The sequence below is a fragment of the Lentzea albidocapillata subsp. violacea genome, from assembly GCF_900100275.1.
Taxonomy (GTDB): Bacteria; Actinomycetota; Actinomycetes; order Mycobacteriales; family Pseudonocardiaceae; genus Lentzea; species Lentzea violacea.
Genome location: NZ_FNET01000005.1, coordinates 331,293 through 388,437 on the forward strand (window position 1 = coordinate 331,293; position 57,145 = coordinate 388,437).

Sequence of the window (57,145 nt, forward strand, 5' to 3'; positions counted from 1 at the left end):
GCCGCGACCGGGTCCGGGATGCGCTGATGCGGTGCGAGGACCCGAACCTCGCCGCGAACGTCGCGCTGGCGTTGATCCAGCGAATGTGCACGGGTTCGGACGCGCACTTCGCCGTCTCTCTCGCGATCATGGTCGTCGCCCGGCTGCTGCCGGAGGACCGCGACAAGGTCTGGAACCTCGTCTGCACCACCTATCTCCTGGCCGCCAACCGCGACGCGCGCATGGCCAACTGCGCGGGCAAGTACTTCGAGGACCTCGTCGGCGACATCCCGCAGGCCCCGAACCTCCAACGCGCCCGGTCGGCACTGCTCGCGGTCGGCAGCGCCCGCAGCGGCGACTCGTACACCGAGGCCGTCGAGTACGCGCTGGAGGCACTCGAAGGTGAGTGGATCGACGTCTTCGGCGCGTCCTACATCTTCACGTTCCTCGTGCCGGTGCTCGGCGACAATCCCGAGCACATCAACAAGTTCTGGCTCTCGCACAGCACCGCGCCGGTCTCGCACGACCCGCACCTGCGCCGCGGGATGCTCAGCATGATCGCCCGTGCGTGCGCCTTCCATAACAGTGGAGACCTGGCGCGCGCGTACACGTTCCTGACGCCGCCGGTCTCGACGGGCAACAGGGAGTGCCCGTCCGTCGTGCTCGCGACCGCGAAACTGGCCGAGGTCTGCATCGAGATGGGCCAGTTCGACGAGGCGGCCCCACTCGTCGCCGAGGACGGCAACCTGTTGCAGCACATCAACATCGTCTACGCCCGTGGCCGCCTCAAGCTCGCGTCGTGCCACGCGGAGGGTGCACTGGAGGACCTGCTGGAAGCGGGCCGCCGGCTCACCGCACGCGAGATGCCCAACCCCGCGCTCATCGCGTGGCGGCATCACGCCGTGCGCGCGTATCTAGCGCTGGGCAACCGTGACGACGCTGCCCGGCTCGCGCACGAGGAACTCGACCTGGCCAAGCGGTGGGGGTCGACGAGGGTGATCGGCACGGCGTTGATGAGCGTCGGCATGAGCACCGACGACATCGACGTCCTTACCGAGGCCGAACAACTTCTCGCCTCGTCACCGCACCGCCTGCTGCACGCCCAGTCGTTGTACTGGCTTGGCCACCACCTGCGCCGCAAGGGCCGGGCCGACGAGGCCGCGGACCACCTGCGGAGGTCGTTCGAACTGGCCCGCCAGCTGAGCGCGCACCCGCTGGCCAAACTCGCGGGCAACGAGGTCCGCGACGAGGACGACCAGGTGCAGGGCCTGACGAAGCAGGAGAACCGGGTCGCGCGGATGGCGGCGCAGGGCCTGACGAACCGGCAGATCGCCGAAGACCTGCACCTCACCCGGCGCACGGTGGAACTGCACCTGTCGAGCGCCTACCGCAAGCTCGGCATCACGGGACGAGCGGAGCTCGTCGCCGCCTTGTGGTCCTGACGGCGACCGGCAGGCCTGCATGTCTCGTGATTGAGCCGAACTTCCGGTCCGTGATCTCGGTTACCCGAGTTGTGAAGCCTCGCGCGCAAGGGTCTCGATGCGGTCCCAGTCGCCCTGCACGAGCGCGTCCTTGGGAGCCAGCCACGAGCCGCCGACGCAACCGACGTTCGGCAGCGCGAGGTAGTTCGGCGCGGTCTGCGGGGTGATGCCGCCGGTCGGGCAGAACCGCACGTGCGGGACCGGACCGCCGATCGACTTCAGGTAGTCGACCCCGCCCGCCGCCTCGGCCGGGAAGAACTTCAGCGCGGTCAGCCCGCGCTCGGCCAGCCGCAGCACCTCGGACACCGTCGCCGCGCCCGGCAGGTACGGCAGTCCGGTCGCGTCCGCCGCGTCGAGCACCCGGTCGGTCGTGCCGGGAGTGACGAGGAACGCCGCCCCGGCCTTCGCCGCCTGCTCCGCGTGCTCCGGTGCCGTGACGGTGCCCGCGCCGATCACGATCTCAGGGACCTCGCGCGCGACGTTCTCGATCGCGGCCAGTGCGGCAGGGGTGCGCAGCGTGAGCTCGATGACGCGAACGCCACCGCGCAGCAGTGCCCGGGCGAGCGGCACCGCGTGGTCGGCGTCGTCGACCACGACGACGGGGATGACGGGCGACAGACCGAGGAGGTCCGCGCCAGTGGTCACCCGAAGATTGTCACCGTTGGTCACTGCTGCTCTCCTTGCGGAACTGGGCCGAATCTGGGGCCGGTGTGGAACCGAAACCGATATATCGCATATCAGTCTGCCGACTGCCCTCACGCCCGGCGACCGCACGCCTGCTGCCTCTCGCCGGATGCAAAATACGTTTGCGGACGAAGTCAAAAGACTCATTGCAATGGCATCCGGGCGGGTAGCAGGGCGGTAGCGGACGGGCTGGGCGGTGAGGTCGGCGCGGTCTGCGGACGGGTTGGCGGGCTGGGTCTGGGCGGGCTTCGCCGCGCCTTTGCAATGGGTCTTTTGACGACGAAGTCCAAAGAGTCATTGCTAAGGCGCAGGTCAGCTGTGTGTCGAGGACCAATATATTGGTGGTGCCGGGTAGGACGGCTAGTGGTGGGTGACCGGGGCGAAGTGGTCGGCGGTGATCGGGCCGAACACCGTCGCGCCCCGGTCGGCCGGTCCGACGCTACGGCGCAGGGCGGCGAAGAGCTCGCGGCCCGTGCCCATCCACTCGCGGCTGGTCGGCGGGAAGTCCACCAGCGGGCGGGTCGCCAGCTCCTCCGCGGGCACCCGGACCTCCAGGGTTCCGGCGGTGGCGTCCAGGCGCACGACGTCGCCGTCGCGGACTCGGCCGAGCGGGCCGCCGACCGCGGCTTCCGGGGTGAGCTGGATGGCGGCCGGGATCTTGCCCGAGGCGCCGGACATGCGGCCGTCGGTCACGAGGGCGACCTTGTAGCCGCGGTCCATCAGGACGCCGAGTGGCGGGGTGAGCTTGTGGAGTTCGGGCATGCCGTTGGCCTGCGGGCCCTGCTGGCGGACCACCACGACGACGTCGCGGTCCAGTTCGCCCGCCCTGAAGGCCTCCTGGAACGCCTCCTGCGTGGTGAAGACGCGGGCCGGGGCCTCGACGACGTGGTTCTCCGTCGCCACGGCCGAGACCTTGATGACGGCGCGGCCCAGGTTGCCGGCGAGCATGCGCAGGCCGCCGTCCGAGGCGAACGGGTCGGAGGCCGGGCGCAGGACCTCTAGGTCCAGGGAGCGGCCGGGGCCGTCGACCCAGATCAGTTCGCCGTCGGCCAGCATCGGTTCCTGTCGATAGCGGTCCAGGCCGTGGCCGGCGACGGTGTTGACGTCGGCGTGCAGGAGGCCGGAGTCCAGCAGGGTGCCCACGACGAACTGGACGCCGCCCGCCGCCTGGAAGTGGTTGATGTCGGCGCCGCCGTTCGGGTAGACCCGCGCGATCAGCGGCACCACCGAGGACAGGTCGGAGAAGTCGTCCCAGCTCAGCTCGATGCCCGCGGCGGCGGCGATGGCGACCAGGTGCATCGTGTGGTTCGTCGAGCCGCCGGTCGCCAGCAGGGCGACGACGCCGTTGACGACGGCCTTCTCGTCGACGACGTGCGCGATCGGGGTGTAGCCCTCGCCCTTGGCCATCTCGACGGCGCGGCGGCCGGCGTACTCGGTCAACGCGCGCCGCAGACCCGTGCCCGGCGGCACGAACGAGGCGCCCGGCAGGTGCAGGCCCATGACCTCGACGACCATCTGGTTCGAGTTCGCGGTGCCGTAGAACGTGCAGGTGCCGGGGGAGTGGTACGAGGCGGCCTCGGCCTCCAGCAGGTCCTCGCGGGACGCCTTGCCCTCCGCGTACAGCTGCCGGACGCGGGCCTTCTCCTTGTTCGACAGGCCGGACGACATCGGGCCCGCGGGCACCAGGATCGACGGCAGGTGCCCGAACGACAGCGCGCCGATCAGCAGGCCCGGCACGATCTTGTCGCACACGCCGAGCAGTACCGCGGCGTCGAACATCTCGTGTGACAGGGCGACACCGGTCGACATCGCGATGACGTCGCGGCTGAACAGCGACAGCTCCATGCCCTCGCGGCCCTGGGTGATGCCGTCGCACATCGCGGGCACACCGCCCGCGAACTGGGACACGCCGCCGACAGCGCGGACCGCGTCCTTGATCCAGGACGGGTACTCCTGGAACGGCTGGTGGGCCGACAGCATGTCGTTGTAGGACGAGACGATCGCGACGTTGGACTTGCGCAGCGCGCGCAGCGCGGCCTTGTCGCCGCCGGTGATTCCGGCGAAGCCGTGCGCGAGGTTGCTGCAGGCGAAGCCGGACCGGGACGTTCCGTCCTGCGCGGCGGCGGCCACGCGCTCGAGGTACGCACGGCGTGAATCGGCGCTTCGGGCGGCGATCCGGCGTGTCACCTCTGTCAGAACAGGATGCAGTTCGGTCATGGGTATCTCCGGGTCATCACGGGCCGTGGTGGGGCCCTTACGAGACGACAACGGTGGCGTCCCACGAACGGGCGTGACGCCACACACAGTAAGTCATGGCTGGTCGCAGACACAAAAACGATTCAGTAGATGGGAGGCGACCAGTTTTGAATCTTGGCGTGTGGTGCTTGTCACATGGCTTGAGATTGGGCAGAGTGCGGGGCACGACCTTGAACGGAGGTGTCCCATGAACTCCACGGAGATCGTCGAGCTGCGCCGGGTCATCGGCCAGATGCGGCATGCCGTCAGCAACCTGCGCACCAGGTACGGCGACGTGGCAGCCGTGCAACGCCTGGCCAACGACGTGGAACGCATGGACATCGACGCCACCGAACTCGTCGACCTGAGCACCCCGAGGCAACGTGAAGCGCCTCAAGTGGAACGCGAGGTCGTGGTCGTGCCAGACACGCCTTACGACGAGTCGCTCTGGAAGGACGCGGACGACGAAGGGCTCGGTGGGTACCGGAACCGGACCTGACCCAGTCCTTACTTACGGCCCTCGCAGACAGCGGGGGCCGTTACGCGTTTCCTCCACAACGACGTGGACCCCCAGAAAGGTGAGTAATGGCGAGGGCAGAGATCGCCGCCAGGACTCTGCGCACGGACCGATGGTGGTTGCCGCCGCTGACGACATTCGTCGGCTTGCTGCTCATCTCGATCTACGCGGCGTTCCGCACGTTCCAGGGGGACTACTACTGGGTCGACCAGTACCACTACCTCACACCGATGTACTCGCCGTGTCTCACCGAGGAGTGCGTCCCCGCGGCCTCGCACTTCGGTCAGTGGTTCCCGGCGCTGCCAGGCTTCCTGACCCCGCCGCTGCTGATCATCCCGTTCCTGCTGGGATTCCGCATCACCTGCTACTACTACCGCAAGGCCTACTACCGCGCGGCCTGGGCGTCGCCGCCCGCGTGCGCGGTGGCCGAGCCGCACAGCAAGTACACCGGTGAGACCAGGTTCCCGCTGATCGCGCAGAACCTGCACCGCTACTTCTTCTACGCGGCGTCACTCCTGTTGCTGATCAACATCTACGACGCGGTCCTCGCGTTCGGCACCGGCGTCGGCCTGGGCAACATCATCCTGCTGGTCAACGTGAGCCTGCTGGCCGCGTACACGCTGTCGTGCCACTCGTGCCGGCACATCGCGGGCGGGCGGCTCAAGCACTTCTCCAAGCACCCGGTCCGGTACTGGATGTGGACGCAGATCTCGAAGCTGAACAACCGGCACATGCAACTCGCGTGGGCCTCGCTGATCTTCGTCTGCCTCACGGACCTGTACGTCGCGCTGGTCGCCTCGGGAACGATCTCCGACCTCCGCTTCATCAACTAAGGAGTGGTTTTGCCCGAGCTGGAAAGGCATTCGTTCGACGTTCTCGTGATCGGCGCGGGTGGTGCCGGTCTGCGAGCCGCGATCGAGGCCCGTGAGCACGGCCTGCGCACCGCCGTTCTCTGCAAGTCGTTGTTCGGCAAGGCCCACACCGTCATGGCCGAGGGCGGTATCGCCGCCGCCATGGGCAACGCCAACGAGAGCGACAACTGGCAGGTCCACTTCCGCGACACCATGCGCGGAGGCAAGTTCCTCAACAACTGGCGCATGGCCGAACTGCACGCACAGGAGGCGCCGCAACGGGTCTGGGAACTGGAGACCTACGGCGCGCTGTTCGACCGCACCAAGGACGGCCGGATCTCGCAGCGCAACTTCGGTGGCCACGAGTACCCGCGGCTCGCGCACGTCGGCGACCGCACCGGCCTCGAACTGATCCGCACGCTGCAGCAGAAGATCGTGTCGTTGCAGCAGGACGACTTCAAGGAGTTCGGCGACTACGAGGAACGCCTGCGGGTGTTCCAGGAGTTCACCGTCACCGAGCTCGTCAAGGACGGTGACAGGATCTCCGGCGCGTTCGGCTACTGGCGCGAGTCCGGCCGGTTCGTGCTGTTCGAGGCACCGGCGGTGATCCTCGCGACCGGCGGCATCGGCAAGTCGTTCAAGGTCACCTCGAACTCCTGGGAGTACACCGGCGACGGCCACGCGCTCGCGATGCGCGCCGGTGCCTCGCTGATCAACATGGAGTTCATCCAGTTCCACCCCACCGGGATGGTCTGGCCGCCGTCGGTCAAGGGCATCCTCGTCACCGAGTCCGTCCGCGGTGACGGTGGCGTGCTGCGGAACTCCGACGGCAAGCGGTTCATGTTCGACTACATCCCCGAGGTGTTCAAGGACAAGTACGCCGACAACGAGGAAGAAGCCGACCGCTGGTACACCGACCAGGCGAACAACCGGCGCCCACCGGAACTGCTGCCGCGGGACGAGGTCGCCCGCGCGATCAACTCGGAGGTCAAGGCAGGGCGCGGATCGCCGCACGGTGGCGTCTTCCTCGACGTGTCGACGCGTCTGCCCGCCGAGGAGATCCGCCGCCGGCTGCCGTCCATGCACCACCAGTTCAAGGAACTGGCCGATGTGGACATCACCGCCCAGCCGATGGAGGTCGGCCCGACCTGTCACTACGTGATGGGCGGCGTCGAGGTGGAACCCGACACCGGATCCTCTTCGGTACCAGGGCTCTTCGCGGCCGGTGAGGTCTCCGGCGGCATGCACGGATCGAACCGGCTGGGCGGCAACTCGTTGTCGGACCTGCTCGTCTTCGGGCGCAGGGCCGGTGCGGGTGCCGCGGAGTACGTGCGGGCGATGGCCGAACGCCCTGTCGTGGCGGAGGACATCGTCACCGAGGCGCGGGCCACGGCGCTCAAACCCTTCCAGCAGGAAGGCGGCGAGAACCCGTACACCCTGCACATGGAGCTGCAGCAGTCCATGAACGACCTCGTCGGCATCATCCGGAAAGCCGGTGAGATGGAAGAGGCGTTGCAGCGGCTGGAGAAGCTCAAGGAACGCGCGCAGGCGCTGACCGTCGAGGGACACCAGCAGTTCAACCCCGGCTGGCACCTCGCCCTCGACCTGCGCAACATGCTGCTGGTGTCGGAGTGTGTGGCGAAGGCGGCGTTGCTGCGCACCGAGTCGCGCGGCGGTCACACCCGCGACGACCACCCGTCGATGGACGCCGAGTGGCGCCGGAAACTGCTGGTGTGCAAAGCCGACGGCGACGGGGCACAGGTGACGGAGAAGCCGCAGATCCCGATCCGGCACGACCTGCTGGACCTGTTCGACCGCAGCGAGCTGGAGAAGTACCTCACCGCCGAGGAGTTGGCATGAGCTACCAGGGGAAGTTCCGGGTGTGGCGCGGTGACGACTCCGGCGGTGGGCTGGAGGACTTCACCGTCGAGGTCAACGAGGGTGAGGTCGTCCTCGACATCATCCACCGGCTGCAGGCCACGCAGACGCCGGACCTCGCGGTGCGGTGGAACTGCAAGGCCGGCAAGTGCGGCTCATGTTCGGCGGAGATCAACGGACGGCCGCGGCTGCTCTGCATGACCCGGATGTCGATCTTCGAGGAGTCGGAGACGATCACGGTCACGCCGATGCGGACGTTCCCGATCATCCGCGACCTCGTGACCGACGTGTCCTTCAACTACACCAAGGCACGCGAGGTCCCGTCGTTCACGCCGCCCAAGGACCTGGCGCCGGGCGAGTACCGGATGCAGCAGGTCGACGTCGAGCGCTCGCAGGAGTTCCGCAAGTGCATCGAGTGCTTCCTGTGCCAGAACACCTGCCACGTGGTGCGTGACCACGAGGAGAACAAGGAGGCGTTCTCAGGGCCGCGGTTCCTCATGCGGGTCGCCGAACTGGAGATGCACCCGCTCGACACCGCGGACCGCGTCGACCAGGCGCAGGACGACCACGGGCTCGGTCTCTGCAACATCACCAAATGCTGCAGCGAGGTCTGTCCCGAGCACATCCACATCACCGACAACGCGCTCATCCCCATGAAGGAGCGCGTCGCCGACCGCAAGTACGACCCGATCGTCTGGCTCGGCAACAAGCTGTTCAAGCGGTCCTAGCGACGGCCTGCGGTATGACCAGCCCGGACTCGTAGGCCATCACCACGGCCTGCGCCCGGCTGGTCAGCCGCAGCTTCGTCATCACGCGGTTGAGGTGCGTCTTCACCGTGCCCTCCGTGACCGTCAGCCTGGTCGCGATCGCCGTGTTCGTCAGCCCGGTGCCGACCAGCCGCAGCACCTCGCGCTCGCGATCCGTCAGCTCGTCCAGACCGGCCGGACTCCACGGCGACACAGCCGAGTCGCCCCTCAGGTACGCCGCCACGAGCCTGCGCATCACCGTGGGACCGAACTGCATCTCGCCCGAGGCGACGGCGGTGATGGCGGCGATCAGACGGGCCGGTTCCGACTCCTTCAGCACGAACCCCGCCGCGCCCAGCCGCAACGCCTCGTGGACGTACTCGTCCAGGTCGAATGTGGTCAGCACCAGCACCCGCGTGGACGCCGCGACGCGTTTGAGCGAGGCCAGTCCCGGCAGGCGGATGTCGAGCAGGATCACGTCCGGCCTCGACGACTCGGCCAGTGCGGACGCGGTGACACCGTCCCCGGCCTCGCCGACGACGGTCAGATCAGGTGAAGCGTTCAGCAACGCGACCAGGCCGGCCCTGAACAACGGCTGGTCGTCCACTACAAGCACGCGCGTCACAATGCCCCTCACTCATGTGACGTCACCGCGGTAGATCCCCCACCACGAGCGTACCGCGAAAGTTGACGGGAGATCCACTCTTCGTGAGACGCCCCGGTTCCGTTCGCGCCGATACGTTCCGGACCATGCGCACCGCATCCGCCGACCTGCACGCCGTCCGCACGATCACCGTCGACGGCTCGGACGTCTACCTCCGGGTCACGGCCAGTCCGGTCGACCTGCGGATCCGGTGGTCCCGCGACGGCGACCACCGGGTGGCGGGCAGTCCCGTGCTGTTCCCGGCGGGTGACCGCTCGCGTCGGCTGCTCGGCACGAACTTCCGTGCCGGCACCACGTTCTGCCTCGACGTCGTAGGGGAAGCGAGGCAGGACTGGCGCGGTGTCGTCGACTGGAACGTCTGACCTTCCGATGGCCTTCGGAAACAGCGAACGGGGCGTGTCCGATGTGGACACGCCCCGTTCCGCTCGTGCTCCGTCAGCCGGCGGCCGAGGCGTCCATCAGGACGGGCTTCTCCGCGTCGGGGTTGTCGGGCTTGATGACCTTCTTGTTGCGGCGGTTGCGCTTCTCGAGGTACGTCGCGAGCCACGTCAGCAACAGGCACAGTCCGATGTAGACCAGGGCGACCACGATCATCACCGAGATCATCGGACGGCCGAAGTTGACCGCGTCACCACCGATGCGAGTACCCCACCGCAGCAGCTCCTCGAAGGTGATGAGGAAGCCGAGCGCGGTGTCCTTCAGCAGCACGACGAGCTGGCTGATGATGGTCGGCAGCATGGCCCGCAACGCCTGCGGCAGCAGCACGAACGTCATCACCTGCGTCTTGCGCATGCCCAGCGCGTACGCGGCCTCACTCTGGCCCTTCGGCAGCGAGTTGATGCCCGCGCGGAAGATCTCCGCGAGCACCGAGCCGTTGTACAGCATCAGGCTGATCACGACGGCCGTGAACGCGCTCAGCTTCACCCCGGCCACGGGAAGGCCGTAGTAGAAGAAGAACATCATGATCACGAGCGGGATCGCGCGGAAGATCTCGACGATCACCGCCGCGGGAACGCGCACCCACGCGTGGTCGGACAGCCGCGCCGCCGCGAAGATCGCGCCGAACGCCAGTGCCAGCACCGCGCCGACGGCGAACGCGCTGAGCGTGTTGCCGATCGCCTCGACCAGCGAGAGCTGGATCTGCTTGTAGTTGACCCAGTCGAGCCTGCGGGCGGTGAACTGGTCGGTGACGATGAACCGCATCACCACGTACACCAGCGCCGCGAGCACCGCCGCGATGCCGATGACGGCCATGATCTTGTGACGGACGCGGGCCTTCGGACCCGGGACGTCGAACAGCACCATGCTCATCGGGCCACGCTCCACCGCTTCTCGAAGACCTGCTGGACGTACGTCAGCGGCATCACCAGGATGACGAACCCGAGTGCGACCCACAGGAGTCCGATGAGGACGTTGTCACCCTGATCCGCCAGCTGCTCGCGGATGTTGCCCGCCTGCACGACGGCGAAGCCGGACGCGACCGTCGTGTTCTTCAGCAGAGCGATCATGGTGCTCGTCATCGGCGGCACGACCGAGCGCAACGCCTGCGGCAGCACCACGTTGCCGAGCATCTGCGTGAACGTGAGACCCAGCGCGCGGGAGGCCTCGGCCTGCCCGACCGGCACCGTGTTGATGCCCGATCGCACGACCTCGCAGACGAATGCCGCCGTGTAGAGCGACAGCGACACCACCGCGGCGGTGTACGGCTCGATCCTCAGGATGTCCAGCAGCGGGTACGCGAACACGAAGAACACGAAGACCAGCGTCAGTGGCGTGTTGCGCACGACCGTCACGTACATCGTGCCGACGCCCCGGAACACCGGCACCGGGCTGACCCTCAGCGCCGCGAGGAACGTGCCCAGCACCAGCGACAGCACCGCGGAGACCGCGAAGAGCTGGAGCGTCTGGCCAAATGCGCTCAGGAACAGATCTAGGTTGTTGGTGAGGACGCTCATCGGTTTCCTTGCCGTCCGTCCGCCTTCAAAGGAACGGCCGGCGGACCCACGTGGGATCCACCGGCCACGTGAGGAACCGTCAGTACCTGTCGATCTTCGGCTTCTCGGCGGACGAGCCGGACTTGCCCAGCGTGCCGTCGTAGATCTTCTGCCACGAGCCGTCGTCCAGCGACGTCTGCAGGATGTCGTTCACCTTGTCGCGCAGGGCCTTGTCGTCCTTCGGCAGGCCGATGCCGTACGGCTCGCTGGAGAACGTCTTGCCGACGACCTTCAGCTTGCCCTCCTCGGCGGCGGCGTAGCCCTTGAGGATCGCGTCGTCCGTGGTGACGGCGTCGACCTCACCGTTGAGGAGCTTGGTGACGCACTGCGAGTAGCCCTGGAACTCGAGGACGTTGCCCGGTTCGGTCAGGCCCTGGTCCTTGATGAGCTTGGCCGGCGTGGAGCCGGTCACCGAGCACACCTTCTTGCCCTTGAGGGTGTCCTTGCCGGTGATCGAGGTGTCGTCGGCCTTGATCAGGAGGTCCTGGCCGGCGACGAAGTACGGTCCGGCGAACGAGACCTTCTCCTTGCGGCCGGCGTTGATCGTGTAGGTGCCGACGTAGTAGTCGACGTCCCCGTTGATCAGCGCCTGCTCGCGGGCGGCGGACTGGATCGTCTTGAACTGGATCTTCGTCTCGGGGTCGAAGCCGAGCTTCGCGGCGATCAGGCGCGCGATGTCGATGTCGAAGCCGCTGTACTTGTTCGTCGTCGGGTCCTTGTAGCCCAGACCCGGCTGGTCTTCCTTGACACCGACGATGAGCTCGCCGCGCGCCTTGATCTTCTCGAACGTGGGCGAGCCGTCGACCTTGACGTCCTTGGCGACCTCGAAGAGGCCGGCGGGCGCCGCCGTGTCGGTCGGGCTGCCCTCCTTGCCACACGCGGTCAGGGCCAGTGCGCCCGTCAGCAGCACCGCCGCAAGGGTGCGAACCCTCATCGTCCTTCTCCTGCCATTCGTTCGAAAGTGGGCTGACTACTAGTGAGTCAGGATCTTGCCAAGGAAGTCCTTCGCGCGGTTGGACTTCGGGGCCGAGAAGAACTCTTCGGGTGTCGAGTCCTCGACCACCTCGCCGTCGGACATGAAGATCACCCGGTCCGCGGCCTTGCGGGCGAAGCCCATCTCGTGCGTGACGACCAGCATGGTCATCCCGTCCTTGGCCAGGCCCGTCATGACGTCCAGGACCTCCTGGACCATCTCCGGGTCGAGCGCCGAGGTCGGCTCGTCGAACAGCATCACCTTGGGCTTCATCGCGAGCGCGCGGGCGATCGCCGCACGCTGCTGCTGCCCACCGGAGAGCTGCGCGGGGAACTTGTCGGCCTGGTTCGCGATCCCGACCCGCTCCAGCAGTTCCATCGCGGTCTTGCGCGCCTCGGCGGCGGGCGTCCTGCGCACCTTCACCGGAGCGAGCATGACGTTCTCGACGATGGTCTTGTGCGCGAAAAGGTTGAAGGACTGGAACACCATGCCGACATCGGCACGAAGGCGGGCCAGTTCTTTTCCTTCGGCGGGAAGCGGCTGCCCGTCGACCTCGATGACGCCGGAATCGATCGGCTCGAGGCGGTTGATGGTCCGGCACAGGGTCGACTTACCGGAACCCGACGGCCCCAGCACGACCACGACCTGGCCCTTCGGCACTTCCAGCTGCACGTTCTTGAGCACGTGCAACGGGCCGAAGAACTTGTCCACACCCGCCACACGAATCATCGGCGGTGCAGAGGCGGCAGTCATCCAGTCCTCCATTTGGGGGTCGTCGGCGTTGGCGGAAACCTAGGTGTCCGCCACCACACCAGTCCAGGACATTGAGCAAGACTTAGGGTCTCAACTCTGTCACAGGCAGACATCGGTTGCCCGGGAGGTAGCGAAAGTGCGCGTGCTGCTCGTCGAGGACGACGACAGGGTCGCCGAGGCCTTGGTCCCAGCCCTGACCAGACGGGGTTTCCAGGTGGACCGGCAGGCCACGGGCCGTGGCACGCTCGACCGCCTCGCCGGCGTCGACGTGGTGCTGCTCGACCTCGGCCTGCCCGACATGGACGGCGTGACGCTGTGCCGTGCCATCAGGGCCGCTTCGGACGTCGCGATCATCGTGGTGTCCGCGAGAGGAGAGATCGACGACCGGATCCTCGGCCTGCACGCCGGGGCCGACGACTACCTGGTCAAGCCTTACGACGTGGGAGAACTGGTCGCGCGCGTGCACGCCGTCCGGCGTCGCCGCGGTGCCGATCCGGTCGGTGTGGGCGCGGTGTCCACGGAGGTGTTCGAGACCGGTGACGTGCGCGTCGACCTGGGGCGTCACGAGGTCACGGTCGCGGGGGAGTCGGTCGCCCTGTCCCGCAAGGAGTTCCAGGTGCTCGCGCTGGTGATGGCCGCGGGTGGCGCGGTGTGCACGCGCGAGCGGATCCTCGCCGAGGTGTGGGGCCGCACGTGGTCCGGTGCCAACCGGACGCTGGACGTGCACGTCGCCACGCTGAGGACGAAGCTCGGCAGGCCCGCGCTGCTGGAGACCGTGCGCGGCGTCGGATACCGGCTGGGGCAGGTGTGATCTCGATTGTGTGATTTTTCGCCGGCGTGTCGCGGCAAGGTGGGGTGACGGGCTGTGCGGTCCCGACTGCTGAGCGTGGTGCTGGCCCTGATCGTGCTGGTGCTCGTGGGCCTCGGCGTGCCGCTGGGCCGCAACGTGGCGGCCGCGGAACAGCAGGAGATGTTCCTCGACCGGCTCACCGACACCAGCCGGTTCGCGTCGCTGGCGCAACGGCCGTTGATCGACGACAGCCCGCACCTGCTGCGGGCCGAACTGGAGCGCTACGACGAGCTGTACGACATCGGCGTGGCCGTGGTGGGCCGCGACGCGCCGACCGTGCCGCTGGTGGCCTCGCGCAACGACCTCGCGCTCGGTGACCCGGTCGTGCAGGACCTGGTCAGCAAGGCGCTGGCCGGGCGCCTGCCGGTCGCGCCGGAGTTGTTCGCGCCGTGGAGCGCCTCCAAGGTCGTGCTCGCCGAACCGGTGCTGGTCGACGGCGAGGTACGCGGCGCGGTGATCACGTTCTCGCCGACCGCCAAGACCCGCTTCGAGGTGCTCGCGTGGTGGGCCCTGCTGCTCGCGGGAAGCCTGCTGGTGCTGGCGCTCGCCGTGCTGCTGGCACTGCCGGTGGTGCGCTGGACGTTGCGGCCGGTGCAGGCGCTGGACGAGGCGACCGGCAAGCTCCTCGCCGCGGTCGTCTCCGGCCGGCCGGTGCCACCGGTGGGCGCGGAGTCCGGGCCCCCGGAACTGCGTCAGCTCTCGCGGTCGTTCGACCAGATGGCCGCGAACGTGAGCGATGTGCTTGCCGCGCAACGGGCCTTCGTCGCCGACGCGTCACATCAGCTGCGCAACCCGTTGACGGCGCTGAAACTCCGGCTGTCCAACCTGGAGGGTCACGTCGACTCGGAGGCGGAGGTGCACCAGGTCGAGGCGCTGAGCGAGGCCGACCGGCTCAACCGCATCCTCGACGAACTGCTCTCCATGGCGCGTGCCGAGTCCAGTTCCGTGGACCCGGTTCCGGTCGACGTCGACAAGTCCGTGGCGGCGCGGTTGTCCGCGTGGTCGTCGGCCGCGGCCGCGAAGGAGGTGCACCTGGTGCTCGACGGGGAACGGGTCGGCATGGCCCTCGTCCCGCCACGCGGGGTCGAGACGATCCTGGACGCGCTGCTCGACAACGCCCTGAAGTTCACCGCCGAAGGCACGCTGATCGTGGTCGACGCCCGCAAGTCCGGCGGCGTCATCCGGCTCTCCGTCGCCGACCACGGGCCCGGCCTGCAGCCCGACGAGCTGGAGCGGGCCACCGACCGGTTCTGGCGCAGCCCTGCTCACCAGAACGTGCCGGGCTCCGGGCTGGGGCTCTCGATCGTGCGGCTGCTGGTCGAACGCGTCGACGGCACCGTGTCCCTGGAGTCGCCAGAGGACGGTGGCCTGAAGGTCGTGATCACGCTCCCCGCGGCCTAGACCTTCGCGTCGCGGTAGTAACGCATGGCGCCGTTGTGCAACGGCACCGGCGACGTCTCGATGGCCGACCGCTGTTCGATCGTGCGGGCCGCCGAGTGCGCCTTCACCAGCTCGGGCTGCGCCTCGAACAGCTGCCGCACGAGCGCTTCGGCCACGTCGTCGGGCATCGACTCGTGGACGAGCAGGAAGTTGCGCACCACCAGCGTGATGACCGGCCCGGACTGCAGGTTGTAGATCGAGGCCGGCAGCGTCGCGGACCCGTACACGGGGAACTGCTGGCGGAACTGCGGCAGCTCGTCCTTCAGGTCGAGCATCCGCACGCCGAGGCCCTTGGTGAGGGCGGTGATCCTGCTCGTCGGCAGGCCGCCCGACCAGAAGAACGCGTCGAGCCTGCCCTCCTGCATCTGCTGGGCGGAGTCGTCGAGGCCCAGGTTCACCGCCTGGGGCGTGACGTTCTCCGCCTGCAGCAGCCGGCTCGCGATGATCTCGACGCCCGACCCGATGGCGCCGATCGACACGCGCAGTCCCGACAGCTCGCGCAGCTTCGTCACCGGCAGGTCGGCGCGGACGATGATCTGCAGGTAGTCGTCGTGCATGCGGGCCAGCGCACGCAACCGGTAGGCACCCTCGACGCCGTCGAGCGCGTCCGCCTGCGAGAAGCCGACCTGGGCCTGGTCGTTGACGAGCCGCCGGACGTTGTCCTTGGACCCGTCCGTGCGGACGACCTGGGGCCGCACGATGCCGAGCCGCCCGCTCCAGATGTCCGCGAGGCCGTTGCCGAGCGAGTAGTAGACGCCGCCCTCGCTGCCGGTGGCCATCGTGATCTTGGCGTCCGACACCGTGCTGCTACAGCCCGTCAGGACCGTCGCGGCGGTCAGCAGGCTCACGGCGGCATGCAGTCGTCCCAGCACCAGCGCATCGTGCCACGGGACAGGCGGGCCCTTGCACCCGACGAAGGTCCTGCCTGGTCAGCGCGCGGATGGGGCCGGCTTTGTGCGGTCCGCTCACGGAGGGCCACTGACCAGGGTTTATCGTGTTGGTGTGAGTACCGCGCAGGTTCGCAAGAGCTTCCAGATCCGCACGTTCGGGTGCCAGATGAACGTGCACGACTCCGAGCGGCTCGCCGGTCTGCTCGAAGACGCGGGATACGAGCGGGCCACCGAGGCCGAGCAGCCCGACGTCGTCGTCTTCAACACCTGCGCGGTCCGCGAGAACGCCGACAACAAGCTGTACGGCACGCTCGGCCATCTCGCCCCGCAGAAGACGGCGAACCCGGGCATGCAGATCGCGGTCGGCGGCTGCCTCGCGCAGAAGGACCGCAGCGAGATCGTCCGGCGCGCGCCGTGGGTGGACGTCGTGTTCGGCACCCACAACATCGGGTCGCTGCCGGTGCTGCTCGAACGCGCCCGCCACAACGAAGAGGCGCAGGTCGAGATCCTCGACGCGCTGGAGACGTTCCCGTCGTCGCTGCCGGCCGCGCGTGACTCCGCCTACTCCGGCTGGGTGTCGATCTCGGTGGGCTGCAACAACACCTGCACGTTCTGCATCGTGCCGTCGTTGCGCGGCAAGGAGAAGGACCGCCGTCCCGGCGACGTGCTGGCCGAGGTGCAGACGCTCGTGGACGAGGGCGTACTGGAGGTGACGTTGCTGGGGCAGAACGTCAACTCGTACGGCGTCGAGTTCGGCGACCGGCTCGCGTTCGGCAAGCTGCTGCGCGCGTGTGGCGGGATCGACGGACTGGAGCGCGTGCGCTTCACCTCGCCGCACCCCAAGGACTTCACCGACGACGTCATCGCAGCCATGGCCGAGACACCGAACGTGTGCCACAGCCTGCACATGCCGCTGCAGTCCGGTTCGGACCGACTACTCAAGGCGATGCGCCGTTCGTACCGCACCGAGAAGTACCTGGGGATCATCGACAAGGTCCGCGCCGCCATGCCGGACGCCGCGATCACCACGGACATCATCGTCGGCTTCCCCGGTGAGACCGAGGAGGACTTCCAGGGCACGCTCGACGTGGTGCGCCAGGCCCGTTTCTCGTCGGCGTTCACGTTCCAGTACTCGAAGCGCCCCGGCACCCCGGCCGCCGAGCTGCCGGACCAGTTGCCCAAGGCCGTCGTGCAGGAGCGCTTCGACCGGCTCGTGACGCTGCAGAACGAGATGACGCACTCGCTGAACATCGAGCAGGTCGGCCGCACGGTCGAGGTCCTCGTCGCCACCGGCGAGGGCAAGCGTGACGCCGAGACGCACCGCATGAGCGGCCGTGCGCGCGACGGCCGTCTCGTGCACTTCGCGCCGGGGACGACGGTTCCGCGTCCCGGCGACGTCGTCGAGACGGTCGTGACGTACGCGGCCCCGCACTACCTCGTCGCGGACGGCGAACCGCTGTCGTGGCGCCGCACCAAGGCCGGTGACCGTTCCGAGGCCGGCATCAAGCCCAAGACCGCGGGCATCGGCCTCGGTCTGCCGTCGTTCGGGACGCCCGAGCCGCTGCCCGCCGTCTCAGGGTGCGCAGCCCAGTGAGTGATGAGGACTTCTTGCGCAAGGAGATCGACGCGGTCGAGCACCAGGCGGCCAAGCGGATCGACCCCGGCACCGGCGCGCTCACGATCTCGATCGCGGTGCTGGCGTTGCTGGTGTCGCTGATCCTGCCGTGGGTCGGGGAGCACACGGGGCTGGCGGTCGTGCTCGGCGAGTCGGAACTGCTCCTGCCACGGCTGTTCTCGTACCTCGCGCTGGGCGTCGGTGTGCTCGGTTCCGGCATCACGCTCGCGGTGCGGCGCTGGGGTCTCGCGTGGGTGTGCTCGCTGGGCCTGTTCGCGGGGTCGATCACCGGCGTGCTGTCGATCTGGACGCAGCAGACCACGACGAGCAACAAGGTGGTCGGTCCCGGCCCGGGGCTCGGCCTGATCATCGCGGCGATCGCGGTCATCGTCCTGCTGGTGAAGTGGGTGAAGATCGCGGCTTCGCGGCCGCCCCAGCTGTGACGCATGCCGACTAGAAAGTGCCGCATTGCCCGCTGGAAACGCCTGAGGGCCCCTCTCCGCACGGGAGAGGGGCCCTCGGCGCGTCACGAACTAACGGGTCGCCAGCGCCTGCTCAGCGGCGGCGAGCCACTCGCGCCACTGGGCGGCCTGCGCCTCGGCCTGCTCGATGCGGCGCTTGTCGCCCGCGGCACGGGCCTTCGCGGCCTGCGCCTCGAACTGCTCCACGCGCTCGCGGAACTGCGCCACCCTGGCCTCGGCCTCGGGGTCGGACCGGCGCCACTGGGCGTCGACGGCGCCGCGGACCCTCTCCTCGATGGCGCGGAGCTTGCCCTCGAGCTCACGAATGCGCTCGCGCGGCACCTTGCCGATCGCGTCCCAGCGCTCCTGGATCTTGTAGAGCTGGTTGCGCGCCGTCTCGAGGTCGCCCGCCGGGTCGATGCCCTCGGCCTCGGCGAGCAGCTCCTCCTTCAGCTTCGCGTTGGCCGTGAACTCGGCGTCCCGCTCGCTGAACGCCTCGGAACGCTTCTGGAAGAACGCGTCCTGCGCGGCCCGGAAACGCTGCCACAGCGCGTCGTCGGCCTCCTTGGGCGCACGCCCGGCGGCCTTCCACTCGACCATGAGCTCCTTGTAACGACCGGCCGTGGTGCCCCAGTCGTCGGAGTCGACGAGCTTCTCGGCCTCCTCGACCAGCGACTGCTTGGAGGTCTTCGCCACCGAACGCTGGCGGTCGAGGTCCGCGAAGTGCGAGCCGCGACGGCGGTTGAACGCGTCGCGCGCCTTCGAGAACCGGCGCCACAGCTGCTCGTCGGTCTTGCGGTCGACGCCGCGGATGGTCTTCCACTCGTCGAGGATCTGGCGCAGCCGGTCGCCCGCGACCTTCCACTGGGTCGACTCGTTCGCGATCGACTCGGCCTCGTCGACCAGCGCCTGCTTGCGCGCCACGGACTGGGCTCGGGCGGCCTCCTTGGCCTCCTTCGCCTTCTCCATGCCGGCCTCCGCCTGGACCAGCACGTACTCGACGCGGGCGGCCAGCGCCTTGAGGTCACCGACGACGGCGGCCTCGGCGAGCTGCTCCTTGACGTGCTTCGCGCTGGTCAGGGCGTGCTTGGGGTCGCCGGCGCCGGACTTGAGCCGCGACACGTGCAGCTCGACCTCGGTGCGCAGGTCGTCGAAGCGCCGCGCGAAGTGCGCGAGACCCTCGACCGGCTCACCGGCCTGCCACGACCCGACAGCACGTTCGCCGTCCTCGGTCTTCACGTACACGGTGCCGTCGGCGTCCACGCGCCCCCAGCGGTCAGGGTGGTCCGACGCCACGGGGACGGCCGGAGGCGTCGCCTGCGCGGTCTCCTTCGGCGTTTCCTCGACCACACCCTCGGCTGCAACCTCCACGGGGGTGGCCATGGCCACGGCCTCCGGTGTGCTGTCCTGCTCCGACATCGCCGGTTCCTCCCATCTGACGCCCGTGCCTGCCACGGGCGCCCCGCCGTTGGCGGGGCCGATGCAATACGGGCGCTGGAGGGTCTCCCGTCCCCAGTTCCCCGCGCGCATTCAAACAGGTCAGAGCTCGACTCGGTACTGGGAGTCCACGATAGGTAGCCTCGTTCGTTGTGATCACCCGCGCTGTGGTGGTGCCGCACCCACCCCTTCTGGTGCCAGAACTGGTCGTGGGAGCCGCCGCCGAGACCGAGCCCGTGCGCGCCGCAACCCTTGCCGCAGCAGGAAAACTGCCCGGTCCGTGGGTCGCGGTGGCGGTGGGCGACGGCGGTCGTGCTACGTACGTGCCACCGTTGTCGGGAACTTTTCTCGGTTATGGGGTCGATTTGCCTGTGTCACTCGGCGGTGACCTGCCGCCGGACGCCCGCATTCCGTTGCCTGTGCTGATCACCGCGTGGCTTCGGGAACGCTGCGCGGTCGAGGTGTCACGCGTTGAACTCGTTCCCCGTGACCTGCCTGCCTCCGACTGTGTCTCGTTTGGACAACAACTCGCGGCGGAGGAGTGCGGACTGCTGGTCCTCGGTGACGGCTCCACCCGCCACGGTCCCCGCTCGCCCGGTTCCGACGACGAGCGTTCGGGACCTTTCGACTCTTCGGTCCACACCGCGCTGGCGACCGCCGATGTGGACGGCCTGCTCGGCCTCGACCTCGAACTCGCCCGCGAACTGGGCGCGCAGGGCCGTGCGGCGTGGCAGGTCCTCGCCGGCGTGCCCGGACCGTGGCACTGCTCCGGAGCCGAGTTCTTCGCACCGTTCGGCGTGGGCTACCACGTCGCTGTCTGGGAGCGCCCTTGATCACGCCCATCGCCGTCGTCGGACCCACCGCGACCGGCAAGTCCGACCTCGCCGTCGCGCTCGCGGAGCGGTTCGGGGGAGAGGTCGTCAACGCCGACGCCATGCAGCTCTACCGGGGCATGGACATCGGCACGGCGAAGATGCCCGTGTCCGAGCGCCGGGGTGTGCCGCACCACCTGTTCGACGTCCTGTCCGTCACCGAGACCGCGTCCGTGGCCGCCTACCAGCGGGAGACGCGGGCCGTCATCGAGGACCTGCTCGCGTCCGGGCGCCCGCCGATCCTCGCCGGGGGTTCGGGGCTTTACGTGCAGGCGGTGCTCGACGACCTCAAGTTCCCCGGCACCGACGACGCCGTGCGCCTGCGTTTCGAGGCCGAACTGGCTTCGTCGGGCTCCGAGGCGTTGCACCGGCGCCTGCAGGAGCTCGACCCCGCCGCCGCGATCGCGATCCTGCCGTCCAACGGCCGTCGCATCGTGCGCGCGCTGGAGGTCATCGAGCTGACGGGGCAACCGTTCTCCGCGAACCTCCCCAAGCCCGGCCCCGCGCGCTACGGCACCGTCCAGATCGGCGTCGACCGCGAGGTGTCCGAACTGGACGCGCGGGTCGACCTGCGCGTCGACCAGATGTTCGCGGGCGGCCTGGAGGCCGAGGTGCGCGCCCTCGTCCGGATCGGCCTGCGCGACGGCAAGACCGCCTCACGCGCCCTGGGGTACCAGCAGGTGCTGTCCGCAATGGACGGAGCGTGCACGATCGACTTCGCCGCGGAGGAGACCAAACGCGCCACCCGCCGGTTCGTGCGGCGGCAGCGGTCGTGGTTCCGGCGTGACCAGCGCATCACCTGGCTCGACGGTGCTCGCCCTGATCTTTTGGAAGCCGCCGGTAATCTGGTCCCGTGGAGTTCGTGAAGGGGCACGGCACGGAGAACGACTTCGTCGTCCTGCCCGACCTCGATGACCAGCTGGACCTGACCGTCGCCCGCGTGCAGGCGCTGTGCGACCGGCAGCGCGGCCTGGGCGCGGACGGCGTGCTGCGCGTCGTGCGGGCCGGCGGCGAGTCCGGTGCCGAGTGGTTCATGGACTACCGCAACGCCGACGGCTCCATCGCCGAGATGTGCGGCAACGGCCTGCGCGTCTTCGCCCGCTACCTGGTCGACGCGGGCCACCAGCCCCAGGGCTCGTTCGTCGTCGCCACCCGCGCGGGCAACAAGACGGTCACCACGCACCCGGACGGCTCCGTCACGAACGACATGGGCCCCGCACGGGTCACCGGCACGTCCATCGCCGCGGTCGGCGGCGCGGGCATCGGCGGCTTCGCGGTCGACGTCGGCAACCCGCACCTGGCGTGCGTCACCGACCTCCCGGTGAGTAGCTTCGACCTGACCGTGCCGCCCGGCTTCGACCCGGTGATGTTCCCGCACGGCGTGAACGTCGAGCTCATCAACGTGATCGATGCCGAGTCGCCTCGCGGTGGCGCGCTGCGCATGCGCGTCTACGAGCGCGGCGTCGGCGAGACCCGCTCGTGCGGCACCGGCACCGTCGCGTCCGTCGCCTCCTGGCTCGCGGGCCAGGGCAGGACCACCGGCTCGGCGACGGTCGACGTCCTCGGCGGCCAGGTCTTCGTGACCATTGAGCCGACGACGTCGACGCTCACCGGACCTGCCGTGCTCGTCGCCCGCGGCGAACTCGACAAGTCCTGGTGGGACGCCCTCGCGTGAACTGATATCCGATATATCAGTTCAGCTTGTAGATCTCGATCTTCCCGAGCCTGTCCGGCTTGACCACGCTCGGATTCGAATCCGGCGCCGTCAGGCACACGAGGTGGTCGTCGACGACCGCGACGGCGAACACCGTCTGCGTGGTCTCGACCCGATGCGTGATCTTGCCGCCCTCGGTCACCCGGAACGCCGCCGGCTGCAACGCCGGCGCCACCCACACGCCGTCCCCGTCGCCCGCGATCCCGTCCGGCGCGATCCCGAACTCCTTCACATCGGCCCACACCCTGCGGTTTTGCAACGATCCGTTGCGGTCGACCGAAAACGAAGTGAGTCTGAATGCAACGGTCTCGGCCACCACCAATATATTGCCGCTCTCGGACTCGCCCGTCGGGTCGGGCAGCAGCGCCATGCCGTTCGGGAACTTGAGGTCCTCGGCGACCACGCTGACGGAGCCGTCGGGCTGGACGAGCGCGAGCGCGGCGCCCTGCGGGTCGAAGTCCGGTTCGAGCAGTCGCGGGATGCCGACGTCGTCGATCAGGCCGTGCAGGTCGAAGCCGAAGTTGCCGACGTACGCGCGGCCCTCGCCGTCGACGAGCATGTCGTTGGCGTGGAAGGTCGCGATATCCGATATATCGGCGTGCAGGACCAACGCCCTGTTTCCGGGGGCGTCCCCTTCGAGGCGGCGGACCGTCCGGTCGAGCATCGACACGACGAGCAGGCGTCCGTCGGGCAGCCAGCCGAGGCCCGAGGGCTGGCCGTCGAACGCGACGACGACCTCGTCCTCACCTGTCGTCAGGTCCAGGGCGTGCACTTCGCCCGCGTAGAAGTCGGAGTAGAAGAGGCGGCCGTCGGGGCCGCGTCGCGGTCCCTCGCCGAAGTGGAGACCGTCGCGCAGCACCGTGGTGCGTGCTTTTTGTGCCTCAGCCATGGGCCTCGACGCTAGCCGTGGCCGGCAGGTCCCGCATAGACCGCAACGGCGAGAACAGCACCCACCCCATCCCGGCCACCGAGCCGACGAGCGAGACCCACAGCGTCGGCACGATCCCGATCCACGAGCCGAGCCCGCCGCCCAGCAGCGCGCCCAGCGGCGTCGTGCCCCACACCACCCAGCGGATCGAGGCGTTCATCCGGCCCAGCAGGTGGTCAGGGCAGATCGCCTGCCGGTAGCTCACCTGGCCGACGTTGTAGACGACGACGCCGAACGCGCTGATCGCGAGCCCCGCCATCGCGAACGCGATGCCCCAGCCCGGCTCGGTGAACGGCATCAGCAACACGAACGGCCAGGTCAGCATCGGTACGAGCCAGATCAGCCTGGCCTGTCCGATCAGCACGCCGAGCCGGTGCGCGACCATCGCGCCGAGCACGCCGCCGACACCGCTTGCGCTGAAGACCAGGCCCGCCGTGCCCTCGCTCAGCCCGGCGACCCGCAGCAGGAACAGCACGCTGACGGCGTTCTGGATGCCGTGGAAGAAGTTCGACGTGCCGGTGCAGGCCACGATCTTGCGCAGGGTGGCGTTGCCGAAGACGAACCGCAGGCCTTCCATGACCTCGCGGCGCAGGTGTGGGTCGGGGTGGCGTTCCGGCACGGACTCCACGGTCCTGATCCGGAAGAGGAAGAACGCCGAGCTCAGGTAGCCGAGGCCGGTCGCGAGCACGCCGTTGGCCGCGCCGAGGAACTGCGCCACATAGCCGCCGATCGCCGGTCCCGACACCTCGGCCACGGACATGCTGGCCTGCAGCTTCGAGTTGCCTTCGACGAGCTGGTCGCGTCCCACCAGTGACGGCAGATAGGACTGGTAGGCGACGTCGAAGAAGACCGTGCACACGCCGATCGCCAGGCTCACGACGATGAGCTGCGGCAGGTCGAGGACCCCCAACCACCACGCGAGGGGCACGCTCAGCATCAGCGCGGCGCGGACGACGTCCATCGCGATCATCAGCGGCTTGCGGCGCATTCGGTCGACCCAGACGCCCGCGGGCAGTCCGATCAGCAGGAACGCCATCGTGCTCGCCGCCGCGAGCATGCCCATCTCGAACGGTGTCGCGTTCAGCACACCGGCCGCGAGCAGCGGTATGACCGTGATGCCCACGCTCGCGCCGAACTGGCTGATGGTGTCGCCGATCCACAGCCGGCGGAAGTCGTGATGCCCCCAAAGCGTCATGCCGGGGAGTCTGCGCCGAGTGATTGGAAACTGTCAATCACTTAGACTGGGCGCGTGCCACTCTCCCGGAAGCGACGTCCCGCGACGAGCGAGGAAGCCGCGGCTCTGAGCTCTGACCTGCGGCTGCGGATGATCCGCATGACCTTCGACCGCCCGCTCACCAACAAGGAGCTGGCGCAGCGCCTGGGCAAGGACCCCGCCACGACGCTGCACCACGTGCGCAAGCTCGTCGCCGCCGGATTCCTGGAGGCGATGCCGTCCCGCGCGGGCAACCGGGGGGCCAAGGAGATCCCCTATCGGTCGACAGGGCTGTCCTGGCAGCTCGACAACAGCGAAAATGCGGTCGCCGTCGGCGAGGCGATGCTGCACGCTTTCCTCGGCGAGGTCGCCGACATCGGGCTCAGTGACGTGGATCAGAGCCGTCTGGTCGTCACCGTCGACCCCGAGGAACTAAAGCAGCGGCTCGCGTCGTTGATGGATGAGCTGGCCGCGCAACCGGTCAAGCCGGATGTTCCCCGTGTGGCGATCTACCTCGCGGTGTATCCGGGGGACTAACTGTCCGTGGGACGATGAAGGGCAAATGACGGAAAACATCCAGAGCACAGAGTTCGACCCGGAGTTCGACGGCACCTGGGAAGAGGAGGACTTCTCCACAGGTGACTACGAACGCGTCGAGCGCGCCGCATTGCGTCGTGTCGCGGGCCTGTCCACCGAGCTCGAGGACATCACCGAGGTCGAGTACCGGCAGCTCCGCCTGGAGCGGGTCGTGCTCGTCGGGGTGTGGACCGAGGGCACCGCCGCCGACTCCGACGCGTCGATGGCCGAACTGGCCCGCCTCGCCGAAACCGCGGGTTCCGAGGTGCTCGAAGGCGTCGTGCAGCGGCGGGACAAGCCCGACGCGGCGACGTACATCGGGTCCGGCAAGGTCTCCGAGCTGCGCGACGTCGTGCAGTCGACCGGCGCGGACACGGTGATCTGCGACGGCGAGCTCTCGCCAGGCCAGCTGCGTCAGCTGGAGGAGAAGCTCAAGGTCAAGGTCGTCGACCGCACCGCGCTCATCCTGGACATCTTCGCGCAGCACGCGCAGTCCAAGGAGGGCAAGGCCCAGGTCGAGCTGGCCCAGCTGCAGTACCTGATGCCGCGCCTGCGCGGCTGGGGTGAGTCGTTGTCGCGGCAGGCCGGTGGTCGTGCCGGTGGCGGCAACGGCGGTGTGGGTCTGCGTGGTCCCGGTGAGACCAAGATCGAGACCGACCGCCGCCGGATCCGCGCGCGCATCTCGAAGCTGCGCCGCGAGATCGCCGCGATCGGCGTCATCCGCGAGACCAAGCGGGGCCGCCGCACGGCGAACGAGATCCCGAGCATCGCGATCGCGGGCTACACGAACGCGGGCAAGTCGTCGCTGCTCAACGCGCTGACGGGCGCCGGTGTCCTGGTGGAGGACGCGCTGTTCGCCACCCTCGACCCGACGACGCGCCGCGCGCTGACGCCCGAAGGCCTGCCGTACACGCTGACGGACACGGTCGGCTTCGTCCGGCACCTGCCGCACCAGCTGGTCGAGGCGTTCCGCTCGACCCTGGAGGAGGTCGGTCAGTCCGATCTGCTCGTGCACGTGGTCGACGGCTCCGACGGCATGCCGGAGAAGCAGGTCAAGGCCGTGCGCGAGGTCCTCGCCGAGATCAACGACAAGACGGACACGCCGATGCCGCGCGAGCTGCTCGTCGTGAACAAGATCGACGCGGTGGGCAACCTGGGCATGGCCCGGCTGCGGCACCTGTTCCCGGACGCGTCGTTCGTGTCGGCGCACTCGGGCCTCGGCATCGAGGAGCTGAAGGTCCGCATCGCCGAGCTGATGCCACGTCCCGAGGTCGTGGTCGAGGCTCTCGTGCCGTACGCGCGCGGTGAGGTCGTCGCCCGCGTGCACCGCGACGGCGAGGTGCTGTCCGAGAAGCACACGGAGTCGGGCACGCTGCTCAACGCCCGCGTGCGCCCGGACCTCGCGGGTGTGCTCGAGGAGTTCGCGACGAACGGGACGCCTGCTTGATCCTCCCGCCTCCACCGGTGGACGTGTGCCCGGTAGCCATGCAGGAGCTCTCCGGGCTCACGTCCGACGGAAAACAGCTCTTCGCCGTCAGCGACAGCGACAACGGCACGCTGCGCATCCAGGTCATGGGCCGTGACTGCGTGGTGACGCGCACGATCACGGCGCCCGTCGACCCGTACGACGTCGAAGACCTGGCGATGACGCCAGACGGCACCCTCTGGGCGTCCGACACCGGCGACAACAACAAGTCCCGCTCCACGGTCGCCTTGCACAAGGTCTCGCCAACAGGTGCCGTGGAGCGGTTCCGCGTCACGTACCCGGACGGCAAGCACGACGCCGAGGCGTTGTTCATCGACAAGTCCGGAACGCCGTACATCATCACCAAGGAACCCCTCGGCTCCGCACTGGTATATCGCCCGACGGCCCCGCTCCGAACTGATATATCGGTGCCGTTGGAGCAGGTCACACGCGTGTCGCTGGCGACGACGGACACCCCCGGCGGCCCGCTGGAAGGCACCCTCGACTCGCGCCTGGTGACCGGAGCCGCCTCGACCGCCGACGGCTCCGTCATCGCCCTGCGCACCTACACCGACGCCTACCTGTACCCGGTCCCCGACGGCGACGTCGTCAAGGCCCTGTCCGGCGACCCGGTCCGCGTCCCGCTGCCGAACGAACCCCAGGGCGAGGCCATCGCCTTCGACCCGGACGGCACCCTGCTCTCCGCCTCCGAGGGCGCCGGCACCGCGATCCGCGCCGTCGCGGGCGCCGCGGCCCTGGCCCAGCCACCCCCGCCGACGACCACGACACCACCGCCCGCCGCAGACCAGTCCGAAGCGGCCCCGCCGGCGTCGTCGTCCTGGCAGAACTGGCCTCTGGCGCTGACCCTGGGCGGCATCGTGCTGATCGCCGCCCTGGTCATCGGCCTGCGTCTGCGCCGCCGCGCCTGACGGTCAGTCCCAGGCGACGGGCATCCGTTCCAGGCCGCCGATCACCACACTCGCCCGATGCGGCAACTCGCTCTCGGGAACGGCCAGCCGCAGCTTCGGGAACCGGGTGAAGAGGCCGGGAAAGGCGATCTTCAACTCGATCCGCGCGAGGTGCTGCCCGATGCACTGGTGGATGCCGTGCCCGAACGCAAGATGCCCGATCGCTCCCCGAGCCAGGTCGAGGGCGTCCGGATCGGCATAGCGCGCCGGATCCCGGTTCGCCGACCCCAGCTCGACGAACACGGTGTCGCCCGCGCGCACGACGACGCCGTCGATCTCGACGTCCTCCAACGCGGTACGCGCCGTAGCGGGCGTCAAACTGATATATCGGAGCAACTCCTCGACCGCCGCACCCGGATCGGCGAGCATCGCCTGCACCCGAGCCGGCTCGCGAAGCAGTTCCAACGCGCCGAGCGACAACATGTTCGTGGTCGTGTCGAGCCCGCCCCCGAGCAACGCCATGCCCATCGCCGCCATCTCGTCGTCGGTGAGCGGTGCCCCGCCCGCCTCCGAGTGGACGAGGTCGCTCAGCACGTCGTCCGTCGGCTCAGCCCGCTTGGCCGCGACCATCTCCAGCATGAACTCCTGCAGCCTTCCGAACGCCGCGAACATCGCCTCGGCCTCGCCGGCCTCCGCGCCGCTCGCCCCGGTCAGCACCATCGCGTCCTGCTGGAACTCGGTTCGCCGCTCGTACGGAACGCCGAGCAACTCGCAGATCATCAGCCCCGGCACTGGCACCGCGAAGTGCTCGACCAGATCAGCGGGAGACCCCTGAGCGGCCAGCGCGTCGAGGTGCTCAGCCGTGATCACCTCGAGCCGCTCGGTGAGCAGCCGCATCCGCCGCACCGTGAACTGACCGGTCAGCCTGCTCCGGTACCGGGTGTGGTCCGGCGGGTCGTGGTCGGTGAACGCACCGGGCGGCGACGGCGGCGCGTCCCCAGGGCTGCCCGGCCCGAACGGGTTGTGCATCAGATCCGGCCGGATGCTGAACCTGCCGTCCGCGAGCACCGCGCGCACAGTCGCGTGATCGTGCGCCCGCCAGCCGACGTGCCCGTCCGGGTACGTCATCGGACTCAGTGGCATTGTCTCCCCCTTGCAACGAGGTTCTTTCCCCTACCTGCAAGCTAAAAACGTTTGCGGACGAAGTCAAAAGACTCATTGCAATGGCTTGAAGCGCAAGGCACCATGGTGTCGTGCCTGGTAAGCGACTAGACGAAGAAGAACGGCAGCTCATCGCCCAGTTCCTCTGGGACGGGCTGGGGTACTCCGAAATCGGGAGGCGGTTGCAAAGGCCTGCCTCGACGATCCAGCGCGAGGTGGCCCGCAACGGCGGCCACAACAGCTACCGGCCGGGCGCCGCGCACCGTGCGGCGAGCGAACGAGCCATGCGCCGGATGCCCGCTGTCGACGACCTCGACGTCGACGAGGAGGCGTACTCGTTCGACCGGAGTCCGGCGCAGGTGCAGGAGTTCCACCTGAGGCTGGTCGCGGTCTTCCGGCAGACCGGGCTGACGCGCACGGCGGCGCGGATCCTCGCGGAGATCTTCATGACCGACCGGGGCAGCCTGTCCGCGACGGAACTCGTGCTGCGGCTGTCGGTGAGCCCGGGAACGGTCTCGCGGTCGACCGCCTACCTGCAGGAACTGGACCTGCTGCACGCGGAACGCGACGGCAAGCGCATGCGCTACTTCCTGGGCGACGACCTCTGGTACCGGGCATGGCTGTCGAGCGCCCAGCGCAACTCGATCTGGGCGCAGACAGGACTGGACGGTGCCGAGATCTTCGGTCTCGGCACCCCGGTCGGAGCCCGCCTCAAGGACATGGGCCAGTTCTTCGCGTTCGTCGTGGTGGACATGGAGGCCACCAGGGACAAGTGGCTCGACTTCTTCGAGAAGAAGAAGCGGGCCCGCGGGGAAACTACGGCAGACGCCTGAGCACCGTCACGACCTTGCCCAGGATGGTGGCCTCGTCGCCGTTGATCGGCTGGTAGGCCGTGTTGTGCGGCATCAGCCACACGTGGCCGTCCTTGCGCTTGAACGTCTTCACGGTCGCCTCGCCGTCGATCATGGCGGCGACGATCTCGCCCTGGTCGGCGGTGGGCTGCTTGCGGATCACGACCCAGTCGCCGTCGGTGATCGCGGCGTCGATCATCGAGTCACCGACGACGCGCAGCAGGAACAGTTCGCCCTCGCCGACGATCTCGCGCGGCAGCGGGAACACGTCCTCGATCGCCTCCTCGGCCAGGATCGGGCCACCGGCCGCGATCCGGCCGAGCATCGGCACGTACGCGGGCGTCGGCTTGGACATCGGGTCTAGGCCCGCGTCGATCTCGTTGGGCAGCATCCCCACCGCGCGCGGGCGGTTCGGGTCGCGGCGCAGGAAGCCCTTCCGCTCCAGCGCGCGCAGCTGGTACGCGACCGACGAGGTCGACGTCAGCCCCACGGCCTCACCGATTTCACGCACGCTCGGCGGGTAGCCGAATCGGTCGACCCAATCGCGAATCACGTCGAGCACTTTGCGCTGGCGCAAAGTCAGGCCGGCGTTTCCCGCGATCTCACTCACCGCTGCGCCCACAAGAGCTGGGTCCGGCTCGATCGTCTTGCCTGCCACGGTCGCTGTCCTCCTCGCCGCCCCCAGTTCGAATGGGATTCCGGCCTCCGTCGATCTTCGTGGTCGACGGTAGTCGTGTTTGCTGCACAGATCAAACACCTGTTCGAGGTATTTGGGCGCGTGTTGTGGCGTCAGGGCGGCGGGTCTGGTAGAAATTCGCACGGACGTTCGATCGAACCCCTGTTCGATCATGGTGGTTGACCTGCGATGGAGGTCGTGATGGCGGTGCTCGTCGAGAAGCGGATGCGGGTAGTCGAAGACGCGGACGTCGCAGCGGGACGTCCACTCCGTTCGGGTCCTCGTGTCATGCCGCGCAGGCCGGCGACCAAGCCGCGCCCGCTCGTGGTGCCCACGTCGCGCGAGTCGAGCTCGTGTGAGGTCCGGCCGAAGCGCGAGTCGCTGTTCGAACTCATCGCGGTCGGTGTCCTGAGCGCACTGACGGTGGTCGCGCTCGGCGTGCTCTACCTACAGCAGGCGGGGGTCACCCCGTAGGTCTGCCCCTACATCTTGTGTTTCGGTGCCCGCCGTGACGTGAACGCTCCGTCACCGGCGGGTTTTTTTGCGTAATCGCCGCTGATCGGCGCAACGTTCCCCCGTTCGAGTGGTGTGTCGAGTTGCGTTGCTCCCCTGCGGCGATCTAGGTTCAACCCCTACATCTAGTGGTTACACCGTCGTAAGTAGTCCACAGGTTGTGGGTAACCCGACCAGTGAGGCTGCTGCGGTAGGTGCTGCGCTGAGAAGGGGGAAGTGGCGTGCGGTGTCCGTTCTGCCGTCATTCGGACTCACGGGTGGTCGACTCCCGTGAAGTCGACGAGGGACAGGTGATCCGTCGTCGCCGCTCCTGCAACAGCTGCAGCCGCAGGTTCACCACGGTCGAAGAAGCGGTTCTCGCCGTGGTCAAGCGCTCCGGGGTGACGGAGCCGTTCAGCCGCGACAAGGTGGTCGTCGGCGTGCGCAGGGCGTGTCAGGGCCGCCCGGTCGACGAGGACGCGTTCCAGCAACTCGCCCAGCGGGTGGAAGAGTCGATCCGGTCGACCGGATGCGCGGAAATCGCCAGTCACGAGGTGGGCCTCGCCATTCTCGGCCCCCTGCGTGAACTCGACGAGGTCGCTTATCTGCGCTTCGCGAGCGTGTATCGCTCCTTCTCGTCGGTAGAGGACTTCGAGAAGGAAATCCTTGATCTTCGTACTGCCCGCGCCGAGGACTCACCGGCCGAGCAGTGATCCGCGTGCGCCCAAGCGCGCGCAACCACCATCTTTTCTAAGCACCAGCACGAGGGAGATCCACCGTGACCGAGACCGTCGGCGGCTCAGCCAAGAAGACAGCCGCACGGGCGGCTGCCAAGCCTGCCGCGCTGAAGATCCAGCGCGTCTACACCACCGAAGGCCGCCACCCCTATGACGAGGTCACGTGGGAGCGCCGCGACGTCGTCATGACGAACTGGCGCGACGGCTCGGTGAACTTCGAGCAGCGCGGTGTCGAGTTCCCCGAGTTCTGGTCGGTGAACGCCACGAACATCGTCACCAGCAAGTACTTCCGGGGTGCCGTCGGCAGTGAGAAGCGCGAGCAGTCGCTGCGCCAGCTGATCGACCGCGTCGTGAAGACCTACGTGGGTGCCGGCAGGGAACACGGCTACTTCGTGGCCGAGCAGGACGCCGAGATCTTCGAGCACGAGCTCACCTACATGCTTCTGCACCAGGTGTTCAGCTTCAACTCGCCGGTGTGGTTCAACGTCGGCACGACCTCGCCGCAGCAGGTCAGCGCGTGCTTCATCCTCGCGGTCGACGACACGATGGAGTCGATTCTCAACTGGTACCGCGAGGAGGGCCTGATCTTCAAGGGCGGCTCCGGTGCCGGCCTGAACCTCTCGCGCATCCGTTCGTCGAAGGAACTGCTGTCCTCCGGCGGCACCGCCTCGGGCCCCGTGTCGTTCATGCGTGGCGCGGACGCGTCCGCGGGCACCATCAAGTCCGGTGGCGCCACCCGCCGCGCGGCCAAGATGGTCGTCCTCGACGTCGACCACCCGGACGTCGAGGAGTTCATCGAGACCAAGGCGAAGGAAGAGAACAAGATCCGCGCGCTGCGCGACGCCGGGTTCGACATGGACCTCGGCGGCGCGGACATCGTGTCGGTGCAGTACCAGAACGCGAACAACTCGATCCGCGTGTCGGACGAGTTCATGCACGCCTACGAGAGCGGCGGCGACTTCGGCCTGCGCGCGCGTCAGACCGGTGAGGTCATCGAGCGCGTCGACGCCAAGTCGCTGTTCGGCAAGCTCGCCCAGGCGGCGTGGGCCTGTGCCGACCCCGGCATCCAGTACGACGACACGATCAACGACTGGCACACCTGCCCCGAGTCGGGCCGCATCACCGCGTCCAACCCGTGCTCCGAGTACATGCACCTCGACAACTCGAGCTGCAACCTCGCGTCGCTGAACCTGATGAAGTTCCTCGGTGACGACGGCCGGTTCGACGCCGTCACGTTCGCCAAGGCCGTCGAGCTGATCATCACCGCGATGGACATCTCGATCTGCTTCGCGGACTTCCCGACCGAGCCGATCGCGGACACCACCCGCAAGTTCCGCCAGCTCGGCATCGGCTACGCCAACCTCGGCGCGCTGCTCATGGCCACCGGCCACGCGTACGACTCCGAGGGCGGCCGCGCGCTCGCCGCGACCATCACCTCGCTGATGACCGGTGTCTCGTACCGCCGTTCCGCCGAGCTCGCGGGCATGGTCGGCGCGTACGACGGCTACAAGCGCAACGCCACGGCCCACCAGCGCGTCATGCGCAAGCACGCCGCCGCCAACGACCTGATCCGCACCTACGGCGGAAACGACGCCGCCACGCACAAGGTCGCGACCGAGGCGTGGCAGCAGTCGCTGGAGATCGGCGCGAAGAACGGCTGGCGCAACGCCCAGGCGTCCGTGCTGGCCCCCACCGGCACCATCGGCCTGATGATGGACTGCGACACCACCGGTATCGAGCCGGACCTGGCCCTGGTCAAGTTCAAGAAGCTCGTCGGCGGCGGCTCGATGCAGATTGTCAACCAGACGGTGCCGCGCGCCCTGAAGTCGCTGGGCTACCAGGACGAGCAGATCGAGGCGATCGTCGAGTTCATCGGCGAGCACGGCCACGTCGTCGACGCGCCGGGCCTGCGCCGCGAGCACTACGAGGTCTTCGACTGCGCCATGGGCGAGCGTTCCATCGCACCCATGGGCCACGTGCGGATGATGGCGGCCACGCAGCCGTTCCTGTCCGGTGCGATCTCCAAGACGGTCAACATGCCGGAGGCGGCGACCGTCGAGGACGTCGAGGAGATCTACTACCAGGGCTGGAAGCTCGGCCTGAAGGCGCTCGCGATCTACCGCGACAACTGCAAGGTCGGCCAGCCGCTGTCCGCCGGCAAGGGCGCGAACAAGGGTGCCGAGGCCAAGACCGAGACGGTCGTCGAGTACCGCCCGGTCCGCAAGCGCCTGCCGAAGAAGCGCCCGTCGCAGACGGTGTCGTTCACGGTCGGTGGCGCCGAGGGCTACCTGCACGCCGGCTCCTACCCGGACAACGGCCTGGGCGAGATCTTCGTCAAGCTGGGCAAGCAGGGCTCCACGCTCGCCGGTGTGATGGACGCGTTCTCGATGTCCATCTCGGTGGGCCTGCAGTACGGCATCCCGCTGGAGTTCTACGTCTCGAAGTTCCAGAACCTGCGCTTCGAGCCGGCGGGCATGACCGACGACCCGGACGTGCGCATCGCGACGTCGGTGCTGGACTACCTGTTCCGCCGCCTGGCGCTGGACTACCTGTCCTACGACAAGCGCGCGCAGCTCGGCATCTTCACCGCCGACGAGCGTTCGGCGCAGGTGGCCGGTGAGTACGGCGCTCCTTCGTCCGATGTGGACCTCGAGGGTCTGCGCGGGTCGGTGGAGGCCGCTCCGAAGCAGGTCGAGGCCGCCGTCGAGGCGCCGAGGCAGGTGGGCAGCTCGACCGAGCTGCTGGAACTGCACCTGGGCAAGGCCGCGGACGCGCCGCTGTGCATGACCTGCGGCACGAAGATGCGTCCGGCCGGCTCGTGCTACCTGTGCGAGGGCTGCGGCAGCACGTCGGGCTGCAGCTGACCAGGTAGTTGATCTGTGCGGCGGACCGTCACGGCAACTTGATGCCGTGACGGTCCGCCAGCTTCTTCTCGATCTCCGCGATCACGCACGCGATCGTCGACGGGTTGAGCCGCCCCTCCCCGAAGTGAACGACGGTCTTCGCGAACTCGTCCGCCGCCAGCGCCCGGCACTCGGCGTCCAGCGAGCGGTGGTCGACCGACGCCTCCTTGAAGCACTCCAGGGGCTTGCGGCCGAAGATGACCTCGAACTCCTCCCACCCGCGCAACGTCCAGTACGTCTCGTTGGCCGAGGAGGACGTCGCCCGCAGCCAGCGCCACAGGTACTGCGGGTCCTGGTGGCTCGGTGCCTCGCCGACGCACCGTCCGCACAGCAGCACGAGGTTGTCCGCGGCGCCGGTACCGCCCATCGACGCGGGCACGACAGGGCATTGCTTCAGTGAGGACCTGTAACCGCAGCGCCAGCATCGTTCGTGAGCCGTGCTCCAGTCGATGACGAGCTCGACCTCGTGCTCGACCCAGTACGCGACGATCTGCTGGTTGCTGACGCTCATGTGACCCTTCCCCAGTTGTTGCCTCCCCTGTCGGTCATGAAGGCGATTCCGTTTCGCCCACCCGCAACTGATAGAACATCTCGCATTAAGGGGGAGAGATGCCTTCGTTCGACGACTTACGCCGGTACCTGCTCGGTCAGCTCAACGCGGCTGTCCGGCGTCCCGGCATGTACGGCGGTGAGGCGGTGATCCTCACCCTGCTCGACGCGCTGGCGTTCGCCGACGACCGCACGGACCGGTGGCAGACCGAGCTCGAGGCGTTGGTCAAGCGCGGCGCGGCGAACGCGGCGATGGTCAGCGGCGCGGTGCACGAGGCGCTCGGGCACCGCAGCGAGGACGTCATGGCGTCGGTGTACGCGGACCTCGCGCACCGGCAGGGCTGGCTGTCGCTCGACGCCGACAGCCGGATCCCCGGCGTGCTGGGGGAGCGGGACTGCCTGCTCGACGACGTGATCGCCGAGTACGGCGAGCCGCCGTTGTGGCTGGGCGGCACGAATCCCAAGTACTCGAAGACGCTCGGCTACCCGGACCGGTCGGGTGCGCTGGTGTTCTTCCACTTCATGCCGGAGATGCGGCTGATGGCCACGCGGCGTGGTGAAGGCGGCTTCCGCGACAGCTTCGTCTTCACACCTGCCGGGCTGTCCCGATGAACTCCTCGACCAACGGCGTGCGCCGGTGCGCGGCACACAGAGCACCTCGAAGAGGCCGCGTACGTCCTCGGCGACGGCTCGCGGGTGTGACGGCGCAGGACACAGTGCCTTTCACGGCGTGCGTCAGGGCGAGCCCTCCCGGACTGGGTTGAGCGCTCTGATCAGGACGTTTCATCCTGACGCCGTGATTTATTCATCACGTGTTGAGTTTTTGGCCGAATGCTCGTAGCCTCCTCTTCAGGCGGAACCTGGAGGGGTGACCATGACGTTCACCATCGGCTTCAAGTCCATCGACGGCACGATGCTCACCACTGTGGGCGGCAAGGCCGCGAACCTCGGCGAGCTCACCAGGGCCGGCTTCCCGGTGCCGCAGGGCTTCTGCGTCACCACCGACGCCTACCGCGCCGTCGCGCGTGCCGACGAACTGGCAAGCACCACTCCGGAGAACGCCCGCAGGACGTTGCTGGAAACCGCTGTGCCGCAGGAGATCCGGGACGCGATCTTCGCCGAGTACCGCGAGCTCGGCGACGGTGGCGGCGCCGGCGTCCCGGTCGCGGTGCGGTCCAGCGCGACGGCCGAGGATCTGCCGTTCGCGAGCTTCGCGGGCCAGCAGGACACGTTCCTCAACGTCGTCGGCGAGGACGAGGTCGTCGATGCCGTGCGCCGGTGCTGGGCGTCGCTGTGGACGGACCGCGCGGTCAGCTACCGCGACACCAACGGCATCGACCACACCACGACCTACCTGGCCGTTGTCGTGCAACGGATGGTGCAGTCCGCGGTGTCCGGCGTGATGTTCACGGCGAACCCGGTCACCGGCACGCGCGACCAGATCGTCATCGACGCGAGCCCTGGTCTCGGCGAGGCCGTGGTGTCCGGCGCCGTCAACCCCGACCACTTCGTCGTCGACGGCAGTGAGATCGCCGAGAAACGACTGGGGGACAAGAAACTCGTCGTTCGCTCGCTGCCCGGAGGCGGTACCGAGCACGTCGAGGTCGGCGAGAGCGGAGACCAGTGCCTCACCGACGGGCAGGTCCACGGGCTCGCCGTCCTCGGCCGCAAGGTGCAGCGGCACTACGGCTCGCCGCAGGACATCGAGTGGGCGATCGACGACGACGGCGAGCTGCACCTCACCCAGGCGCGGCCGATCACGACGCTGTTCCCGTTGCCGGACAACCCGGACGGCAACGCGCACGCCTACTTCTGCTTCAGCCTCGCGCAGGGGCTCGAACGCCCGATCACGCCGATGGGGCGCGCGGCGTTCCGGGAGATCTCCAAGTCCGCTTTGGAGATCGTGATCGGCGATCCGAAGAGCAAGTCCTATGTGGAGAGTGGCGAGCGCATCTTCTTCGACGTCACCAAGGTGTTGCAGAGCAAGGTGGGTCGTGAGTTCGTCACGCGCCTGCTCGGTGTGATGGAGGCGCGCTCCTCCGAGGTGTTGCGTGGCCTGTTCGACGATCCCAGGTTCGCGATCAGGAACTCCTCGCCGACGCCCGCGTTGAAGCGCGTTCTCAGGCTGGCCCGCCGTTTTCACGTGCCCGTGACGGCGATGAAGGCGCTGGCGAACCCCGAAAAGGCCGTGCGGGACGCGTTGCGGCTGGAACGCGAGATCCTGGAGAAGTCCGCGGCACTCTCGATCGAGCAGGCGCTGCAGCAGTGCGTCGTGCCGGTGCTGCCCCGCCTCGCGCCCACCGCGCTGGTCGGCTTCGCGATGCTCGGCCTGGTCGGCAAGATCGTGAGGACCGGGCCGGGGGAGTTGCAGACCGTGCTGCGCGGCCTGCCGAACAACATCACCACCGAGATGGACATGGCGATGTGGGACCTCGCGCAGGAGATCCGGCACGATCCCGTCGCGCTACGGCAGTTCCAGAACGGTGAACGCCCCGCCGCGCTCGACCGCTTCCTCGCGCGGTGGGGCCACCGCGCCGTCGCCGAGATCGACCTGGGCCTGCCACGGTGGTCCGACGACCCGGCGCACGTCATCGGCGTCATCAAGAACTTCCTGCGCCTGGAAGGCGACCAGGGCCACCCCGACGCGGTCTTCGCACGCGGTGCCGCCGAAGCCGAGGCGATGATCGACACGCTCGCCCGCCGTGCCCGAGGCGGCGGCTGGTTCGTGCGCTTCGCGTTGCGCCGCACCAGGATGCTCGCCGGCCTGCGGGAGTACCCGAAGTACCTGATCATCACGTTGTTCGGCGCGTTGCGGAAGCGCGTCGCGGGCATCGGTGCCGAACTTGTCGCGGCCGGCCGGCTGGACGCCGCGGACGACGTGTTCTTCCTGAACTTCGAGGAAATGCGCTCCTCGCAAGGAGATCTGCGTCCGATCGTGGCCGGGCGCCGCGAGGTCTACGGCCGCGAGATGCGACGCAGGCACATCCCGCGCGTGTTGCTGTCGGACGGCACGGAACCCGAAGCCGTGCACCACGGCGCCCCCGCCGAGGGCGATCTCGTCGGCACTCCGGCGTCGGCAGGCACCATCACCGGCATCGCGCGCGTCGTCATGGACCCGGTCGGCGCGCACCTCGAACCGGGCGAGATTCTCGTGGCGCCGTCGACGGATCCTGGGTGGACGCCGCTGTTCCTGACGGCGGGCGGCCTCGTGATGGAGATGGGCGGCGCGAACTCGCACGGCGCGGTCGTGGCGCGGGAGTACGGCATTCCGGCGGTCGTGGGGGTGCGCGAGGCCGTGACGCGGATCAGGACCGGCGAGCGGATCACCGTGGACGGCAGCACGGGCGCGGTGACCACGCTGGAGTCGCCGGTTGAGCTCTCCGAGCGTGGGCCGGACGCGTAATGTCGGGTTCGTGGCTGAGTCCAAGGGTGAGCTGAACAAGGCCCAGCAGGGCATCGCCGACTACCTGCTGCGCGCCGGCGTCGACGGCTTCGGGCCGTTCAAGAGCGCCCGCGAGGCGGCGTCCGACGCCCTCGTCAAGAAGGGCGACGAGACCGACGCGATCAAGCACCTCGTCCGCACGCACGTGGCGCTCGCGGGCGCGCAGGGGTTCCTCACGAACCTCGGCGGCCTGATCACGCTGCCGATCTCGCTGCCGTCCAACGTCGCGGCCACCTACGTCATCCAGACGCACCTCATCGCGTCCATCGCGTCGCTGCGTGGCCACGACGTGGACAGCGATGAGGTGCAGATGGCCATCCTGCTGTGCCTTCTCGGCAATGCCGGAACCGAGCTGTTCAAAAAAGTCGGCATCAAGCAGTTCACCAAGAAGGCCGCGTCGGCACTCATCACAAAATACGGTACAAAGAAACTCGGTACCGTCGTGGCGAAGGGCGTTCCGCTGCTGGGCGGCGTCATCGGCGGTGGCGTCGACGCCGCGTCCACCAGGGCGGTCGGCGCATTCGCGAATCGCTACTTCACTCACACGGACGTATTGCCGAAGTTCATCGACGGCGAGGTGCTGTCCGTCCAGATCGAGGAAGCGGACGGAACGACCGACCCCCGTTAGCTCAACCGGTCCAACGCGGAACTGAACGCGTCCGGCGGGATGAGTACGCCGCCGCTGAACGGGTTCTGCAACTGGTAGATCGCGAACAGCAGCAGGACCAGCGTCGAGCTCAGCGTGATCGTGATCAGCAGCTGCGAGGTCAGGGTCGGCCCGCCGAACAGGTACGGGAACAGCAGCGAGAGACCGGTGCCGATCAGCAGCGCGAGCCACACGACCGGGTTGACCCCGTTGTCCGCCGCGTCCAGCCGTTCCTGCCTGGCCTGGTAGACCTCCCACAGCTGGTTCGCCGCCTCGGCCTTGCGGTCCTCCTGCCAGCCGCCGTCCGGCGCCGCCGTCGAGATCGTGTCCCTGAGCTGGTTCAACGTGGTCCAGCCCTGGTTGCCGACCTCTTCGCCCTCACGCATGCGGGGCCATTCGTCGTCGACGACGGTCGACACGTAGTCGCGGATCAGCTGGTCGACCTTCGACTTCGCGGGCTCGGGCAGGGAGTCCGCCGACCAGGTGACGGCGACCAGCGCGTTGGCCTCCTTCTGCACCTGTTCCTCGGCGCCGTTGGCCGAGTCGAACAGGGAGATGAGGATGAACGCGGCGAGAACCGCGTGCAGGCCGGCGACGATGCTGAACACCGACCCGCCCGCGCCGAGGTTTTTCTCGTTCACGTCCGCCGAGCCGAACCGGCGGGTGATGACGACGAGAACGGCGGAGATGGCGGCGGCCCCGAGAACCCAGAGCGTGCCGCTGAGGTAAATGCTCAATTCGGCTCCTTTCTGGTGTGGGATTAGACCACGGTCTACTGTGACCGGTACAGCAAGGTCTGGTTAACGAGTAATGGTCAGGTGGGAATGCGCGGCAACAGCACAAATACCCGGTTGTCGTATTGGGTTACTCCATACCGGTGGCGGCGCGATTCCCTCGCGTTGAGCGCTGTCTCGTCGCTGTTGGTGCTTTCCACGCCGTTCACCAGCGCCGTTGCTCAAGCCGCGCCGCCGAACTGTGACGCTTATCAAGTACGTTCATCCCATCGTGGAGACTTTTCGACGTTCACGAAAGTGGACGTGTCATCCGGTGGAGTGACTGAAGTGGCCCGCCTGGACTACGCGGTGAACGCACTGGGGTACTCGTCGGCGCTGGGCCGTTTGGTTGGACTTACGTCCAAGGGCCACCGCTGGTGGAAGAACCCGTCGCACGTCGTGCTGATCGATACCAAGGGAGTGGTCAACGACCTCGGACCCGTTGACGCGCACTGGTTCCGCACCGACGACGTGTCGGCGGGCGCGGTCGTCGGCACCACGTTCTACGTGCGTGACCACGCCCGGCTGCACGCCATCGACATCGACCCGGAGAGCCCGTCGTATCTCAAGATCGTGCGCACCGTGGTGCTGGACTGGCCCGCCCTGACGCTCGACGACTTCACCGTCGACCCGTCGAGCGGGAAGCTGACCGGGGTGTCGGCCGCGGGCTGGGGGCCGGGTGAGGTCGTGTCGTTCGACCCGGCGACCGGGCGGGTGCTGAGCAAGGCGGAGATCGCCAACCTGCCCGGCACGTCCACCTTTGGCGCCGTGCTGATCGACTCTGCCGGCACCGTCTACGCCATCAACAACGGCTACAAGGGCCGCGGCCGCGTCTACCGCATCACGGGCACTGCGGCGGTGGAGCTCTCGACGGGCCCGCAAATGGGCATGATCGACGCGGCGGGCTGCCTGCCGAACCCGATGCCGCCGCGCGTCGAACCTCCCGCACCCCGCCCCGAGGTGCCGCCGCCCCCGCTCGTTCCTCCCGCGCCGATCCCGGCTCCGGCTCCGGCGCCCGCACCGGTCGTGCCGCCGCCTTCGCCCATCACGGCCACGCCGCCGCCCGTTCCGCCGCGGCAACCGGTGCCGGTGCGTGCCGCACGTCAGAGGCCCGAGCCCCGCAAGGATCTTCCGCTCGACCCGGAGACCACGCCGATGACCAAGTCCCGCAAGTGGGCGATGGTCACCGTCATCCTCGTGATGCTCGGCGCCGGAGCGGCCGCCGCGCGGGCCCGGGGTTAGAACTCGGCTTAATTCGGTTGGCACCAGGCGGCAGCGTCGGTAGCGTTGCGGACATGCTCTTCATCTGATGAAGCCCCGCAGCGCTCTCGACGCTGCCCCTTCGCGACCTCGTCGTCGCGCGCGTCTCCGGTGACCCATGCGCGGGTCCATCTCTCACGGCCGTCTTTCGCCGTGTCCTTTGCACGCCCTCTTCGCGAGGAGGCTTTCGCATGCCTGACACCACCCAACCCCAGCCCGAGCCGGGCAACCGCGCTGCGCGACGTGCGCAGAAGCGGGGCAAGCAGGACCAGAACACGCACTTCCAGCTGCCGCAGCAGCGGGTGCCGATGGTCCATCCGCGCCAGTTCGCGACCCGTCGCCGCGGAGGATCCGCGTAGCCGACGCCGAACCAGGCGCGACACCAGCAGAGGACGTGGCCGAACGGTCACGTCCTCTGCTCCCTTCGTGGGCTTGGCCTCCCGTTCTGTCCGAATCCGATCTAGCCTGAGTTGCTACCGGACCGACAGGATCGGAGGCGCCAGGTGAGGATCGCTGACGTTTTGCGGACCAAGGGATCGGCGGTCGCGACAATCGACCCGGACGTACCGGTGTCCGAACTGCTCAGAGCGCTCGCCGAACACAACATCGGCGCGATCGTCGTCGTCGGTTCTTCCGGCGTGGCGGGGATCGTGTCGGAGCGCGACGTGGTGCGCCGGCTGCACGAGGTCGGTGCCGGCCTGCTGTCTTCACCCGTGTCGGCGATCATGACCGCCGACGTCTTCACCTGTTCGCCGTCGGACACGGTGGACAGTCTCACGGTCGTGATGACCGAGCGGCGCTTCCGCCACGTACCCGTGCTGTCCGACGGGCAACTGGTCGGGATCGTCAGCATCGGCGACGTGGTGAAGAGCCGGATCGGACAGCTCGAGCAATCACAGAACCAGCTGCAGGCCTACATCGCCCAAGGCTGACCGGCGGCGGACACGGGACCCCTCAGTAGGCTGGATCGGGTGAAACCTTCTCCTGACCGGCCCGAACTCCTCCCAGAACTGGTGGAGGTCGCACCAGGGGTCCACGCCTACATCCAGCCCGACGGGTCCTGGATGATCAACAACACCGGCATCGTCGTCGGCTCAGATGACACGCTGCTGCTCGTGGACACCACGTCCACCGAGGCACGCAACCGCGCGTTGCTCGCCTCGGTGGCGTCGGTGTGTCCCGCGGCCCCGAGCTACGTGATCAACACCCACCACCACGGCGACCACACCTTCGGCAACTGGCTCATGCCACCCTCGACCGTGATTGTCGGCCACGAGGCATGCCGCGAAGAGGTGCTCGCCGCCGGCCTGCTCGCCGCGCAGGTCCTGACCGGCCCGGACTACGGCCACATCGAGGTCCGCCCGCCGTCGCTCACCTACAGCACCTCGCTGACGCTGTACCTGGGCACGCGCGTGGTCGAACTGCACCACCCCGGCCCAGCGCACACCCGCGGCGACACCATCGCGTGGCTCCCGGCAGAGCGCGTCCTGTTCACCGGCGACCTGGTCTTCGCGGGCGGCCAGCCGTTCCTCGCCGAGGGCAGCATCCACGGCTACCTGTCAGCACTCGAGTTCCTGCGTGCATTCAACGCCGACGTGGTCGTCCCCGGTCACGGTCCGCTGCTGCGCGGTCCCGAGATCGCTCGTGTTCTCGACGACCTGGTCGCCTACACGACCTACCTCTCGGAACTGGCCACGTCCGGCCATGCCTCCGGCAAGACTCCGATGGAAGCCGTCCGGGAGGCGGGAGAGTCGCGCTTCTCGTCGTGGCAGGAGTCCGAACGCCTGGTCGGCAACCTTCACCGCGCCTACCACGAGATCGACGGCAAGCCGCTCTCCGAACGCCTCGAACTGCCTCGCGTGTGGATGGACATGATGGAGCTCCACGGCGGCCCCATCGCCTGCCACGCCTGACGCCAACCAATATATTGCGCTCGTGGCTGTCGACGACGCACCTCCGCCGCGTGGCCAGAACCCGCTACCTGCTGCTTCACGACCTCAAGGCCTATAAGTTCGAATCATGCTACACGACGTCGCCGACGCCACGCACCGATATATTAGTTTGCTCGCCGCTGACCAGCGCGAACACGCGATTCGTGCGGTCACCGACGACGACCTGAGGCACCGCTGGGCGTATACACCCGGTACACGCCCCGGACTCGCGCTAGGTGAGCTCCAGCGAGACCAGCGCAAGGCGGTGCACGGCATGCTCGCGACGGTGCTCAGCCCACACGCTTATGCGCAGGCGGCAGCGGTGATGGCATTGGAAGACGTGCTCGACCACCGCGAAGGCGGGAACCGTGATCGGCACAACGGCGACTTCTGGACGGTGCTCTTCGGCACGCCCGGCGGCGACGATCCGTGGGGTTGGCGCGTCGAAGGACACCACCTGTCGGTGAACGTCGTCGTCGCCGGCGGCCATGTCTCGGCGACACCGTTCTTCCTGGGTGCGAACCCGGCTCGCGTCACCTACCGCGGCCGTGTCGTAGGTCAGCCACTGCGGCTGGAGGAGGAACTCGCCCGCGAACTCCTGGACCGCATGGGCCCGACCGCCCGCCGCCTGGCCGTCGTCTCGGACACCGCCCCCGACGACATCCGCAGCGGCAACTCACCGCGAATCAACCTGTCCGAACCGATCGGCGTCACGCCGGCCCAACTCGGCAAACCAGCTGCGGAGCTGCTCGTCGACATCGTCCGCTTCTACCTCGACCGGCTCTCCTACGAACTGGCCGACGAGGAGTTCGCCCAGATCGACCCGGAGCGCCTGCACTTCTCGTGGGAAGGCTCGCTGCGCCGAGGCGAAGGCCACTACTACCGCGTCCAGGGCCCGGACCTGCTCATCGAGTACGACAACACGGCCAACGAGGCCAATCACGTCCACACGGTCTGGCGCCGCCATTCAGGTGACTTCGGCGACGACCTGCTCGCCGCCCACTACGAGGAGTCACGGCACACTGTCGTCCGTGGAATGGCCCAGAACGGTTGACGACGCTGTCGCGATGCAAGAACGCCTGCGCAGCCAGGTGATCACCACAAGTGCCCCTGACCTGCGCATAGACATCGTCGCGGGCTTGGACGTCGGCTACCGTAGCAATGACTCGGTTGCGGGCGTCTGCGTGGTGTTCGATGCAAAGACGCTGGTCGTCCTCGACGAGGTGGTGGTCGAGGACACGACGGACTTTCCCTACATCGCCGGGCTGTTCGCGTTCCGCGAGATGCCAGTCCTGCTGCGAGCCCTCGATCAGGTGACCCTCGCGCCCGACCTGTTGGTCGCGGACGGTCAGGGCCTCGCGCATCCCCGCCGGTTCGGTCTGGCGTGCCATCTCGGTGTGCAGACCGGCATCCCGAGCATCGGTGTCGCGAAGAACCCGATGGGCACGTTCGAGCAGCCCGGCCACGCCCGCGGGTCGATGAGCGAGCTCGTCATGGACGGTGACGACGGCGACGAGGTCGTCGGTAGGGCCCTGCGCACGCAGGACGGCGTGAAGCCGGTCTTCGTGTCGGTCGGCCACAAGATCGACTTGGACCGTGCGTGCGCCGAAGTGCTGCGTCTGGCCCCGCGCTACCGGCTGCCAGAGACGACCCGCCGCGCTGACACGCTCACTCGGCAGGTTGCTTCGTCGGGGTGAAGCTCAGCAGCACGAGCAGGATCGCGCCGCAGACCAGCGCGATGTCCGCGACGTTGCCGACGAACCAGCCGTTGTAGTCGAGGAAGTCGACGACGTGCCCGCGCGCGAAGCCCGGCGGCCGGAACAGCCGGTCGAGCAGGTGCGTCGTCGCGCCGCCGAGCATCAACGCGAGCGCGGCCGCCCGCAGCCCCGTCTGCGGCTGCATGCCGTACCGCGCGAGCAGTACGACGGCGACGGCCGCGACGATGGTGAAGATCCACGTCGATCCCGCGCCGATCGAGAACGCGGCACCGGGGTTGTAGAGGAGCCTGAGTTGCAGGAACTCCCCGAGCACGGGAATGGGCGCGCGGCCGGTCAGCGCGCTCTCGGCCCAGAACTTTGTGGCCTGGTCCAGCAGCAGCACGAGCACTGCGATGCCCATGACGAGTGGCACGCGGCGAGAGGTGGTGGTGTCCATTTGCGGACGAGCGTAGTTAAGGACACCACCACTCGGCATCAGACCCTCGTCACTTCGTGAACGCTTCGACGTCGTCGACACGAGTTGGAAGATGCCGCGCTCGTTCGCGACGTCGTCCGTCGCGATGTGCTCCACGAACCGGAACGAGATGGTCACCGAGCTGCCGTGGTCAGCGAGCTCGCCGAACCACTTCTCCGTCTGGTCCACGAACCTGGGCGAACCCGAGCACCCTGCTTCACCGGGCCCGCGCGGATCAGCTCCGGCGAGTACAGGCCGCGGGGAAGACTCCGGACAGGAGCGGATGCGCGTCGACGATCTTGCGGGCGATGCTCACGGAGTCAACGAGCGGATGCAGCGCCAACGCTTTCACCGCATGTGTGCGCTCACCGCTGATGGCGGCCTTGATGGTGGCGCGTTCGACGACCTTGAGCGCGGTCACGAGTCCGACGCCCTCGTCCGGCACCTGGCTGACCGAGACGGGCCGCGCGCCGTTCGCGTCGACAAGGCTCGGCACCTCGATGATGGCGTCCGCGTCCAGACACGCCAACGTCGTCTTGTTGGGCACGTTGAGGATCAAGGTGGCTCGATTGCCGGACGCGATGGCGTGCATCAGGTCGAGGGCGACCCGTTCGTAACCTCCGCCGTCGAGGTCGTCGCTGTCGCGTTCGTCCTCGCGGGTCTCGGCCATGTACGTCTGCTCGCGTTCGAGACGGGTCCGCTCCCAGCTCTCCCACGAAGGAGCCGCGTAGAACCGCTTCTGCTGTTCCAGGAGGAACGCCCCGCGCGACGCACCGGCCTCCACTGCCTCACGCGTGAAGTAGTAGTAGTGCAGGTACTCGTTCGGAATGGCACCCAACGTCCGCAGCCACTCCGAGCCGAAGAGCTTGCCCTCCTCGAACGACTCGAGCCGCTCGGTGTCCGCTAGCAGATCCGGCAGCACGTCCCGCCCGTGCACGTGGACGCCCCGCAGCCAGCCGAGGTGGTTGAGGCCGGCGTAGTCGAGCCACGCGTCCGCGAGATCGGTGCCGACCGCCCGCGCGACCCGCTTGCCGAGGCCGACGGGTGAGTCGCAGATGCCGATGACGCGACTGCCAAGGTGTGCCGCCATCGCCTCGGTGACCATGCCGGCGGGATTCGTGAAGTTGATGACCCATGCGTCCGGCGCGTGCACGGATATACGGCGCGCGATGTCGAGCGCGACGGGCACGGTACGCAGACCGTATGCAACGCCGCCGGCGCCGACTGTCTCCTGTCCGAGCACACCACAGCTCGCCGCGACGCTCTCGTCGGCCGCGCGCCCGTCGAGCCCGCCGACGCGGATCGCGGAGAACACGAAGTCCGCCCCGCGCAACGCCCCGTCGAGGTCGGTCGACGCCGTCACCTCCGGCGCATCCGATATATCAGTCGCGAGTTCGGCGAGAACGCCTCCGATCGCGGACAGCCGGGCAGCGTCAAGATCGTGCAGCACGACCTCCGTCACGCGACCGGGTGAGCGATCGGCGAGCAGCGCGCGATAGACGAGCGGCACGCGGAAGCCACCCCCGCCCAGGATGACCAGCTTCATGCCTTCACCACATCCATTCAGCCTCTTCCGCAGTGGTGGCCGCTTCGCTGAAGCCTACATTTCCGGATGCGGTCGACGGCGAATCACTGGACGTTCGGCAGTCGGACCGCTGGCGAGCGGATGCAGAGCCTGTGAACTCTGGTCGGGCCCGCTGACCAGGCCGATCGCCTTCGTCGCGGGCTCTCGCAAAGGGTGCCGCGCACGACTGAAGTGTGATAAAAAGAATGGCTTTGGATTTTCGGAATGAATTTTCCGGGAAGATAGAAAGATTGTATCACAGGGGGCAAGGTGTTGGCGAGCGAACAGGCACGGATCACCTCTCTGTATGAAAGGCTCGACAAAGAACGGAACAAAGCGGCCGCCGAACTTGCGGCCGCGCTGCGGGACGCCGTCACCCCGCGACTGGACCGCGAGGCCACCGTCGAGGTGCTGACCAGGGAAGTGGGGAAGTACCGCGCGGCGGAGGCAGGGTTGTGCTTCGGTCGCATCGACTCGGAGAACGGCGACTGCACCTACATCGGACGAGTCGGGCTGTTCGACGACGACTTCGAACCGTTGCTGCTGGACTGGCGAGCGCCTGCGGCGCGTCCGTTCTACACGGCGACCGCAGCGAACCCGGAAGGTGTCGTACTACGGCGGCACTTCCGTGTTCGTGACCGGGAGCTGTGCGACTTCCACGACGACGAACTGCTGACCGACGCGACCGCACTGCTCGACGCCCTCAACGCGCCGCGGACCGCGACGATGCGCGACATCGTCTCGACCATCCAGGCCGAGCAGGACGAGATCATCCGCTATTCGGGCCCCAGCGTGCTGGTGATCGAAGGTGGTCCGGGCACGGGCAAGACCGCCGTGGCCCTGCATCGAGTGGCATACCTGCTGTATACGCGCCGTGAACGCCTGTCGCGCCACGGAGTGCTGATCGTCGGCCCGAACACCGGCTTCCTTCACTACGTCGGCGACGTCCTGCCGTCGCTGGGGGAGACCGACGTCGTGTTCGCGACACCCGGCGAGCTGTATCCCGGCATCGTCACCGACGTCGAGGACACCCCGGCGTTGCAACGGCTGAAAGGCGATATATCAGTTCTGGATCTGCTGGCCGTCGCCGTCGCCGACCGGCAGGAACTTCCCGACGAGACCATCGAGATCGAGCTGGAGGACGTCGTCGTCCCGCTCGACGCGCACGTCGCCGCCGTCGCGCGGGAGAAGACGCGTTACTACGGACTGCCGCACAACGCCGCGCGCAAGTACTTCTTCCTCGCGCTCGCCGAGGAACTCGTCGCGCCGGCGATGCGGCTGATCGGTGTCGACTGGCCGGAGATCGAGGAGGACGTCCGGCAGGAACTCCGCCGCAGCCCCGCGTTGCGCGACGCCGTCGACAGGCTGTGGCCGCTGCTCACACCGGAACAGTTGCTCGCCGACCTGTACGACGGCCGCTGCTTCCGGATCGGCGCACCGGAACTGCACCGGCCCGATGCCGAAGCGTGGACGGTCTCCGACGTGCCATTGCTGGACGAGCTCGCCGACCTGCTCGGGTCCGACGGAGCCCCGGAGCGCGCGGCGAGGAGAGAAGAGGAGGAACAGCTCGAATACGCGCGCGGCGTCATGGACGTCCTGTCCATCGACAGGCGCGCGGACTCCGACGAGTACATCGTCACGGACTTCGTCAACGCCGAGGTGCTGGCCGCCCGGCACGAGGTCCGCGACCAGCGCACCCTTGCCGAACGAGCCGCCGACGATCGCACGTGGACCTTTGGTCACGTCGTCGTGGACGAGGCACAGGAACTGTCCGCGATGGACTGGCGTGTGCTCCTGCGCCGGTGCCCGAACAGGTCCATGACCGTCGTCGGCGACCTGGCCCAGCGCCAGGCCGCGGGCGGCGTCCGAAGCTGGGGATCGGTGTTCGACCGCTTCACCTACCGCAGGCTGGAGGTCAACTACCGCACCCCCGGCGAGATCATGGCCATCGCTACCCCGGTACTGAAGCTCGTCGACCCCGACGCGTCGGCGCCGGTGTCGGTGCGCAAGGCCGGAGTGCGTCCGTGGGCCCGCCGCGTAACTGATATATCGGCGGCCGTGCGCGACGAACTCGACGCGCACGCCGATGCGTGCAACGAACGCACGATCGCCGTCATCGGCGAAGGCTGGATGCCGCCACGAGCGGCGAAGGGCCTGGAGTTCGACGTCGTCCTCGTCGTCGAACCTCAACGCATGTCGTCCAGCGAGCTGTACGTGGCGCTGACGAGGGCGACCCAACGGCTCGGCGTCCTGCACACCGAGCCGTTGCCACGTCACCTACGAGGTCTCCTCTGAGACCCATGTGAGGTAGTCGTCGTTGCCCCCGACCACGGGGGTGACGACGACCTCTGGCACCTCATAGTTGTGATTCGCCTTGATGTGCGCGACCAGTTCGTCCACGCGGATGGCAGACGTCTTCACGACGCACTGCCATTCGTCGTCGATGCGCACCTCGCCGTCCCACCGGTAGACACTGCGAATCGGCACGATCTGTACGCACGCGCCAAGCCGCGCCTCGACGATGCCTCTTGCCAGGGCCTCGGCAGCCCCGGCGGAGTCGACCGTCGTCGTCACCACACTCGCATCGCTCACAGGGCGTCGATCTCCTTCAGCAGCTGGTCCTTCAGTTCGGCGGGCGCGTACGACGCCCGCACGGCCGCCCGTGCGAGGCCGGCGAGTTCGTCGCGGCCGAACCCGAACCGCTCGTGGCACAGCAGGTACTCGCGGTCGAGATCGGTGTGGAACATGCCGGGGTCGTCGGTGCTGATCGTCACCGGTACGCCGGCCTCCACGAGCCGTGGCAACGGATGCTGGTCCAGCGACATCACGGCGCCCGTGCGGATGTTCGACGTCGGGCACACCTCCACCACGATGCCCTCGTCGGCGAGATGCCGCACCAGGTCCGGGTCCTGCACCGCGCTGACGCCGTGCCCGATTCGTTCGGCACGCAGCTCGCGCAGCGCGGCCCAGATCTCGCTGGGCGGCGTCGTCTCACCGGCGTGCGGCACCATGTGCAGCCCGGCGTCGCGTGCCATCGCGAACGCCTCACGGAACTTCGTCCTCGGCGAGTCCGACTCGAATCCGCCCAGTCCGAACCCGACCAGCCCCTCGGGCCGGTACTCGGTCGCGAACCGAGCGCTCGTCATGCCCCAGTCACCGTCCCAGGTGCCGGGAACGTCGAAGATCCACTGCAGCGTCACACCGTGCACGGCGAGCGCCTCGTCACGGCCTGCCTTCAACGCCTCGACGAGTTCGTCGGCCGCGATGCCCGCCCGCAGGTGGCTGGTCGCGCTGATCGTCAGCTCTGCGTATCGGATATTGGTCCGTGCGGCGTCACGCGCGTATCCGACGATGAGCGTGCGGACGTCCTCGCCGGTGGTGACGAGGTCGTTGACGATGCCGTACACGGTGATGAAGTGGCGGAAGTCCCTGAACTCGTAGAACTTCCGCAAAGCGGCCTCGTCGGTCGGCACTCGCCCGCCCGGGTGGTTGCGCGCGAGCGCGAGAACGGTGTCGACGGAGGCCGCGCCCACGAGGTGGACGTGCAGTTCGGCCTTCGGCAACGCGTGGACGAAGTCGGAAATGTGCACGGTCCATGCTCTCAGGTCAAGGGCCGTTAGACGGGTGACATGTCTTGCAGTCAAAGGAGAGGGTGCAGGGCGATCCCTGTCTCTGGCTTCCGCATTGGGGGTGCCTCGTGAGGGGCGCACGAAGAGTTGCACTGCTGACAGCGGTGCTGGTTCTGCCATTCCTGCCCACGACGGCCCAAGCCGCCGAGGGGCCGGTGTTCAAGGACGGCGAGGCGCAACCCGTCTTCGATCCGAAGGACGTGGTCAAGGAGAGCCTCTGGGTCCGGGCACCGGTCGACAGCGACCGCGACGGCAAGGACGACGAGGTCTACACCGAGGTCGTCCGGCCACGCGCCACCGAACGCGGTCTCAAGGTCCCCGTCGTCTACATGGTCAGCCCGTACTTCTCCGGCGGTAACGACGTTGCCAACCACAACGTCGACGTCGAGTTGTACGTGCCGGACAAGCGCAAAGGCCGTTTGCTCAAGGCCTCCTCCGACGAACGCATCACCGCCGCCCTCGGCCCGAACCCGATCACATCGGGTCGTTACGAGGCCTACTTCATCGCACGTGGATACGCCGTCGTCTACGCCGAGTCGCTCGGCACCGGCAAGTCGACGGGCTGCCCGACGACGGGCGACGTCAACGAAACGATCGGTGCGCGTGTCGTCGTCGACTGGCTCAACGGCCGTGCGACCGCACGCACCGCCACGGGCGAAGCCATCAAGGCGACCTGGTCGACCGGCAAGACCGGAATGATGGGCGTCTCCTACAACGGAACGCTGCCCAACGCCGTCGCCTCGACCGGTGTGCGCGGCCTCGAAGCCATCGTGCCGATCGCCGCGATCTCCAGCTGGTATGACTACTACCGCGCGGACGGCGCCGTCGTCGCACCCGGCACGTTCCAGGGCGAGGACGCCGACGTGCTCGCCGAGTACGTCTACACGCGCGCGGACAGGGAGATCTGCAAGCCGATCATCGCCGAGATCGCGAAGGACCAGGACCGCGTCACCGGCGACTACAGCCGGTTCTGGGACAAGCGCAACTACATGAACGACGTCCGCAAGGTCCGTGCGGCCGTGCTGGCGGTGCACGGGCTCAACGACTGGAACGTCAAGATGACGCACGTCGAGCAGTGGTACTCGGCGTTGAAGAAGGTCGGTGCGCCGCACAAGATCTGGCTGCACCAGTCCGGGCACACGGACGCCGACACGCTGCGTTCGGTCGAGTGGCGGCGCACGCTCAACCGCTGGTTCACCCAGTACCTGTGGGGTCACCGCAACGGCGTCGACAAGGAGCCGAAGGCGACGCTGCAGCGCGAGGACAAGACGTGGGTCGACGAGAAGGACTGGCCGGCTCCCGGCACGTCCGACGTGCGGCTGCGGCTGTCCGCGGGCGGGTCGACCAAGGGTGGCCTCGGGGTTCTGCCAGGCCGCGGTGTCGAGAAGCTGACCGACGACGCGACGAAGACTGCTGAGTCGTTGATCGACCTGGCGACCTCGCCGAACCGTCTTTCCTACACGTCGGAGCCGGCGAAGAAGCCGGTGCGGTTGTCGGGCAAGTCGACGGCGAACCTGCGGGTCGCGTTCGACCGGCCCGCGGCGAACGTGACGACGCTGCTTGTCGACCGTGCGCCGGATGGCAGGTCGCACGTCATCACGCGTGGTTCGACCGACCCGCAGAACCGGGAGCGGCCGGACAAGACGTCGCCGATCAAGCCCGGCAAGTTCTACGACGTCGAGGTGCCGATCGTGCCGGACGACTACGTCCTGCAGGCCGGTCACCGGCTCGAGTTCGTCGTGATCTCCAGCGACTACGACTACACGCTGCGCCCGCAGCCGGGTGCCGGCCTGTCGCTGGACCTCACCCGGACGTCGGTGGAACTGCCGGTCGTCGGCGGCTGGCGCTCCGTTTTCCAGTCGTTCTGACGTGTCGCCGCGCTTCGGTCCCCTGGGGCCGAAGCGCGGCAACCTACCACCCACCCCCGACAGAACCCCGCTCGCGAGCACTCCAAGATCTCAACCTGTCCACAACCCCTGAGTTGTCCACAACCTCGCGGCCGGCCCGGCTCACCACCCGGCCCACCCTCCACAGTGGGCCCATGCCCTCAACGCTCCCGAAGCCGATCCGAGTCCGTGACGCCGGCGATCTCTACGCCGCGATCCCGCACCTGATGGGGTTCCACCCGGCCGACTCGCTGGTCGTGCTGGTGCTGAAGGACCATCTGGTCAGCATGACCATGCGCGTCGACCTTCCACGTCCACGACATAGGGGCCTGCTCGCGGCCCAGCTGGAAGGTCCGCTGCAAGAACACGGCGCGTCGGAAGTGATCCTCGTCGTCGTATGCCCGCCGTCCGAGCACATGCCCGAGGAACTGCCGCACGAGCCACTGGTCACCGCCCTCAGACACCGATTGGGCGGTGTGGACATCGAAGTCGTCGAAGCCGTGTGGCTGCCGTCGTGCCAGAAAGACGCGCAGTGGCTGTGCTATCTCGACATCGACTGTCACGGCACGTTGCCGGATCCCCAGCTGTCCGCTGTCGCCGCCGCGTCGGCACACGAGGGCAACGTGACGTTCGAGTCGCGTGCCGCCATGGCCGCGATCCTCACGCTTGATCCACCTGAGGCTCTGGAACGCAGATCCATGTTGCTCGACGAGCTCATGACGAGCTCGTCCGACGCTGATCCCTGCACCGAGCTGCGCCGGGTGAGCGACGCGATCGATGCTGTGGAGCACCGCAAGGGATCGTTGCCGGACAAGGAGATCGCCGCTCTCGCGAAGGCACTGGCAGTGCCCGAGGTGCGCGACGCGAGCATGGGGTTCGCGGCGCAGCCCAGGTCCAGACTGGCCGAACGCCTGTGGCTCGAGCTCACCAGGGCCTGCCCGGCACCGGAACGAGCCGAGCCCGCGTGCCTGCTCGCGTTCTACGCCTACCAGCGCGGCGACGGCGGGATCGCGTCCATCGCGCTCGACGTGGCAGAGGAAGCCTGTCCCGGCCACGCGCTCAGCAAGCTCGTCCGAGCCGTCGTCAGTGCCGCGTTCCCACCGTCGGAGATCCGGGAGCTGTCCGTCAAGTACATGGACAGCGCTCGTGAGCTGCTCGCCGGCACTCAGAGCAGTTCGGGTCGTTCCCAGTCCTGATCCAGGACGTGCTCGGCCAGGAACGCCCACACCGTCTCGTACCAGACTCGAGAGTTCCCGGGGGTGAGGATCCAGTGGTTTTCGGTTGGGTAGTAAAGGTATTTCGCATTGACCCCGTGGCGGACGAGGTCGAAGTACAGGCGATGTCCTTCGCCGATGGGAACCCGGTAGTCCTTGTCCCCGTGGATGACCAGCATCGGGGTCTTGATGTCAGCTACCCGCAGGTGCGGGGAGTTCGCCAGGATCCGCTCCGGCTGGGTGAGGGGATCGCCCATCTCCCGCATCCAGAAGTACGAGCTGTCGGTGGCACCGGAGAAGGCGTCGAGGTGCCACAAGGACGCGTGGGTGACGATCGCGCGGAACCGGTCAGTCTGGGTGGCGATCCAGTTGGCCATGTAGCCACCGAACGACCCGCCCATCGCGGCGGTCCGGGACGCGTCGATGTCGGCCCGCTCGGCCGCGACGTCCGTGATGGCCATGAGGTCGGTGTAGGGCTCAGCGCCCCAGCGGCCCCAACCGGCCTTGATGAAGTCGGGCCCGTAGCCGGTCGACAGAGCGGGGTCGGGCAGCAGAATGGCGTAGCCCCGCGCAACCATCAGCCACGGGTTCCAGCGCCAGGTCCAGCCGTTCCAGCTCATGACCGGTCCGCCGTGGACCCACAGGACCAGAGGGACGGGGGATTCGGCGGAGGCGCCTTCCGGCAGCACCAGCCAGGAACGGACGGTCCTGCCGTCGGCGACGACCGTGGAGATCTCGGTGAGGGTGCCGGGCACGGACGGGATGGCACCTGGTGCGCGCAGCCGTTCCGGGTCCTGATCGGCTCCGGTGGCGGCGAACCGTACTGGCTGCGGCGGGTGGTCGACCGAGTTGCGCAGCGCGTACAGCGTCTTGCTGTCCGGGCTCACGACCACATCGCTGTAGTAACCGGAGACCGTCAGCTTCGTGATCTCGCCGGTCCCCACGTCCAGCCGCCACAGCGGCTGGTGGCCGAGGTAGCTCGCGGTGAAGAAGACCGCCGAGCCGTCCGGGCTCATCACCGGGTGGTCCGGTTCCTCCTGGAAGCCGGGCGCCAGTGGCGTGATCGAGTCGCCGGCGAGCTCGACGCGCACCAGGTCGCGCCGATGTGGGGAGTCCGGAGTGGACTCACGGAACCGGATCGCGATCACGGCGGAGGAGTCGTGCGTGAACGTGGCGCCGTGGAAGGAGAAACCCTCCTCGGAGGCGATCGCCCTCGACGCACCACCGCTCGTGGCCACGATCCGCAGTTCGGTCCTGCGGCCGTAGGAAGCGCTGACGTCCACGGTGTGGCCGTAGACGGCCCACTTCCCGTCTGGACTGAGCGCGACGTCCTCGTCGCTGAGCCTGTTCTCGGAGTCCTGGCTCAGGTCGGTGACCGTCTCGTTGGTGACGTCCGCGAGAGGGGCCGCCAGCAGCCGCGGGTAGGCCGGACCGAGGTCAGAGTCCCAGTACCGGATCGGGTACGACTCGTGCAGGATCGCTGTCACGCCGGCGTCCTCGCGAGCCTTGCGCTTGGCGTTGTCGTCGTCACCGAACTCCGTGAAGCGGTACGCCGACGACGTGAACAGCACCGTGTCACCGGCGGCACGCACCTGACCGACGCCGCCGCCCGGTCGCAGCACCTCGGCGGCCTCACCACGGACCGGAAGCCGCCACAGCGCCTTCTTCTCCTTGGACTCGCCCGGCTTCGCGAGCGGATCCGGGCGAGCCGAGAGGAAGAGCAGCGACCCGTCCGGCGCGAACACGGGAGAGGAGTCGCCCTTGGCGGAGCGGGTGAGCCGGACGGCCTCCCGCTCCCCGGTGGGGTCGACCTCCCAGAGAGCGCCCTGCCACGTCTTGCCGTCCGGCGCGAGCGTGGACACGACGGTGACGAGCCGGGTGCCGTCCGGGGACAGCGCGAGCGACGCGAGCCGCGCGGTGGCGTTGTAGCTCTCGAAGGAGGCGAAGTCGGTCATCCCGGCTCAGGCTCCGTGCCGGGCGCGGGTGAACTCCCACGCGTCGCGGACGATGCCGGTGATGCCGGCGCGCTCGGGCTTCCAGCCGAGGTCGGCGCGAGCCCGCTCGGCGGAGGCGACCAGCACGGCCGGATCGCCGGCGCGCCTGGGGGCGACGACGGCGGGGATCGGGTGGCCGGTGACCTCCCGGCAGGTGTCGATGACCTGCTTGACCGAGAAACCGGTGCCGTTGCCCAGGTTGTAGATCCGGTGCTCGCCCGCGGTGGCGTTCTCGAGCGCGAGGAGATGGGCGTCGGCGAGGTCCAGGACGTGGATGTAGTCGCGGACGCAGGTGCCGTCCTCGGTGGGCCAGTCCTCGCCGTAGATCGAGATGTGCTCACGCTGCCCGAGCGCGACCTGCAGCACGAGCGGGATGAGGTGGGTCTCGGTCGCGTGCCGCTCGCCGATGCTGCCGTAGGCGCCGGCGACGTTGAAGTACCGAAGGCTCGTCGCCGCCAGGCCGTGCGCGGCGGCGTACGAGGTGATCGCGTGGTCGATGGCCAGCTTGGTGGCGCCGTAGGTGTTGGTCGGGGCGGTCGGGGCGGTCTCGGGGATCGGCACCTCCCGCGGCTCGCCGTACGTCGCGGCAGTCGAGGAGAAGACGAGCTTCGGCGTGCCGTGATCCTTCATCGCGTCGAGGAGACGAATCGCGGTAAGGACGTTGCCCGTCCAATACTTGCCTGGGTCCTGCATGGATTCGCCCACGAGGGACTTCGCCGCGAAGTGCAGAACGCCGTCGAACCCTTCCGCGAGGACATCGCCGATCACCTCGGCGATGTCACCCGGGATGAAGCGCGCTCCCGCGGGGACGGCGTCCTCGTGGCCGGTGGAGAGGTCGTCGAGGACGACCACCTCGTGCCCGGCTTCGAGCAACCTGGCAGCGCACACGCTGCCGACGTATCCGGCCCCGCCCGTGACGAGCAGCTTCACCGCAGTCCTCGCATTCCTGATCAAGATCGTTCTTGGCTACCGGTCCCTGCCCGCGCCCGCGGACGGAACCGCCGTGAAGAGCCTCGGCCGCGTGAGCGAGCGCGAGGCGAAGCCGGCGAGCACGGACCGTTCGACCTCGTCGTGCCGTTCGACGGGCACGAGGGCGATGGCCGAGCCGCCGAAACCGCCGCCGACCATCCGGGCGCCCAGGGAGCCGGCTGCCATCGCGGAGTCGACGGCGACGTCGAGCTCGAGGCACGAGACCCGGTAGTCGTCCCGGAGGCTCGCGTGGGAGCCCGACAGGAGAGGCCCGACCTCGGCGAGCCGGCCCGAACGGAGCAGCTCGACGGTGCGCAGGACCCTGTCGTTCTCGGTCACGACGTGCCGCACCAGCGGACGCAGCTCTTCGGGCAGCCGGACGAGCGTCTGGTCGAGCTCGGCGATGTCGACGTCGCGCAGCGCGGGGATGCCGAGGATGCCTGCGGCGCGCTCGCACCCCGCCCGCCGGGCGCCGTAGCCGCCGTCGACGAGGGCGTGGCTGGCGCGGGTGTCGATGACAAGAACCTCGAGCCCGCTGGCAGCCGCGTCGAACGCGACCTGCTCGGGCTTGCCGGAGCGCACGTCGTAAAACAGGGCGTGCGCTTCGATGCAGCACAGCGATGCCGTCTGGTCCAGGATGCCGGTCGGTGCGCCTACGAAGTCGTTCTCGGAGCGCTGCACCCAGCGCGCGATGTCCGGCCTCTCGGCGTCGACGCCGGCGAGGCCGAGCAGCGCGAGCGCGACAGCGCACTCGAGGGCGTGCGAGGAGGACAGACCGGCGCCGGCGGGCACGTCGCCCGCGATGACGAGGTCCGCCCCGCCGGTGACGGCGATCTCCTGCTCGCGCAGGGCCCAGGCGACGCCACCGGGGTACGCGGCCCACCCCTTGACGGTGCCGGGGACTAGGTCGGCGACCACGACCGGGTCCGCTTCCTGCAGCCCGCCGTCGTCGCCCATCGTGCTGACGGTCATGACGCCGTCGGCACGGGGCGACGCCGCTACCGCGATGCGGTGGGGCAACGCGAACGGCAGCACGTAGCCATCGTTGTAGTCGGTGTGCTCACCGATGAGGTTGACGCGGCCCGGGGCCGACCAGACCCCATCGGGCGCGCGTCCGTGCAGGCGCTGGAACGCTTCGGCCGCCTTCTCTGCCGGTGTCGTCGCCTGGGTCA

Annotated in this window: 55 protein-coding genes (3 of these 55 cut by a window edge); 32 read left to right on the plus strand and 23 right to left on the minus strand. The window is 68.3% G+C overall.

The window, feature by feature from the left end; all coding sequences use genetic code 11:
- Positions 1–1,421 carry the 3' portion of a helix-turn-helix transcriptional regulator gene (locus tag BLR21_RS14600; RefSeq protein ID WP_090006361.1) on the plus strand. 1,120 nt of this gene lie to the left of the window's left edge, so the window shows 1,421 of its 2,541 coding nt (coding positions 1,121–2,541); its start codon lies off the left edge, out of view; its stop codon occupies positions 1,419–1,421.
- 60 nt (positions 1,422–1,481) lie between these two features.
- Here BLR21_RS14600 and eda read toward each other — a convergent pair whose 3' ends face one another.
- A complete protein-coding gene (gene eda, locus BLR21_RS14605; RefSeq protein WP_090006481.1) occupies positions 1,482–2,105 on the minus strand; it encodes a bifunctional 4-hydroxy-2-oxoglutarate aldolase/2-dehydro-3-deoxy-phosphogluconate aldolase in 624 nt (207 codons plus the stop codon).
- A 399-nt stretch (positions 2,106–2,504) separates the two neighbouring features.
- Positions 2,505–4,361 (minus strand): phosphogluconate dehydratase, encoded by a 1,857-nt coding sequence (edd, locus tag BLR21_RS14610; RefSeq protein ID WP_176929632.1) that lies wholly within the window; start codon positions 4,359–4,361, stop codon positions 2,505–2,507.
- A 226-nt stretch (positions 4,362–4,587) separates the two neighbouring features.
- Between edd and BLR21_RS14615 the strand changes: the two genes are divergently transcribed.
- From BLR21_RS14615 to BLR21_RS14630, 4 genes are all read left to right on the plus strand, one after another.
- Positions 4,588–4,878, plus strand: a complete 291-nt coding sequence (locus BLR21_RS14615; protein ID WP_030474675.1) for a hypothetical protein — start codon at positions 4,588–4,590, stop codon at positions 4,876–4,878.
- An 86-nt stretch (positions 4,879–4,964) separates the two neighbouring features.
- Positions 4,965–5,729 (plus strand): hypothetical protein, encoded by a 765-nt coding sequence (locus tag BLR21_RS14620; RefSeq protein WP_090006362.1) that lies wholly within the window; start codon positions 4,965–4,967, stop codon positions 5,727–5,729.
- 9 nt (positions 5,730–5,738) lie between these two features.
- Complete coding sequence (locus BLR21_RS14625; protein WP_090006483.1) at positions 5,739–7,607, plus strand: fumarate reductase/succinate dehydrogenase flavoprotein subunit; 1,869 nt, start codon at positions 5,739–5,741, stop codon at positions 7,605–7,607.
- Entirely contained in the window at positions 7,604–8,353 is a 750-nt protein-coding gene (locus tag BLR21_RS14630) for a succinate dehydrogenase/fumarate reductase iron-sulfur subunit (protein WP_090006363.1), read from the plus strand. The genes BLR21_RS14625 and BLR21_RS14630 overlap by 4 nt, the downstream gene beginning before the upstream one ends.
- Here the strand turns inward: BLR21_RS14630 and BLR21_RS14635 are convergent.
- Positions 8,340–8,987, minus strand: coding sequence for a response regulator (locus BLR21_RS14635; protein WP_090006484.1), 648 nt, complete (start codon positions 8,985–8,987; stop codon positions 8,340–8,342). The genes BLR21_RS14630 and BLR21_RS14635 overlap by 14 nt on opposite strands.
- Positions 8,988–9,121: 134 nt before the next feature.
- On the opposite strand from BLR21_RS14635, the gene BLR21_RS14640 reads away from it, so the two are divergent.
- A complete protein-coding gene (locus BLR21_RS14640; RefSeq protein ID WP_090006364.1) occupies positions 9,122–9,397 on the plus strand; it encodes a hypothetical protein in 276 nt (91 codons plus the stop codon).
- A 73-nt stretch (positions 9,398–9,470) separates the two neighbouring features.
- On the opposite strand, the gene BLR21_RS14645 is transcribed toward BLR21_RS14640, so the two are convergent.
- The 4 genes from BLR21_RS14645 to BLR21_RS14660 all read right to left on the minus strand — a co-directional run bounded on the left by BLR21_RS14645 (position 9,471) and on the right by BLR21_RS14660 (position 12,731).
- Entirely contained in the window at positions 9,471–10,346 is an 876-nt protein-coding gene (locus BLR21_RS14645) for an amino acid ABC transporter permease (RefSeq protein ID WP_090006485.1), read from the minus strand.
- Positions 10,343–10,990, minus strand: a complete 648-nt coding sequence (locus BLR21_RS14650; RefSeq protein WP_090006365.1) for an amino acid ABC transporter permease — start codon at positions 10,988–10,990, stop codon at positions 10,343–10,345. Before BLR21_RS14650 ends, BLR21_RS14645 begins: the two co-directional genes overlap by 4 nt.
- Before the next feature lie 79 nt (positions 10,991–11,069).
- On the minus strand, positions 11,070–11,963 hold the full coding sequence (locus BLR21_RS14655) for a glutamate ABC transporter substrate-binding protein (protein ID WP_090006366.1): 894 nt from the start codon (positions 11,961–11,963) through the stop codon (positions 11,070–11,072).
- A gap of 39 nt (positions 11,964–12,002) precedes the next feature.
- Positions 12,003–12,731 (minus strand): amino acid ABC transporter ATP-binding protein, encoded by a 729-nt coding sequence (locus BLR21_RS14660; protein ID WP_176929645.1) that lies wholly within the window; start codon positions 12,729–12,731, stop codon positions 12,003–12,005.
- Between the two features lie 160 nt (positions 12,732–12,891).
- On the opposite strand from BLR21_RS14660, the gene BLR21_RS14665 reads away from it, so the two are divergent.
- Positions 12,892–13,566 (plus strand): response regulator transcription factor, encoded by a 675-nt coding sequence (locus BLR21_RS14665; protein WP_030474685.1) that lies wholly within the window; start codon positions 12,892–12,894, stop codon positions 13,564–13,566.
- Positions 13,567–13,620: 54 nt separating this feature from the next.
- Positions 13,621–15,006 carry a sensor histidine kinase gene (locus BLR21_RS14670; protein WP_090006367.1) on the plus strand — a complete coding sequence of 462 codons (1,386 nt, stop codon included), beginning with the start codon at positions 13,621–13,623 and terminating at the stop codon, positions 15,004–15,006.
- Here BLR21_RS14670 and BLR21_RS14675 read toward each other — a convergent pair.
- The gene (locus BLR21_RS14675) at positions 15,003–15,917 is read right to left on the minus strand and encodes a TAXI family TRAP transporter solute-binding subunit (protein WP_256334678.1); all 915 of its coding nucleotides are present in this window, start codon (positions 15,915–15,917) and stop codon (positions 15,003–15,005) included. The genes BLR21_RS14670 and BLR21_RS14675 overlap by 4 nt on opposite strands.
- A gap of 130 nt (positions 15,918–16,047) precedes the next feature.
- On the opposite strand from BLR21_RS14675, the gene miaB reads away from it, so the two are divergent.
- A complete protein-coding gene (miaB, locus tag BLR21_RS14680) occupies positions 16,048–17,529 on the plus strand; it encodes a tRNA (N6-isopentenyl adenosine(37)-C2)-methylthiotransferase MiaB (RefSeq protein WP_090006368.1) in 1,482 nt (493 codons plus the stop codon).
- Positions 17,526–17,993, plus strand: a complete 468-nt coding sequence (locus tag BLR21_RS14685; protein ID WP_090006369.1) for an Rv2732c family membrane protein — start codon at positions 17,526–17,528, stop codon at positions 17,991–17,993. The genes miaB and BLR21_RS14685 overlap by 4 nt, the downstream gene beginning before the upstream one ends.
- Positions 17,994–18,083: 90 nt before the next feature.
- Here the strand turns inward: BLR21_RS14685 and BLR21_RS14690 are convergent, their stop codons facing one another.
- A complete protein-coding gene (locus BLR21_RS14690) occupies positions 18,084–19,430 on the minus strand; it encodes a DUF349 domain-containing protein (protein ID WP_176929633.1) in 1,347 nt (448 codons plus the stop codon).
- Positions 19,431–19,600: 170 nt separating this feature from the next.
- Between BLR21_RS14690 and BLR21_RS14695 the strand changes: the two genes are divergently transcribed.
- Genes BLR21_RS14695 through dapF form a run of 3 tightly spaced genes read left to right on the plus strand, consistent with a single transcriptional unit; the run spans position 19,601 to position 21,995 of the window.
- Entirely contained in the window at positions 19,601–20,281 is a 681-nt protein-coding gene (locus BLR21_RS14695) for a class III extradiol ring-cleavage dioxygenase family protein (protein WP_090006370.1), read from the plus strand.
- Entirely contained in the window at positions 20,278–21,186 is a 909-nt protein-coding gene (gene miaA / locus BLR21_RS14700; protein ID WP_176929634.1) for a tRNA (adenosine(37)-N6)-dimethylallyltransferase MiaA, read from the plus strand. Before BLR21_RS14695 ends, miaA begins: the two co-directional genes overlap by 4 nt.
- Complete coding sequence (gene dapF / locus BLR21_RS14705) at positions 21,174–21,995, plus strand: diaminopimelate epimerase (protein WP_090006371.1); 822 nt, start codon at positions 21,174–21,176, stop codon at positions 21,993–21,995. Before miaA ends, dapF begins: the two co-directional genes overlap by 13 nt.
- Before the next feature lie 16 nt (positions 21,996–22,011).
- Here the strand turns inward: dapF and BLR21_RS14710 are convergent, their stop codons facing one another.
- Together BLR21_RS14710 and BLR21_RS14715 are read right to left on the minus strand one after the other, a co-directional pair.
- A complete protein-coding gene (locus BLR21_RS14710; protein ID WP_090006372.1) occupies positions 22,012–22,923 on the minus strand; it encodes an SMP-30/gluconolactonase/LRE family protein in 912 nt (303 codons plus the stop codon).
- A complete protein-coding gene (locus tag BLR21_RS14715) occupies positions 22,916–24,157 on the minus strand; it encodes an MFS transporter (RefSeq protein ID WP_090006373.1) in 1,242 nt (413 codons plus the stop codon). Before BLR21_RS14715 ends, BLR21_RS14710 begins: the two co-directional genes overlap by 8 nt.
- A 54-nt stretch (positions 24,158–24,211) precedes the next feature.
- On the opposite strand from BLR21_RS14715, the gene BLR21_RS14720 reads away from it, so the two are divergent.
- Genes BLR21_RS14720 through BLR21_RS14730 form a run of 3 tightly spaced genes read left to right on the plus strand, consistent with a single transcriptional unit; the run spans position 24,212 to position 27,145 of the window.
- Positions 24,212–24,712 carry an ArsR/SmtB family transcription factor gene (locus BLR21_RS14720; protein WP_030474696.1) on the plus strand — a complete coding sequence of 167 codons (501 nt, stop codon included), beginning with the start codon at positions 24,212–24,214 and terminating at the stop codon, positions 24,710–24,712.
- Positions 24,713–24,737: 25 nt separating this feature from the next.
- The gene (gene hflX / locus BLR21_RS14725; protein ID WP_090006374.1) at positions 24,738–26,198 is read left to right on the plus strand and encodes a GTPase HflX; all 1,461 of its coding nucleotides are present in this window, start codon (positions 24,738–24,740) and stop codon (positions 26,196–26,198) included.
- Positions 26,195–27,145, plus strand: a complete 951-nt coding sequence (locus tag BLR21_RS14730; protein WP_143027723.1) for an SdiA-regulated/phytase-like domain-containing protein — start codon at positions 26,195–26,197, stop codon at positions 27,143–27,145. The genes hflX and BLR21_RS14730 overlap by 4 nt, the downstream gene beginning before the upstream one ends.
- A gap of 3 nt (positions 27,146–27,148) precedes the next feature.
- Here the strand turns inward: BLR21_RS14730 and BLR21_RS14735 are convergent, their stop codons facing one another.
- Entirely contained in the window at positions 27,149–28,267 is a 1,119-nt protein-coding gene (locus tag BLR21_RS14735) for a cytochrome P450 (RefSeq protein WP_256334680.1), read from the minus strand.
- Between the two features lie 110 nt (positions 28,268–28,377).
- Here BLR21_RS14735 and BLR21_RS14740 point away from each other — a divergent pair, with 110 nt between their 5' ends.
- Positions 28,378–29,118: a GbsR/MarR family transcriptional regulator gene (locus BLR21_RS14740; protein ID WP_090006377.1), complete on the plus strand. Its 741-nt coding sequence runs from the start codon at positions 28,378–28,380 to the stop codon at positions 29,116–29,118.
- Here the strand turns inward: BLR21_RS14740 and lexA are convergent.
- Positions 29,102–29,779 carry a transcriptional repressor LexA gene (lexA, locus tag BLR21_RS14745; protein ID WP_218130878.1) on the minus strand — a complete coding sequence of 226 codons (678 nt, stop codon included), beginning with the start codon at positions 29,777–29,779 and terminating at the stop codon, positions 29,102–29,104. The genes BLR21_RS14740 and lexA overlap by 17 nt on opposite strands.
- 222 nt (positions 29,780–30,001) lie before the next feature.
- On the opposite strand from lexA, the gene BLR21_RS14750 reads away from it, so the two are divergent.
- The 3 genes from BLR21_RS14750 (at position 30,002) to BLR21_RS14760 (ending at position 33,905) form a co-directional block, all read left to right on the plus strand.
- Positions 30,002–30,286 carry a hypothetical protein gene (locus BLR21_RS14750; RefSeq protein WP_090006379.1) on the plus strand — a complete coding sequence of 95 codons (285 nt, stop codon included), beginning with the start codon at positions 30,002–30,004 and terminating at the stop codon, positions 30,284–30,286.
- A gap of 260 nt (positions 30,287–30,546) precedes the next feature.
- Complete coding sequence (gene nrdR, locus BLR21_RS14755) at positions 30,547–31,017, plus strand: transcriptional regulator NrdR (RefSeq protein WP_030474703.1); 471 nt, start codon at positions 30,547–30,549, stop codon at positions 31,015–31,017.
- Positions 31,018–31,082: 65 nt separating this feature from the next.
- Positions 31,083–33,905 carry a vitamin B12-dependent ribonucleotide reductase gene (locus BLR21_RS14760; RefSeq protein ID WP_090006380.1) on the plus strand — a complete coding sequence of 941 codons (2,823 nt, stop codon included), beginning with the start codon at positions 31,083–31,085 and terminating at the stop codon, positions 33,903–33,905.
- A gap of 28 nt (positions 33,906–33,933) precedes the next feature.
- Here the strand turns inward: BLR21_RS14760 and BLR21_RS14765 are convergent, their stop codons facing one another.
- Positions 33,934–34,455, minus strand: coding sequence for an HNH endonuclease (locus BLR21_RS14765; protein WP_090006381.1), 522 nt, complete (start codon positions 34,453–34,455; stop codon positions 33,934–33,936).
- Positions 34,456–34,553: 98 nt separating this feature from the next.
- Between BLR21_RS14765 and BLR21_RS14770 the strand changes: the two genes are divergently transcribed.
- From BLR21_RS14770 to BLR21_RS14780, 3 genes are all read left to right on the plus strand, one after another.
- A complete protein-coding gene (locus BLR21_RS14770) occupies positions 34,554–35,105 on the plus strand; it encodes a hypothetical protein (RefSeq protein WP_090006382.1) in 552 nt (183 codons plus the stop codon).
- Between the two features lie 262 nt (positions 35,106–35,367).
- Complete coding sequence (locus tag BLR21_RS14775; RefSeq protein ID WP_090006383.1) at positions 35,368–37,896, plus strand: PEP/pyruvate-binding domain-containing protein; 2,529 nt, start codon at positions 35,368–35,370, stop codon at positions 37,894–37,896.
- A 10-nt stretch (positions 37,897–37,906) separates the two neighbouring features.
- Positions 37,907–38,563 carry an EcsC family protein gene (locus BLR21_RS14780; RefSeq protein WP_090006490.1) on the plus strand — a complete coding sequence of 219 codons (657 nt, stop codon included), beginning with the start codon at positions 37,907–37,909 and terminating at the stop codon, positions 38,561–38,563.
- Here BLR21_RS14780 and BLR21_RS14785 read toward each other — a convergent pair.
- Positions 38,560–39,318, minus strand: coding sequence for a bestrophin-like domain (locus BLR21_RS14785; protein ID WP_090006384.1), 759 nt, complete (start codon positions 39,316–39,318; stop codon positions 38,560–38,562). The genes BLR21_RS14780 and BLR21_RS14785 overlap by 4 nt on opposite strands.
- Positions 39,319–39,633: 315 nt before the next feature.
- On the opposite strand from BLR21_RS14785, the gene BLR21_RS14790 reads away from it, so the two are divergent.
- The 6 genes from BLR21_RS14790 (at position 39,634) to BLR21_RS14810 (ending at position 44,242) form a co-directional block, all read left to right on the plus strand.
- Positions 39,634–40,596: a DUF6923 family protein gene (locus tag BLR21_RS14790; protein WP_143027724.1), complete on the plus strand. Its 963-nt coding sequence runs from the start codon at positions 39,634–39,636 to the stop codon at positions 40,594–40,596.
- 209 nt (positions 40,597–40,805) lie between these two features.
- A complete protein-coding gene (locus tag BLR21_RS42500) occupies positions 40,806–40,973 on the plus strand; it encodes a hypothetical protein (protein WP_176929635.1) in 168 nt (55 codons plus the stop codon).
- 144 nt (positions 40,974–41,117) lie between these two features.
- Entirely contained in the window at positions 41,118–41,546 is a 429-nt protein-coding gene (locus tag BLR21_RS14795; protein ID WP_090006386.1) for a CBS domain-containing protein, read from the plus strand.
- Between the two features lie 39 nt (positions 41,547–41,585).
- Positions 41,586–42,527: an MBL fold metallo-hydrolase gene (locus BLR21_RS14800; RefSeq protein ID WP_256334681.1), complete on the plus strand. Its 942-nt coding sequence runs from the start codon at positions 41,586–41,588 to the stop codon at positions 42,525–42,527.
- Positions 42,528–42,633: 106 nt separating this feature from the next.
- The gene (locus BLR21_RS14805) at positions 42,634–43,599 is read left to right on the plus strand and encodes a DUF3500 domain-containing protein (protein ID WP_090006387.1); all 966 of its coding nucleotides are present in this window, start codon (positions 42,634–42,636) and stop codon (positions 43,597–43,599) included.
- A gap of 13 nt (positions 43,600–43,612) precedes the next feature.
- Positions 43,613–44,242, plus strand: a complete 630-nt coding sequence (locus BLR21_RS14810) for an endonuclease V (RefSeq protein ID WP_090006388.1) — start codon at positions 43,613–43,615, stop codon at positions 44,240–44,242.
- On the opposite strand, the gene lspA is transcribed toward BLR21_RS14810, so the two are convergent.
- Together lspA and BLR21_RS14820 are read right to left on the minus strand one after the other, a co-directional pair.
- Positions 44,214–44,906 (minus strand): signal peptidase II, encoded by a 693-nt coding sequence (gene lspA, locus BLR21_RS14815; protein WP_256334682.1) that lies wholly within the window; start codon positions 44,904–44,906, stop codon positions 44,214–44,216. The genes BLR21_RS14810 and lspA overlap by 29 nt on opposite strands.
- Positions 44,907–44,952: 46 nt before the next feature.
- Positions 44,953–46,263 (minus strand): 6-phospho-beta-glucosidase, encoded by a 1,311-nt coding sequence (locus BLR21_RS14820; RefSeq protein ID WP_090006389.1) that lies wholly within the window; start codon positions 46,261–46,263, stop codon positions 44,953–44,955.
- A gap of 288 nt (positions 46,264–46,551) precedes the next feature.
- Between BLR21_RS14820 and BLR21_RS14825 the strand changes: the two genes are divergently transcribed.
- The gene (locus BLR21_RS14825) at positions 46,552–48,576 is read left to right on the plus strand and encodes a helicase domain-containing protein (protein ID WP_276526492.1); all 2,025 of its coding nucleotides are present in this window, start codon (positions 46,552–46,554) and stop codon (positions 48,574–48,576) included.
- On the opposite strand, the gene cutA is transcribed toward BLR21_RS14825, so the two are convergent.
- Positions 48,559–48,873: a divalent-cation tolerance protein CutA gene (gene cutA, locus BLR21_RS14830; protein ID WP_176929636.1), complete on the minus strand. Its 315-nt coding sequence runs from the start codon at positions 48,871–48,873 to the stop codon at positions 48,559–48,561. The genes BLR21_RS14825 and cutA overlap by 18 nt on opposite strands.
- Entirely contained in the window at positions 48,870–49,871 is a 1,002-nt protein-coding gene (add, locus tag BLR21_RS14835; RefSeq protein ID WP_256334683.1) for an adenosine deaminase, read from the minus strand. The genes cutA and add overlap by 4 nt, the downstream gene beginning before the upstream one ends.
- 107 nt (positions 49,872–49,978) lie before the next feature.
- Here add and BLR21_RS14840 point away from each other — a divergent pair, with 107 nt between their 5' ends.
- Together BLR21_RS14840 and BLR21_RS14845 are read left to right on the plus strand one after the other, a co-directional pair.
- Positions 49,979–51,778: a Xaa-Pro dipeptidyl-peptidase gene (locus BLR21_RS14840; RefSeq protein ID WP_090006390.1), complete on the plus strand. Its 1,800-nt coding sequence runs from the start codon at positions 49,979–49,981 to the stop codon at positions 51,776–51,778.
- 173 nt (positions 51,779–51,951) lie between these two features.
- Entirely contained in the window at positions 51,952–52,992 is a 1,041-nt protein-coding gene (locus BLR21_RS14845) for a DUF4192 domain-containing protein (protein WP_090006391.1), read from the plus strand.
- On the opposite strand, the gene BLR21_RS14850 is transcribed toward BLR21_RS14845, so the two are convergent.
- Positions 52,962–54,965, minus strand: a complete 2,004-nt coding sequence (locus tag BLR21_RS14850) for a S9 family peptidase (protein WP_090006392.1) — start codon at positions 54,963–54,965, stop codon at positions 52,962–52,964. The two genes, BLR21_RS14845 and BLR21_RS14850, sit on opposite strands and share 31 nt — an antisense overlap.
- Positions 54,966–54,971: 6 nt before the next feature.
- Entirely contained in the window at positions 54,972–55,934 is a 963-nt protein-coding gene (gene galE, locus BLR21_RS14855) for a UDP-glucose 4-epimerase GalE (RefSeq protein WP_090006393.1), read from the minus strand.
- Between the two features lie 36 nt (positions 55,935–55,970).
- Positions 55,971–57,145 carry the 3' portion of a galactokinase gene (galK, locus tag BLR21_RS14860; RefSeq protein WP_090006394.1) on the minus strand. The gene runs 1 nt beyond the window's last position, so the window shows 1,175 of its 1,176 coding nt (coding positions 2–1,176); its start codon straddles the right edge of the window (only 2 of its three bases are visible, at positions 57,144–57,145); it ends in the stop codon at positions 55,971–55,973.
- Positions 57,143–57,145: the final stretch of an iron-dependent transcriptional repressor DtxR gene (locus tag BLR21_RS14865; protein ID WP_030474727.1), read on the minus strand. Its footprint extends 693 nt past the window's final position; 3 of the gene's 696 nt are visible here — the last part of the coding sequence; its start codon lies beyond the right edge, outside the window — the gene reads right to left on this strand; its stop codon occupies positions 57,143–57,145. The genes galK and BLR21_RS14865 overlap by 4 nt, the downstream gene beginning before the upstream one ends.

Bases quoted from the DNA above. Each gene is read 5' to 3' on its own strand.
- BLR21_RS14710 (WP_090006372.1), bottom strand. From the start codon at position 22,923: ATGGCTGAGGCACAAAAAGCACGCACCACGGTGCTGCGCGACGGTCTC.
- BLR21_RS14810 (WP_090006388.1), top strand. From the start codon at position 43,613: ATGCAAGAACGCCTGCGCAGCCAGGTGATCACCACAAGTGCCCCTGAC.
- BLR21_RS14770 (WP_090006382.1), top strand. From the start codon at position 34,554: ATGCCTTCGTTCGACGACTTACGCCGGTACCTGCTCGGTCAGCTCAAC.
- BLR21_RS14640 (WP_090006364.1), top strand. From the start codon at position 9,122: ATGCGCACCGCATCCGCCGACCTGCACGCCGTCCGCACGATCACCGTC.
- BLR21_RS14765 (WP_090006381.1), bottom strand. From the start codon at position 34,455: ATGAGCGTCAGCAACCAGCAGATCGTCGCGTACTGGGTCGAGCACGAG.
- BLR21_RS14655 (WP_090006366.1), bottom strand. From the start codon at position 11,963: ATGAGGGTTCGCACCCTTGCGGCGGTGCTGCTGACGGGCGCACTGGCC.
- BLR21_RS14615 (WP_030474675.1), top strand. From the start codon at position 4,588: ATGAACTCCACGGAGATCGTCGAGCTGCGCCGGGTCATCGGCCAGATG.
- BLR21_RS14805 (WP_090006387.1), top strand. From the start codon at position 42,634: ATGCTACACGACGTCGCCGACGCCACGCACCGATATATTAGTTTGCTC.
- edd (WP_176929632.1), bottom strand. From the start codon at position 4,361: ATGACCGAACTGCATCCTGTTCTGACAGAGGTGACACGCCGGATCGCC.
- BLR21_RS14845 (WP_090006391.1), top strand. From the start codon at position 51,952: ATGCCCTCAACGCTCCCGAAGCCGATCCGAGTCCGTGACGCCGGCGAT.
- BLR21_RS14715 (WP_090006373.1), bottom strand. From the start codon at position 24,157: ATGACGCTTTGGGGGCATCACGACTTCCGCCGGCTGTGGATCGGCGAC.
- BLR21_RS14750 (WP_090006379.1), top strand. From the start codon at position 30,002: ATGGAGGTCGTGATGGCGGTGCTCGTCGAGAAGCGGATGCGGGTAGTC.
- BLR21_RS14690 (WP_176929633.1), bottom strand. From the start codon at position 19,430: ATGTCGGAGCAGGACAGCACACCGGAGGCCGTGGCCATGGCCACCCCC.
- BLR21_RS14650 (WP_090006365.1), bottom strand. From the start codon at position 10,990: ATGAGCGTCCTCACCAACAACCTAGATCTGTTCCTGAGCGCATTTGGC.
- BLR21_RS14850 (WP_090006392.1), bottom strand. From the start codon at position 54,965: ATGACCGACTTCGCCTCCTTCGAGAGCTACAACGCCACCGCGCGGCTC.
- BLR21_RS14660 (WP_176929645.1), bottom strand. From the start codon at position 12,731: ATGATTCGTGTGGCGGGTGTGGACAAGTTCTTCGGCCCGTTGCACGTG.
- BLR21_RS42500 (WP_176929635.1), top strand. From the start codon at position 40,806: ATGCCTGACACCACCCAACCCCAGCCCGAGCCGGGCAACCGCGCTGCG.
- BLR21_RS14775 (WP_090006383.1), top strand. From the start codon at position 35,368: ATGACGTTCACCATCGGCTTCAAGTCCATCGACGGCACGATGCTCACC.
- BLR21_RS14735 (WP_256334680.1), bottom strand. From the start codon at position 28,267: ATGCCACTGAGTCCGATGACGTACCCGGACGGGCACGTCGGCTGGCGG.
- BLR21_RS14645 (WP_090006485.1), bottom strand. From the start codon at position 10,346: ATGAGCATGGTGCTGTTCGACGTCCCGGGTCCGAAGGCCCGCGTCCGT.
- BLR21_RS14630 (WP_090006363.1), top strand. From the start codon at position 7,604: ATGAGCTACCAGGGGAAGTTCCGGGTGTGGCGCGGTGACGACTCCGGC.
- hflX (WP_090006374.1), top strand. From the start codon at position 24,738: ATGACGGAAAACATCCAGAGCACAGAGTTCGACCCGGAGTTCGACGGC.
- BLR21_RS14620 (WP_090006362.1), top strand. From the start codon at position 4,965: ATGGCGAGGGCAGAGATCGCCGCCAGGACTCTGCGCACGGACCGATGG.
- BLR21_RS14820 (WP_090006389.1), bottom strand. From the start codon at position 46,263: ATGAAGCTGGTCATCCTGGGCGGGGGTGGCTTCCGCGTGCCGCTCGTC.